The sequence below is a fragment of the Bradyrhizobium sp. AUGA SZCCT0431 genome, assembly GCF_018131065.1.
In the GTDB taxonomy this organism is placed as follows: Bacteria; Pseudomonadota; Alphaproteobacteria; order Rhizobiales; family Xanthobacteraceae; genus Bradyrhizobium.
This window is the reverse complement of the sequence record NZ_JAFCLR010000018.1, coordinates 1-56,047: the sequence shown is the minus strand read 5'-3', so window position 1 is coordinate 56,047 and position 56,047 is coordinate 1. Positions and strand designations below refer to the sequence as shown.

Below are 56,047 nucleotides of genomic sequence, written 5' to 3'. Positions count from 1 at the left end.
ACTCGCTCTATCACATCCCCGGCATTGACGGCGCCGATCACCTTACCCGCATCGATGCGCGCCAGACCAAATTCACGACCAAGGGCGAATACCGGCCGGACGCGGCGGCGATCGATGCCATACGTTTCTGGGCGGGCGCCACCGACTATAAGCACAATGAGATCGGCCTTGCCGACCCCGCCGATCTGACGACGCTGGGCGTGCGCCAGACCTTCACCAACAAGGAACAGGAAGGCCGCGTCGAGGTACAGTTGGCACCGTTTAACGTCCGCTTCGCCGCCCTCACTACGGCTGTCGGCATCCAGGCGTCGCATCAGGAACTCACAGCACCAAGCCCGGATGATATCGGCAGTCCGGTGAATGGTTTGTGGGATCCCAACAAGAACACCAAGGTCGCCGGATACATCTTCAACGAACTGAAATTCAGCGATACGACAAAGGCGCAGATTGCCGGGCGTATCGAGCACGCCCACCTGACTGGAACGACACCGGCCTTCATTCCGGATGAGTTCGACCTCAACGTCGATCCCGGTGCCATTGGCCCCGCCACGCCGCGCAACCTCAACTTCGCGCCGAAGAGCGGAAGTATCGGCCTGATCCAGAATCTTCCATGGAATCTGGTTGCGAGCATCACCGGCCAATATGTCGAGCGCGCCCCCAAGCCCGCCGAGCTGTTTTCACGCGGCGGTCACGATGCGACCGTCACATTCGATATCGGCAATCCCAATCTGGGTATCGAGACAGCGAAATCGGTCGAAGTCGGTCTACGACGGGCAACAGGCCCGTTGCGATTTGAAATCACCGGCTATTACACCAAATTCAACGGCTTCATCTATCGGCGGCTGACCGGCAACACGTGCGAAGACGGCGTGTGCCAGGCGGGCCCGGGCCTCGAACTCAACCAGGCGATCTACTCCCAGCGCGACGCCACCTTCCGCGGCGGCGAATTCCAGTTTCAGTACGATGTGCTGCCGGTCTGGAACGGTCTGTTCGGGATCGAGGGACAATACGATATTGTCCGCGCGACCTTCGAGGACGGGACCAACGTACCGCGTATTCCACCGCAGAGGCTTGGAGGCGGCCTGTTCTATCGCGACGCCAACTGGTTGATGCGGGTCAATCTGCTGCACGCCTTCGCGCAGAACGATATCGCCGTGATCGGCGAGACGCCGACGGCGGGATATAATCTGTTGAAGGCCGAGGTCAGTTACAGGACCAAGCTCGATGCGTCCTGGTTCGGCGCGCGGGAAATGACGGTTGGCCTGGTCGGCAACAACCTGTTGAACGAAAACATCCGCAACTCGGTGTCCTACTCCAAGGACGAAGTCCTGATGCCGGGCATCGGGGTGCGGGCGTTTGCGAATTTGAAGTTCTAGCAATCCCGCTGGAGCAAGGCGAGATCAGCGCGCCTTGCTCCAGTCCGGCCGAATGGCACCGGAGACGCCATCGAAGGCGCCGTCGACCAGTTCGGCAACCAGGACGCGGCTGTAATCGACCGGGCCGGGCATGGTCATCCGCCCCTTGGGCACGGCCTTGAAACCGACACGGCTGTAATAGGCCTCGTCGCCGACCAGAATGACCAGGCGATGGCCCTTTGCCCTGGCATCCGCAAGGGCGCGATCGAGCAGCATGCGCCCGACGCCGCGGCTGCGAAACGGCGGCTCGACCGTCAACGGCCCGAGCATCAAGGCGGGGGTATCGCCGATGCAAACCGGCAACTGGCGCACCGAGCCGACCATCAGTGTGCCGATCCGTGCCGTGAACGACAGATCGAGCAGATGATCGACGTGCTCGCGCAGCCGGTAGGCACTCAGCACGAAGCGGCCGGGGCCGAAGGTGCGTTCGAGCAGGCGCTCGATCGCCTGCGCATCCTTTGGCGTTTCGGGCAATATGGTGACGGAAAGTTCGCTCATGGTAAGGCGCGGAATAGCATCTGGCAGCGGCGCGGTCCATTGCCGCCAGCACTAAAGCCCGCATTGCCTCATTTCTTGTTAATCGCCGGTTGCGACAGATAGGCCAGCAGTTTCATCTCACGGCGGCCGCGCGTCACCGTATCCAGCACCAGCCCCGACGAAACCGACAGCACCGCCATAATCATCAGACCCATCGACAATACCGCGGTCGGTAGTCGCGGAACGAGACCTTGCTCGAGATAGGTGATGATGACGGGGATCGCGAGGACGACGGAAATCACCATCAGCAACACGCCGATCGCGGTGAAAAACCGCAGCGGCTTTTCCGAGCGATAGAGTTTCAGGATGGTGCCGAGGATCCGGAAACCGTCGCGCCAGGTGTTCAGCTTGCTGAACGACCCTACCGGCCGGGCAAAATAGGGTGTCTCGATCTCGGCGACCGGCAGTGCCAGTTCGAGTGCATGAACACTTAACTCGGTTTCGATCTCGAAGCCGTCCGACAACACCGGAAACGATTTGACGAAGCGGCGCGAGAACACGCGGTAGCCGGAAAGGATATCCTTGAACGCCTGACCGAACACCAACGAAAGGAAGCCGGTCAGCATCCAGTTGCCGGTGCGGTGGCCGGGCCGGTAGGCGGCGGCCGATTGATCGACGCGAAAGCCCACCACCATGTCGAGGTGTTCCTTGACCAGCATATCGATCATGCGTGGGGCGCTGGGGGCGTCGTAGGTCGCGTCGCCGTCGACCAGCACGTAGATGTCCGCCTCGATATCGGCAAACATCCGCCGGATGACATGCCCCTTGCCCTGACGGCGTTCGCTACGCACCTCCGCGCCGGCCGCCCGCGCGACGTCGACGGTGCGATCTCTTGAATTGTTGTCGTAGACGAAGATTTCGGCCGCCGGCAGTACTTTGCGAAAATCGGCGACCACGGTCGCGACGGCCGCCTCCTCATTGAAGCACGGCACCAGAACCGCAACTCGCAACGCTGGTGTCGTCATCGCGGACCTGCCGAATCAGGCCTGACCATGGATCGCCGATGCCGCTTCAAGGCTTTTGCCAGTTGCGGGAAGCCCGGCTCGGCGGCGACCTCGCCGCGCAGATTGATCGTTGCGAACAGCAGCGTCCACAGCGTGAGCATGTCGATCGGCATGATGTAATAGGGCGTGAAGATCGGATGCGTCATGAAGAAAATCGCGTTCACCACCAGATTGGCGGCGAGCAAAATGGCGACCTGCCTCGCGCCCCCCTGATTGTAGCGCCACAGCCAGGCGGTCCATGCGGCGGCGATCGCCAGCAAGGTGAACTGCACGTCCCTGAAATACTGCCAGAGGACGCTTGCATCCAGCTCCGGCGGCGCGACGTCCTGTCCGCCATAGGTCGTCGTGAAGGGGCTGCCCGCATTGATCGCATTCGCGATCAGCGTCGGCGCCATCCCGATCAGGAACGCAACGCCGAATGCCGCCCCTTGCAGGAAGGTCTCCCGGTTTCGCGCCAGCAGGAATGCGCCGGCGAGATACAGGCAATAGCCCGCCGACAGGAACAGGTTCGGCAGACGCAAATTCACGGACAGGCCGATCAGCAACCCCACCAGCGCGAGCAGCACAAGCCGATGCCGCGATCCATCCTTGAACAGCTTCGCGGTGAGCCAGCCCGCGAGCACGCAGACCATCATGGTCGGCGCTATCGAATAGCTCGCCTTGGTCGGATTGATCATCAGGTAGATCGCGACATCCCCGAAGACGGCCGCCAATGCGAGCGAATACCACGTTGATGCGCAGCTCAACGCGAGCAGTGCGAAACCGGTTACCACGATCGACGCCAGAACATAGAGCGGGATAACCTGGAAACCTTCGGGGAACAGCGCCAGCGCAAACCCGGTCCCCGGCGGATATTGAATGACGGTTTTTTTCGTCTTCTCCATCCAGACGTGACAAGGAGCCCGCGTCGCCACGTTCCACTCGGGATAACCGATCTCCTTCAGCTTGTTGGCGAGATATTGGTCGTCCTCGCGCTTGATGTCGGTGTTGAGCCCACCCAGGCCGAACAGCTTGAACAGATGTGCCTGCCGCAAATAGCAGATGTCGTCATAGACCCCGCGGCTTTCGCTCCAGCGCGAGATGGTCCAGATGTTGCTCGCCAGCATCACCAGCAAGCCGAAGCCGCAGAGAAGTTTAATCAGTTTCATCGTGTCCGGCCCCCGCCTCGACTGCTCCGCTTCTAGGGGCTGTGATGGCGGGACGCAACCGAGCGCCTGCGCAAAAATCAGCGCCAGGTCGCGGTCCGTGCCTTGAAATCCAGCACTTCGGCGATCCGAAGGCGCGTACCTCGGGTAGTGTCAGCCGGCAGTGCAGCCGCGTCGTAGAACCCACACTCCACGATCTCGCGGTTGGGCACCGGCAAACGGTCCTGGCGGAATTGCCTCACGACATAGACCGCGACGTGGTCGCGGCGGGAGATATGGCCGTTGAAAAACAGACCATGCAACGCCGGCTCGTCGGTGAGTTCGATCCGCCCCTCCTCCATGAGTTCGCGCCGCAATGCTTCGAGGAACGTCTCGCCGACCTCGACCCCGCCGCCCGGCAGATGCCAGCCGGAGATATAGCTGTGTTTGACCAGAAACACCCTGTTGCTGCCGTCGAGCACGACGCCGCGGACCCCGAGCGTCATGCCGCGGGCGATCCGCCAATAGAGATGCATTACCCGCCGCAGCTGCGGCTCGAAGCGTTTTCGAAGATTCTGCAGGGCGGTCACAAATACCTCAGATGCCGGACATGATGTTTGATCCTTGCGCTGATACGGTTGGCTTGCCAATACATTGCAAGGATTCTGGCAAAGGATTCTGGCAAGGATCCTGACGAGGTTGTTGATGGCCGCATTCACGCTGGCGCATTTGTCCGATCCGCACCTGCCGCCGCTGCCGGCAGCGCGCTTTCGCGATCTCGCCAATAAGCGCGCGCTCGGCTACCTCAACTGGACCCGCAACCGCCACAAATACCACCGCCGCGAGGTGCTCGACGCATTGGTCGCCGACATGCAGGTCCAGCAGCCTGACCATATCGCGGTCACCGGCGATCTGGTCAATCTCGCGCTGGAAGCCGAGTTCTCGCCGGCGCAGGCCTGGCTTGAAAGCGTCGGCGCGCCGCAGGAAGTCACGGTGATTCCCGGCAATCACGACGCCTATGTGCGCGCCACCAGGCATCGTTTCGCCGGAACGTTCGGCGACTATCTGCGCGGCGATGCCGGGCCCAACGGCGCGACGTTTCCGTTCGTGCGCCGGCGCGGCCCGCTGGCGCTGATCGGCGTATCCTCGGCAGTGCCGACGCTGCCGCTGATGGCGACCGGCAGGCTCGGACGGGCCCAGCTCGATGAACTGGATCAAATCCTGACGCAATTGTCGTCCGAACAGGCATTCCGGGTGTTGCTGGTCCATCACCCCCTGCATTCGGATTCCCGCATCAAGCGGCTGACGGATTCGCGGCAGTTGCGCGCGCTCTTGAAGCGCCATGGCGTGGAATTGGTGCTGCACGGGCATGACCACATCCATTCGACCATGTGGATCGAAGGCACGGACCGCCAGATTCCCGCGATCGGCGTGCCTTCGGCGTCGGCACTGGCGCACCGGCACTATCCCGCCGCGGCCTATAATCTGTTTTCGATCGAGCGGGACGGCGACCACTGGCGCTGCGTGCAGACCGTGCGCGGCTTTGGCGATGACAATGTGATCCGGCAGTTGGCGCAAGTCAGGTTGTCGTAACCGGTTCAAGCAGGGCTAGTCCCCACCGCCACCGCCGCAACCGCCGCCGCCGCCATCTCCGCCACCACCCCCATCGCTACCCCCGCCATCGCCGCCATGGCTGGCGTCGCCATCGCCGAAGCCAGCGGACGAGCCGTCGACCGACGAGTCCGCGAAATCACCGCCACAATATGCGGTGCCGCTGCCGTTCTTGCGCAACTCCTCGCAGTCGGGGTGATAGACAAAGCCGTTGGGGATCTTGAACTTGCTGTCGAGCGCAAATAACAGCGGCAGCCGGCTCGGCCTGACAGGATCGATGCTCTCGTACTTGCAGCAGTACCACCAGACCCGCCGCAGGCCCTCGTTGCTCTTGCGATGCTCGCTCAGCACCACCGCCGGGGTGTGATGCAGGAAACCACCGAACGCGCGGCGGCAAAACGCATCGTACTCGCGCGTGTAGAGGATAAACTCGTGCCATAGATCGTCCGCGACTTGCGAGGGCATCGAGACGTAGCGCTTGCCGCTCATGAGATAGGCGAGGAAAAACTGCCGCAGGCCCCGCGAGACCAACGCGCTGTCCTTGCGCTGGAAGCCCGGGTGATGCTGCTCCAGCCGCTGCAGCAGCCCGCGTGGCCAGCGGAAGGTGCGGATAAATTCGGCACGCCTCAACGTCAGCCATTTGCCGTACAGGCTCGCGGCGATGACCAGGACGATCACCGCCGCGATGGCGTTGCCGATGATGATGGCTGGCACTAGGTCCCCTTCAGGCTCCGCGCTAGAGGTTTTTCAGGCTGGCAAACAGCGCGAGGCCGAACAGGGCGGCGGCGCCGAGCAGGAAGCCGAGCACGAACATCCCGAAGCCGCCACGGCGTTTCGGCGGTTCTTCGGCTGATGGCTCGACCATCGGGGTTGCCACCATCGCATGCTCGCGCTCGATCATGCGGCGCGCGACATAGTCGGTGACGGCATCGACGATGACGGGCACGTCGTGGGATTCGGCGAGCACGATGCGGCCGAAGCGGGTGTCCTGCACGAAGCGGTAGATCCGCTTGTCGCGGCCCATCAGGATATGCGCGACGACGTCGATCCACAGCCGCGGCGTCTCGCCCTGGCTGACGCCGCGGTCGAACAGGTCGACCTTTTCGGGGACCTGCGCGAACAACGGATCGAGCGCCTCGTTCAGGATCTCGAGCCGCGCCACTTCGGCGTCGCGCAATTCGACGACGACGCCGGTGCGGTCGGCGGCCTCGATCCGTGCCTTGCGCAGCGCGTCGCGCAGCCGCGTCGGTTGCGGCTCGGTGGTGGCGGTACTCTGTACGTCTGACATCTCACGACCCGCCTTTGTCCTGAAGGGTTGGCGGCGGTTAACCTAGCAGTAACCATGTTTTCCGCAAAGGTCGTTTGTTCCCAATGACTTAGGTTTCGGTTGAAAAGCCGGACGGCCCCACCCGGGATTCCGGATGGGGCCGCCTGTTCGCAGGTCCTTGGACGTTTCTTCTAGTTTATCGGCAGCAGCCGCTCAGGCCGAGGCTCAAGCAGAGACTCGGGACGGCTCTTCCACGATGGAAAAGCGTACGCCGGCCTTGTGGCGGTTCTCTTCCGAGACGACGCGCCAGGCGTCCTCGGCTTCCTTGCGGGTCTTGAACGGGCCTTGAACCTGGGCCGAGCCTTCCACGAGCTTGTGGAAGTTCATCGATCCGAACTCGCCGCCAATCACCCAGAAATTGCTGCCTTTGGTCATGGTGGTCTCCTGCTGTTGACCGGCTGTTACCGTTAGCCGAACTGGTTCATCGTGTTGTGGGCGCCGCCCGCCTTCAGAGCGGCTTCCCCGGCGAAATATTCCTTGTGCTCGTCACCGATATCGGAGCCGGCCATGTTCTGATGCTTGGCGCAGGCGATACCCTGACGGATCTCCTGGCGCTGAACATTCTTCACATAGCCCAGCATGCCCTGCTCGCCGAAATACTCCCTCGCGAGATTGTCAGTCGACAGCGCTGCCGTGTGATAGGTCGGCAACGTGATCAGATGGTGGAAGATGCCGGCGCGCTTGGCTGAATCGGCCTGGAAGGTGCGGATGCGCTCGTCTGCTTCAATGCCCAGCGGCGTATCGTCGTATTCCGGCTTCATCAGTTCGGCGCGGTTGTACTTGCTGACATCCTTGCCGGCTTCCTTCATCGCGTCGTAGACCTGCCAACGGAAGTTGAGCGTCCAGTTGAACGACGGCGAGTTGTTGTAGGCCAGCTTCGCGTTCGGAACGACCTCGCGAATGCGGTCGACCATCTTGGCGATCTGCTCGATATGCGGCTTCTCGGTCTCGATCCACAACAGATCGGCGCCGTTCTGCAGCGAGGTGATGCTGTCGAGCACGCAGCGATCTTCGCCCGTGCCGGCACGGAACTGATAGAGGTTGCTGGCGAGCCGCTTCGGACGCATCATCTTGCCGTTGCGGTTGATGATGACATCGCCATTCCGGGCGTTTTCGGCCGTGATTTCCTCGCAATCCAGGAAGCTGTTGTACTGATCGCCGATGTCGCCGGGCTTGTGGCTGACAGCGATCTGCTGCGTGAGACCGGCACCCAGCGAGTCGGTGCGGGTCACGACGATGCCGTCTTCGACGCCGAGTTCGAGGAAGGCATGGCGGCAGGCCCGGATCTTCGCCAGGAACACCTCGTGCGGCACAGTCACCTTGCCGTCCTGGTGGCCGCACTGCTTTTCGTCGGAGACCTGATTTTCGATCTGCAGAGCGCACGCACCTGCTTCGATCATCTTCTTTGCGAGCAGGTAGGTCGCCTCCGCATTGCCGAAACCGGCGTCGATGTCGGCGATGACCGGCACGACATGGGTCTGGAAGTTGTCGACCTTTTCGATCAGTTCCTTTTCCTTCGCCTTGTCGCCTGCCTTGCGGGCAGCGTCGATGGCGCGGAAGATATCATTGAGCTCACGGGAGTCCGCCTGACGAAGGAAGGTGTAGAGCTCTTCGATCAGCGCCGGCACCGAAGTCTTTTCGTGCATCGACTGATCGGGCAGCGGTCCGAACTCGGAGCGCAGCGCGGCGATCATCCAGCCGGAGAGATAGAGATAGCGGCGATCGGTCTTGCCGCCGAAATGCTTCTTCACCGAGATCAGCTTCTGCTGCGCGATGAAGCCATGCCAGCAGCCGAGCGACTGGGTGTACTTGGTCGGATCGGCGTCATAGGCAGCCATATCGCGGCGCATCAGCGCCGCGGTGTAGCGGGCGATGTCGAGGCCGGTCTTGAAGCGGTTCTGCAGACGCATGCGCGCCACGGCCTCGGCAGTGACGCCGTTCCAGGTCGGCTGGGTCTCGAGCAGCGCCTTGGCAGCGCCAAGCTCGCTCGCGTAGGAAGCGGGTCCCTTGATAGCCTGGTCGATGCCACGTGGCTGATAGTTCATTTGCTTAATCCTTTCGGTGACGACTAATTTGCAGCATTCGCCACTCTTTGCCGAAATCGACATTCATGACAGTGCATTGCAAAACGTACCGAGAGCTAAACGCCAAAATCCTGATTTCGTATAGATAGCTTGATTTTGAATGGTGATGTCATGTAACATCTGAACTTGTCACAGATGTCATTTTGTTAATTTTGTCACAAAATCCGTCAGAAGGGCTGACATGGCGAGCGATTCCGGAAAGAAGCTGTTTGTCGGTCCGCGGTTTCGCCGGATCCGCCAGCAGCTCGGCCTGTCGCAGACCCAGATGGCCGAGGGCCTGGAGATTTCTCCGAGCTATATCAACCTGATAGAACGGAACCAGCGCCCGGTGACCGCCCAGCTGCTGCTCCGGCTGGCGGAGACCTATGACCTTGATTTGCGCGATCTCGCGACCGCCGACGAGGATCGCTTTTTCGCCGAACTGAACGAGATATTCTCCGATCCGCTGTTCCGGCAAATCGACCTGCCGAAGCAGGAACTGCGCGATCTCGCTGAATTGTGCCCCGGTGTGACTCATTCCCTGCAACGGCTGTACGCCGCCTATACCGAGGCCCGCCGCGGCGAAACGCTGGTGGCGGCGCAAATGGCCGACCGCGACGAGGGAACCCGATTCGAGGCCAATCCGATCGAACGGGTGCGCGACCTGATCGAGGCCAACCGCAATTACTTCCCCGAACTCGAACAGGCCGCGGAAAGCCTGCGCGACGAACTGGGCGTGCCGTCCGAGGAATTGTTTGCGGCCCTCGCCGCGCGATTGCGCGAGAAGCATTCGATCGTCACCCGCATCATGCCTGTCGACGTGATGCGCGAGACGCTGCGGCGGTTCGACCGCCATCGCCGGCAGCTGTTGGTCTCCGAACTGGTCGACGGCCCCGGCCGGGCCTTCCAGCTCGCGCTGCAGATCGGGCTTGCCGAATGCAGCGCCAGCATCGATGCCATCGTCAACCGCGCCGGCCCGCTCGACGACACGCCGCGAAGGCTCTACCGGATTACGCTGGCGAATTATTTCGCCGCCGCCACCATGATGCCCTATCAGGCGTTCCATGCCGCGGCCGAGGCGTTGAACTACGACGTGCACGTGCTGGCGCAGCGCTTCAATGCCGGTTTCGAGCAGGTCTGCCATCGCCTGACCACGCTGCAGCGGCCGAACGCGCGCGGCGTGCCGTTCTTCCTGCTGCGCGTCGACAATGCCGGCAATGTTTCCAAGCGGTTTTCCTCCGGCACGTTTCCGTTCTCGAAATTCGGCGGCACCTGCCCGCTGTGGAACGTGCATTCGACCTTCGACACGCCGGACCGGCTGCTCAAGCAGGTCATCGAATTGCCAGATGGCACCCGTTACTTCTCGATCGCGCAGATGGTGCGCCGGCCGGTGGCGCCGCACCCGCAGCCGCAGCCGCGCTTTGCGATCGGTCTGGGGTGCGAAATCCGCCATGCCGCCAAACTGGTTTATGCCGCCGGCATGGACCTGGAGAAAGCCGAGGGTACGCCGATCGGGGTCAACTGCCGGCTCTGCGAGCGCGAAAACTGCAGCCAGCGCGCCGAGCCGCCGATCACGCGCACCCTCATCCTGGATGAGAACACGCGGCGCGTGTCGTCGTTTGCGTTTAGTAACGCGAGAGAGTTGTGAGTGTTTGAGATTTCTAAGTGCATCAACTGTGGGACTGTCATTCTCCGATGCGCAATTGTGCATCGTAGATGGTGCGTTAGCACCAGACCTCAGATGTGCAAGTTGCACATCGAGGGAATCTCGAGATTCCGGGCTCGATGCTGCGCATCGCCCCGGAATGACGAGAGCCCCACAAATCCTCTGACCTGAGAGACAACCGAATGTTCGTTTCATTCTTCCCCCGCCCAAAGATCTTCTTCATCTCGGCGATCGTCTGGGCCGCGCTGGCGATGACGCTCTGGTACAGTTACGCCAACGAACTGTACGGGTCGTCGGCGCCTGTTGTCGGCGTCTCGACCTTCTGGTCGGTGCGTTCGCTGTGGTTCGATCTGTATTTCTGGGCGTTCGTCGGCATCTTCACAGCCTTCTGGATGTGGTTTTCGCCGCATCCCTGGGCGCTGTGGTCGATCCCGGGCTCGGCGCTGATCCTGTTCGCCACCTATTTCCAGGTCCAGGTCAGCGTCGCCATCAACACCTGGTACGGGCCGTTCTACGATCTGCTCCAGGCCGCGCTTTCGAAATCGAAGCCGGTCACTGTCGAACAGATCTACGGAGAATTTTCGACTTTTGCCGGCATCGCGCTGGTCGCCGTTACCGTCGGCGTACTGACGCGTTTCTTCGTTAGCCATTACATCTTCCGCTGGCGCACCGCGATGAACGATTTTTACATCGCCCACTGGCCGCGGCTGCGCACCATCGAAGGCGCCTCGCAACGCGTCCAGGAAGACACCATGCGGTTTGCGACCATCACCGAAGGCCTCGGCGTCAATTTCATCAGCGCGATCCTGACGCTGATCGCCTTCCTGCCGGTGCTGCTCAGGCTTTCCAGCATTATCACCGAGCTGCCTATCGTCGGTGCGATCCCCTATCCGCTGGTGATCGCCGCGATCGTGTGGTCGATCTTCGGAACCGGTTTGCTGGCGCTGATCGGCATCAAGCTGCCCGGCATCGAGTTCTTCAACCAGCGGGTTGAAGCCGCCTACCGCAAGGAGCTCGTGCTCGGCGAAGACGATCCGGCGCGCGCCGATCCGATGACGCTGAATGAGCTCTTCGTGCACATTCGCAAAAACTATTTCTGGTTCTATTTGAACTACCTGTACTTCAACGTCGGCCGCATCGTCTATTTGCAGACCGACGTCATCTTTCCCTACATCCTGCTGGCGCCGACGATCGTCGCCGGCAAGCTCACGCTGGGTCCGCTGCAGCAGATCCTGAATGCGTTCACGCAGGTGAGAAACTCGTTCCAGATACTGATCAACTCCTGGACCACGATCGTCGACCTGCTCTCGGTCTACAAGCGCCTGCGCGGCTTCGAAGCCATGATCGCCGGCGCGCCGCTGCCGGCCATCGAGGCCGTGAAGGAGCCGGCGGGGATTTGAGGTAGGGGCTGCCAACGTCGTCCCGGCGAACGCCGGGACCCATACGCCGCGGCGCTTATTGTTGCAGAAGGTCGCTAACGCCAGAGCTCTCCTCCGATGGGCCGCGGCGAATGGGTCCCGGCTCAAGGCCGGGACGACGGCGGAGTTTGTTGCTGCACCATCATACAGGCGCACCTTCGCTTTCTCGCGGCGCATTGCGCCCGAGCTTTTGCTAGAAATTCCTCGCCCTCTCATTGAGAGGGCGCAGGGAAGACCGGGTGCGCGCTGCACCCGCGGTCTCGTGTGCAATTGTGCAACAAGAACGCGCACACGAGCATACAGGGCAGCGGAGAACACCCGGCCTTCCCTGCGCAATGGCTTTACGGCTTACTTCGTGCTCTCCCCGGTCGGGCCGGGCTCGTTGTCACCGTCGCCCGTGGAAGCGTGAGCTTCTCACGAGCTTGACGCCAGCATCGGGGCGTCAGGACCACACGACTTCACCGTACGCTTTTGCCGCACTCGTCAGTTGCAACATCAGCGTCCACCGCAACCCGTCCAACGTCCATGACGACGGCCGACGCCCTCTGAGTGGGACGGGATGGCCAAGGATATGCCCCTGATTTGGTCGGATGGAAACAAGAATATTTTTGATTATCAGAAATTTTTGGCTTGACATGATTTCGGACAACCAGAAGTGATTTGCCCGTCGGGTCGTTTTGTCGCAGTCAGCAGCGTCTTCCTGCCCTCAGCGTCTGACTCATAAAGAGATCAAGGAAATAGCGCGTTGTACCGAACACCGTCATGCCCGGCCTTGTGCCGGGCATCCACGTCTTGGCTTCCCATTGAGCAAGAAAGACGTGGATGGCCGGGACAAGCCCGGCCATGACGAGAAAGGTGATGACCGTGCACCGCTCAAATCGCGCGGCGGCGACCCGCAACCATGCTGTAGACCAACAAGACCACGATAGCGCCGACGACCGCGCCGATCAGGCCGGCGCCCTCGCCGGGCCGATACCAGCCGAGTGCCTGGCCGAGAAACGACGCAACAAACGCCCCGACGATGCCGAGTATCGTCGTGAGGATGAACCCCGAGGGCTCATTGTCTCCGGGCATGATGAACTTCGCTATCACGCCGGCCAGGAAGCCAATAATGATCGTCCAGATAATGCCCATATCAAATCCTCTGTTTGTGAGCGTCAGCTCGGAAGGCGTCCGTCGGGCGTATATTGATCAACGGCGGTCGGAAGTTCGCGTGACAGCCTTGCGAGGAGTTCCTCCTGCGACAGGCCGGTTTGCTGTTCCAGCGCGGCCAACACATCCGCGCCGATGGCCTGTTTCAATTGCGGGGCAGGAAGCTCCTTGTTCGGTCCCTTGCCGACCCAGGACTCGGCAGCATCTCCCTGGCCGTTCTCCTTGAAGCGTTCGAGCAACTCACCCAGCCCGCCGCCCAGCAGACCGCCGACGCCGCCGCCGCCGAGATTGCCGAGCAGGCCGCCCAAGGGATTGTCCGAGGGACCTTGCTGGTTGCCGGCGCCGGGCTGCGCGTTGCCGGTCGCACCTTTCAGCAGCTCGGCGAGTTTGTCCCTGTTCTGGTAGCCCGCCAAAGCGAGCAAACCCAATAGCGCCGTCATCGATGGCATCCCGCGGGACATGATCGTCTCCTTCGTTGAATCACTGAATCACCGCGCCTGTAACGTGCCAATTCCTGCCGGGTTCCACGCAGGCCGTCAGTTGGCATCGCTCGTCGGCGCAGCACTGCGTCAGGTGGCACACCAAGACGGCCCGCTCAGGCAGGCCGTCTCATTGCCCTGCGACGATGTCCCGCGAGCAGATATTAGAACGAAACCTAATCGCCGTCCGCGGCCCAGGGGACGGTGCCGCTTTTCCACTTGCCTTCGACCTTGTCGGTATCCTCGATCAGTTGATCGATGACGCTGATCGGCTTCTTGCCCGGGTTCTTCTGGCAGAATTCGTAGATCAACGGGAGGATCTTCTTTTCGTTCATCAAATAGAGGTCGACATACTGGCTGTCGCCCTCGAGCAACGCGATGTTGGCGGCGCTCATGTAACCCTGGACCCAATAGAATATCAGGGAGTTGGTCACATTGTTGAAGCCCTCTGCCGGATTCATGTCCTTGGCCAGCTTTTCGCAAGACGCGACGCCGATCCCGTTGGTCGCCAATGGTTGTGCGCCGGCCGGCGCGGCGAAGGCGATGAAGCACGCGGCAAAGGCCGATAGTCCGTAAGGAATGCGATTGATAGCGCTCATGGAAGCTCCCGTTTGTGCGCGCAAATGCTAAAAATACGCCGCGCAGATTGCCTCATAGGCGGATGCAAGTCGAATCCTCTCGCCCTTAAGGTAAAGGCTTCTGCCACATAGGCGACGCGACCGCTGTGCGCTTCTCAACGCGCGCACCATGCCTCGGATATTCCAGCTGCATCGCAACGAAGTCGGCGGTCGGCATGCCGTAGCGCGCCTCGATTGCGGCCAGCGTCTGGTCCAGCGCCTTGGCCGGCGGCGAAGCGCCGATCGCGGGCAGCCGCCGCTCGGCAGGCCAGGTGGCGGCGACCTCATCGGGCACAATGCGAATGCCGTTGCGGCTCTCCAGCGCGCCGGCGGTGGCGGCAAACGTAACTGCGCGTGAGCGGTAGGTGCGCGACCAGGCGTCCGCGACGAGGGCCAGCGACACTTCGTCCATGCCGGGCGAAAGCTCGATGCCGAGTTGCTCGCGATTCCAGAAGGCCATGACGTTGCGCATCGCCGTCAACGCGAACGGGCGCGTGAACTGAAAGGCGCTGCTGTCATGACGCGCGTCCCAGTCGGCGAGGCCGATGTCGCGGCCGACGGCTTCGGCCTTGTCGCGGCCGGCGATGGCCTCGATCAGGGTCAGCGACATCGGCATCGACGCTGATATTCCCGTCGTCGTCGCAACGGCGCCGTCGACCACCAGCCGCCGGTTCGCGACATAGCGGATCGACGGATGCTTGCCCTGCAATTCCCTCAGCGAATACCAGTGCGTCGTCGCCCGCTTGCCGTGGAGCAATCCGGCTTCGCCGACGACTTTTGCGCCGACGCAGACACCGACCACGATGGCGCCCTTGGCGGCCTGGCTGCGGATCCATTGCAGCGCGGACGGATCGTCGTCCCGGCTCATGGCGGGGACGATGACATAGTCGGCGCCATCAGGATGCTGCGCATCGAAATCGGCGGTGGTCGCCTGCGGCTCTATCTTGAGCGCCGGGAATAGCGACATCGGCCCCGGACCCGTTGCCAGCGTCACCACATCGGCCACATCGGCGCGCCGCAAAATGCCATAGGGCATCAGATAGTCCGTGGTTTCGGTGGCGTCATTGATGCCGATGATCGCGATCAGCGGACGCTGACGTTTCGGCGGCTTCAGCGCGGCAATGGTGGCCTCGGCCTCCTCTTTCGCGATCGGCGGCGCGGCCGCAAACGATGGCGCTGGAGGCAACGTAAAAATCCAGCCCGCAAAAATGATTGCGAACAGTGCCGGGACGCCGACACCGATCCATTTTACAAGTCGCCAGTTCATGGTTCCTTGGCTCTGCCATCCATTGCGATCTGGCGCGCAAGCTACTGCGCGCATGGTCGGACCAAAATGGCGTAAATCGCGCAAAAACAGACATGCGTTGGGAACGCCATCGTCGTTCACGAATTCATGAACAAGGGCCTCACTGCCAGTTCCCTTAATGGTGTAGTGGTTAATCCAGATGAACGTTATTCGCCCGTCAGGTCATCATCTTGCCAACGTTCTGGCCTGAACAGGGTTCGGTTGGTTGATCGGCGCAGTAGCCCGCGGCCCACGCACTTCACTGTAAGAAAAAACGACCAAGCCAGAGGTCAGCGTTGTCGGAATCTCCACTCATTCTCGTCGTCGAAGACGAATACCCGTTGCAGGGTATCGTCGAAGCTACGTTGAACGACGGCGGCTTTGAAGCCGACATTCTGTCGTCGGGCGAAGAGGCGCTGACCCTGTTCCGGGGCCGGGTCAAGAACTACCGGGCGCTCGTCACCGACGTCAGCCTGAAAGGCACGATGAGCGGCTGGGACGTGGCGCGACAGGTCAGGGAGATCGACCCTCATTGTCCGGTCATCTACATCACGGGCTTGGCCGCGGATGAATGGTCATCGCGGGGCGTGCCCAACAGCGTGCTGTTGCAGAAGCCGTTCGCGCCGGCGCAACTCGTCACGGCGGTTTCCCAGCTGCTGAATGCCGGCCCGGCTACCGCGTAAGCAACGGCGAACGCAGCCTCACCTCACGTTGCCCGATAAGCCCGACGTCAATCACTTCCCTATTCCCGCCTGCGCTGTTACGTTCGGCCCCACAAAAACACGGCAAACGTCGCCGATCGCTCGGCGCAACTTTGGGGAGAAAGACAAGATGTTTTCGCACGTCATGATCGGGACCAATGATCTGGAAAAGGCCAAGGTGTTTTATGACGCCTTGCTGGGCACGCTCGACATTCCGCCCGGGCGGGTCGACCGCCACCGCATCTTCTACCGCAGCAAAACCGGCACCTTCTCGGTGTCGAAGCCGATCGACGGCAAGGAAGCATGCCACGCCAATGGCGGCACCATCGGCTTTACCGCCAATTCCCCCGAACAGGCCGACGCGTTTCATGCGGCCGGCCTCGCCCATGGCGGCAAGACCTGCGAGGATCCGCCCGGCATCCGCGAAGGCAGCGGGGTGAAACTCTACATCGCCTATCTGCGCGATCCCGATGGCAACAAGCTCTGCGCGCTGCACCGCGTGGCGTGAGGCGCTGACCGGAAATGTAGCCGGGATTTTCGGCCTCTCGCTAACAACTTGAAAAAGACTCCGTCATGGCCGGGCATAGCCGTCTGAAGGACGGCGTCGTTTCCGCTCGCCTATGCCCGGCCATCCACGTCTTTCTTGCTTAGTTGAGGCCAAGACGTGGATGCCCGAGACAAGCCCGGGCATGACGAGACCGTTTTTTGCTGCGCGACCTGTGAGTCGGACTCTACGGCGCGTCGAATCTTCGCAGGAACAATTCGTGATTCCGCCGGTTGCTCGTTCTCAAACGATGGAGGAGCAACCATGGTTACGGAAGCAAGAGAAACCGGTTCCCTGATCGGCAGCGACAAGGTGGAAGGAACCGCCGTGTACGGCGCCGATGACACCAAGATCGGATCGATCGAACGCGTCATGATCGACAAGATGAGCGGCAAGGTCTCGTATGCCGTCCTGAGCTTTGGCGGCTTTCTCGGGATCGGTGACGACCATTATCCGCTGCCGTGGCAATCGCTGAAATACGACACCAATCTCGGCGGCTATCGCACTGGCATTACCGAGACGCAGCTGAAAGGCGCGCCGAGATACGGCAATGACAACGCCTGGAACTGGTCCGACCCTGCGAGGGTACGCACGGTCAACGACTATTACGGCATCGCGATGTAGCCACCGCCGCTGCGCAAGGACTGCAAAGGCCCGCTCTCAGGCGGGCCTTTTCGTTTGGCGAGACGGAATTTCGGGACGGTTAATCATAAGCTTAAGGGATTGGCCTGGAATCGCATTGCCGAAGGCTAAATGGCCACAGGATGCGAGGACGATCTCTTAAGGAACCTCCGGTACAGCTGCTCGATAATCGACCTTCCAAACAAGACGGGTAACGACGGCCCGCGGCCCAGGGACCAGACGATGGACGATTCGGTTCAAATCCGCTGCCACCGCTGCAAATCGTGCTTTCGCGAAAAGGCGCGACGGCTGCAGAGCGGCTATTCCCGGCAGTGCATCAGCTGCGAAACGATGCTGTTCTTTGACGACGGCTCCGCCGACAAGAACATCCAGCAGACGCTGCGGGACGCAAGAAGAGTTCGCAAGGAGCTTCGCGAAGCCGAAGCCAAAAAGTTCGCCACCTCGGCGCTGGTGTCCTCAAGCCGTGAGTCCTCAAGCGCCAGGTCCATGACCTCGGGTCGCGAAGATTAGGCCGGCGCTGTAAATTGAGCTAGCATGGCGTCCCCGGGGGGCACGCCCATGACAATTCACCGTCAAATTCAACGCCGACAATTCCTGCAGCTCACGGCCGCCGGCCTCGCCGCGCCGGCGTTTCCGCATTCCGCCGCAGCGGAGGATTACCCGTCCCGGCCGGTGCGCATCGTTGCCGGTTTTGCCGCCGGCGGCGGCGTCGACATTACGGCGCGGCTGATCGGCCAGTGGCTCAACGAGCGGCTCGGGCAATCCTTCGTGGTCGAAAACCGCACCGGCGCCGGCGGCAATATCGGCACCGAGGCCGTGGTCGGCGCCGCGCCCGACGGCTACACCCTGCTGCTGGCCACCGTGCCGAACGCGGTCAACGCCGCGCTCTACAATAATCTGAAGTTCAACTTCATCCGCGACATCGCCCCGGTCGCCGGCATCATCCGCGTGCCGATGATCATCCTGTTGCATCCCTCGATGCCGGTCAAAACCGTCCCTGAATTGATCGCCTATGCCAAGGCCAATCCGGGCAAGGTCAACATGGCCTCCGCCGGCAATGGCAGCGCGCCGCATATGGCGGGCGAGCTGTTCAAGATGATGACCGGCGTCAACATGGTGCACGTGCCCTATCGCGGCCAGGGTCCGGCGCTGACCGATCTCCTGGGCGGCGAGGTGCAGGTGCTGTTCGCGACCGCGCCGGGCACGACGGATTATATCGCGAGCGGCAGACTGCGCGCGCTGGCGGTGACCACGGCGGCGCGGGCGGAAGTGGCGCCGGAGCTGCCGCCGGTCGGCGATTTCGTGCCGGGCTACGAGACCAGCCAGTGGTACGGCATGTGCGCGCCCGCCAGGACGCCGGCGGAAATCATCGGCAAGCTCAACAGGGAAATCAACGCGGCCATCGCCGACGCCCGCATGAAAGCCCGCCTCGCCGCGATCGGCGGCGAACCGCTGCCGGGCACGCCGGCCGATTTCGGCAGACTGATCGCGGAAGAGACGGAGAAGTGGGCCAAGGTGGTTCAGGCGGGCGGGTTGAAGCCGGATTGAAGGTTGGCATGAGCTGGAACGAGTCCGATATTCTGGCGGCCCGTCGCGCGATGAGGCCGCGCAAGATATGCTATCGGGCACACTTTCCTATATCGAGGGTGCGCTGAAAATTTTTGCAGCGAGGGAGGCGTCGCGACTTGATGATAGGGATGCCGATCTGTTGCCTTTCGTCGGCATTGTTTCCGAAACCGACACGCTGCCGTTCGGCGAAATGAGAACACATTGGCAAGCCGCCGCGCTTGAGGCACTCCAGCCCAAGGTCGCAAAAATGGAAGCTTGGGCTCGGCAGCTTGGCGAGCCCCATTGCATTAATCTCGTGGAGCGTTTTTCAAGCGGACAGATCGAACTTATGGGTAGAGCGAAGCCGTAACCCACCGCAGATGTGGCCACGAAGATGGTGGGTTACGCTTCGCTAACCCACCCTACGAAGCAGCAGAAACCCTACCGTCCCTTATATACCGCCCGGCGCTTTTCCTTGACTGCGGCCGCCGCCTCGACGGCGTCTTCGCTTTCCTTGACTTCATAAAGCTGGCGCTGGGCGCGGCCGGATTGCTCGGACGGCCCAACCGGCAGGACGCCTTCGGTGACGAAGCGCTTCAGGGTTTTCAGCACGAGCGGCGAGAACTCGGTCATCTCGCGCGCCATCTTCAGCGCGACCTCGACCTGCTGCCCGACCGGCACCACCTCGTTGACGAGGCCGATATTCCAGGCGCGCTGCACCTCGACGATACGGCACAGCAACATCATTTCCATCGCGATCTTGTGCGGGATCCGCGCAGCTAACCCCGCGATCATGCCGCCGGTAAATCCCATCCGCGCTTCGGGGTAGGAGAATTTGGCGTTCTCGGCCGCGACCGTGAGATCGCACATCATCGACAGCACCAGCGCGCCGCCGACGCACCAGCCGCCCACCGCCGAGATGATCGGCTTGGATGTCTCGAACCCGACGGTCGGAATGCACCGCCACAGTTCGGGAAAATTGCCGGTGTCGGCACCGCCGGAAAACGCCTCATTGCCGGCGCCGGTCAACACCGCGGCCTTCTGCGTCGGCGAGCGCTCGAATTCCTGAAAGGCGTTCTGCAGCAATAGCGCCGTCTCGGCGCAGATGGCGTTGCGGCGCTCGGGCCGGTTGATCGTGACCAGCGTGGTGCCGTCGGAATTGTTCTCGACCAGGACTTTTGGCATGGAACTTCCCTCTCATGCCCGCGCGACGGCGGGCCGTTTCGCGGATCATATGTGGCAACACCGGTCCGGCCAATATCGCTGGAACCCGTGAGGGGCAGGCATGCTGATCTGCGCTTCAGCGGGGATACTTCGTCTCAACAAGCTGCGGAATGGTTCGTATCAGCCCGCCAAGCTCGCCTGAGGTCAGCAACAGGACAACATCATCCGGCCGCAGGATGTCGCCCAATCTCGCCAATGCCCCGTCCGGGTCACTTATCGCCTCGGCATCGTAGTTCGCCGCCCTGACGCGGGCGACGATTTCGTCCTGGGTCAATTGGGCATGGGTGCCGGCGCCTTGCGAAGCCGGCTGATAGATGAAGATCCTGGACGCCCCCGCAAATGCGTCGTCATAGGCTGATATCGCCGCCCGGTTTCGCCAGGTGAACGTATGCGGCTCGAACACGATGACCAGCCGACGATTGGGGAAATGGAGTTTTGTGGCGAGAATAGCGCTTCGGGCCTTTTCGTAGGACGATCCAAAACCTTCGTAGACCGGCACCTTCGATGCGGGCGAGAGCAATTCCATGCGGCGCTTGACGCCCAGGAACGTGCTCATGCCGGCGTTCAACTCCTCGGGCGACAGCAACTTCTTCTCCAGCAGCATCGCGCTGACGCCGACGATATTTTCGATGTTGTGATCGCCGAGCATCCGGGTCGAGAGCCGAATGATCTTTTCGCTGCCGCGCATCAGGTCGAAACCGGTTTCCGCGCCGCGCTCGATGTTGGCGGCATGCCAATGCGCCTTGTCGTCCAAGGCATAAAAAACCGTGGCGCAGGCGAGGCTTCCGGCCAGGGCGCGCGCGTGAGGCTCGCTGCTGCAGACCACCAGAAGCCCGTCCGAAGGCAATGAGCCAAGCAGGCTGCGAAAGGGACTGAGATAATCCGCGTGCGTCGGAAAGACGTTGATGTGGTCGTGGGTCGCCGAGGTGAGCAGGACGTTTTTAGCGTTGTAGCGAAGGAATTTCGATCTGTTGTCCCAATTCGAGGCCGGGTATTCGTCGCCTTCGAGAACGAACGTCGGGCCCTGCCCGCGGTGCGCGTGCCGTTCGAACCCATTGGTGATCTCACCGATAAAATAGCTTGGGTCCCTGTTCGAGACCTTCAGGCACCACGCCAGCAGCGCAGAGCAGGTCGATTTGCCGTAGCTTCCTGCGGCTACGATCGTCTCGGAATTGACGGTCATGTCGTGCAGCAAATCCGCAAACGATCGCACCAGCTTTCCGCTGTCCATCGCCGCGCGAACTTCTTCGTTGCTGTCAGGCTGAAGCTTTGCGTTCTTGCCGATCACGATGACATCGGCATCGTCCGGAATGTTCTCTTTCCGGTAGCCCGCGGCAAACGGGATCTTCTCGTTCCTGAGATAGTCGCTGACCGGCGGGTAAAAGCCTTCGTCGGAGCCGCTAATCTGCACGCCCATCTGCCGGAGCAGCAATGCCGTCGCGCTCATGCCCTTTCCGGCAATGCCAATGAAATGCGCTTTCGAAAAATTCATCTGTCCCCCTGATTCGGCGATATTAGAGCGTTTTCCAGCGAAGTGGATACCGGTTCGCTTCAAGAAAACGCGTCAAATCAAGAATCTGGAGCCCCGTTCCGATTCAATCGGAACGGGTCTAGCGCTTACCGAGGGGTGATGAAACCGGCGCGGTGTCAACCGTGACGCGTATTCGCGCCGCCGGGCAGCTCAATCTTCCCGGGCTGCCATGCAAAACGGGCCCCCGCATATCACGAGGGCCCTGTCCGCCTAATCCTCTGTTGTCTGCAATGCCTCTGTCTCGACCTTATCCGACGAAGACCTGATCCGCTCCAGCAGTTGCAGGAATTCAGCGGTTTCGTCCGCGATCGACTTCGGCTGGGGCTTGGGTGGGAACGGTATCACTTCAGACATGGGCAAAACCTCCCTGGGTGCCATTCCGTGCGGCATGTCCTTCTCATGCGAAATTGGCGCGTTTCTGCGACGCGCGTTTTCGCGCGCGCCCGGAAGCCGCCTTAAATAGTTCCAATTCTGCTCGGGCGCGATCAGCCCCTGGATAATCCACGCACAACGGGAATGCGGACCGGGTGCCTGGCATCGAAGCCATCAGGCAATTTTCCTGCGCGGCTCCGATCGGGTTCAGGCGACTGTTCTTCGCGGGGGATCAGCGTGGCCTCGAACGGCAGGCCCGGCGCCTGCTTGGCGGTTCCCGAGCACGACGCCAGCCTGCCCTTGAATCTCCCCGCAAGTTCTACGTCAACCACGTCGAGGCCGAACAGCGTGGGCGGACCTGCGGCATGCCGCGTGGTCGTGAGCGCCGCGGTGAAATGATCATTATCGACCTGGTAGGAGCCGCTATAGGTGAAGAAGCTGTCGCCGCCCGATATAATGCCATTTGCAAGGTGCACGATGCCGGTGCCTTCGCCACGCGAGGTCTTGAACCAAACCGCATATTGGCCGTCTCTGCGCATGAAGAAAACTCTCGCATGAGGAGAACTAACAATCGGTACCAACTAAGGGTTGGCGCATCGAACCGCTACAAAGGCGTCGCGCGGTAGTTAATGATCCAGAAAACGCGAAGAGCAAATTGTAATCGCCTCAACGCGTGAGCTGATTTGCAAGCTGAACGCGCGTGCCGATCCGCGCGCGAAAGGCGATCGCCGGTCCGACGCACGGCCTTTTCGGCCGCTTCAGATGTTCACGTGAGTTACCGTTAACAGAAGCCTTCGCAAATGCCGCGGCTTCCTTTCCTGGACAACACAACCGTCACGCGTGACGGCAATCACTGCAGGATCGACCGCTGGCCATAGCGCTGTAGCGTGCGGATAGATAACGGTCCGGCGAACGCGACCAACAAGTTTAGGTTGTGAAATTAAGGAGGGCGTAAACTTTCCTCGGTATTTTCCCCCTTTATCGAACTGCCAGGGCCCCGGAAAGAAGGGCTGCGACGGTTCAGTAACAACAATCGTCGCGGCTGCGCCGCACAAGGGGGCTTTGTTGGCACTGCCGTTTCCATACAATCCAGCATTGGATGGATTGCGGGCGGTCGCAGTGCTCCTGGTCATCGCAGATCACTGCGACGTTACTGTATTCGACCAGGGTTATTTTGGCGTCGATCTGTTTTTCGTTCTAAGCGGCTTTCTGATTACGCGACTTCTCGTGGACGAAATTGACGCGACGGGACGGATCGACCTGCGGAGATTCTATCTGCGTCGACTTCTCCGTCTCACGCCGCCCCTGCTTCTGTTGCTGGCGGCGTATCTGCTGATTGCCCCCCTGCTCTGGCCGCAGCTCGACCTCATGTCGCATGTGCGCGACGCCGCGCTGGTGGCATTTTATCTGTCCGACTATTCGCAGGCCTTTTGGCACAATCCGAAAGTGCTGATCCACACATGGTCGCTCTCGGTCGAGGAGCACTTTTATCTGATCTGGCCGTTCGCAGTTCTGCTGCTGGCGCGCATCGGCCCTCGCGGGCGTCTGGCCGTTCTCCTCGGCCTCTACCTCCTCGCCAGCGCATGGCGCATATACGTGTATGAAACCTCGGGATGGGACGCGACGTATTATCGCTTTGATACGCGGATCGACGGCCTGGTTTGTGGCGCGCTGCTGGCGACAGCCCTCCGGTACAAGGACTTAATCTCGGAAAGAGCAGCCAATGCCGCGGGCCTCGTCGCGTGGGTAGCGCTCACCGTCTGCCTCTCGATCGGCTTTTGGCGCGCGCCCTGGTCGTTGGTGGTCATGACCAATCTTGCCCATGTCGCCGCCTTTGGTTTGCTGATCTCGGTCTCGACAAAAGAATCGAGGGTCAGTTTGGTGTTGTCTGCACCGCCGCTGGTTGGCATCGGCGTCATCTCTTACGGCATGTATCTGTGGCACTATCCGGCAGCCATCTACCTCAGAGAGTTGTTTCCCTGGTACGTGACTGGTCCGCTCGTCCTCGGTTTTTCAATCGCCATGGCTACGGTCAGCTACCTGGCTGTTGAACGGCCACTGCAACGATATCGCCGCAGTCTCGGAGGACATCAGCGCAACGCCGCGACCAAGCCCGCATCAGTGGGCGGCGAGCAAGTGCCACAGACCGCAATTGGCGCCACGACGACGTAGCGCGCGGGTAGTCGCGCGCGACGACAAGGTCGACCGTCGCAAGTAGCCCGCATGAGCACAGCGACATGCGGGGTTAGAGAAGACCCGGATGTCGCTTTCGCTCATCCGGGCTACGCCGTTCTAACGCACCTGCACGTCGACGACGCCGATGCCCTCGAGACTGAAACGATAGCTGGCATCGCTATCCGGAAACACGGTCTTCATGACGCTGCCGGTCATCACCACCTGGCCGGCTTTCAGCCCCGCACCCCGCGAATTGAGCTGCGTGGCAAGCCAGGCCACGGAGTTGAAGGGATGGCCGAGGATGTCGCGGCCATGGCCCTCGCCGATGTCAACGTCATCCTTTGTGGCGCGTCCCACCACTGGCTCCAGGTCCGGCCATTTCGCCGCGAATTCCGACAGGACAATGCCGCCGTTCCAGGAATTATCCGATACCAGCGAAAGCACATCGAGATTGCCGTAATCGGCGTTGCGGTCATCCACGATTTCGATGGCTGCGCAGACGCCGCCGACATGCGGCGCGATCATTTCAGCGGTCACCGGCGCAGCCGTGACCGGCACATCGGATTTGATGCGAACGGCGATTTCGAATTCGAGACCGAGCCGCCCGAAATCCGCACGACGGATGGTCGCACCGGATCGATGCACGCGGCTTGCGAGCACCACGCCGGCGATCGGATGGTCGATCCCGCAGAATTTCTGCATCGTTGCCGACGTCAGCCCGACCTTGTAACCCACGGCGTCGCCGTGCTCGCCCCGGAGCAGCGCGACGTACCTGTCCTGGATGTCATAGGCGTCCGCGATCGTGGCGGGCTTATCCGGCGGAGCGAGCGAGGTGAACGGAACGTTGGCCTTGTGTGCCGCAAGCAGCGATTGCGCCGCGCGCCGGGCTGCAACGTCTTCCATGGCTGGTCTCCCCTTTGTTGTTTTCTTGTTCGTAGGGTGGGTTAGCGAAGCGTAACCCACCGCTTCTTTCGTCGGAACAACTGGCGGGTATCGCTTCGCTCCACCCACCCTACGCAGATATCTTGTAGCCCGCATGAGCGCAGCGATATGCGGGATTCGAAAGAAGACCCCGGATATCGCTTGCGCTCATCCGGGCTACGCCTGCTAGCGTTTGCCCGACGTTACTGCCTTGAACGCGCCGTTCGCTAACTCAAAATAATGCGGACCTTCCGGGCCCCGCTCGTTGATCATCCCGTTCAGGGCGACGAGACGGCTCTGCAACTGGAATTCGACCGGCTCGAAATTTTGGGCGACTTCTATCGGCCAACAACAAACCGACCCCGGCAGAAAAGCGACCTTTCCAGACCTCAGGTCCACCGCGGCGCCGAGCACGCAGCCAGTGCCACAGCCCCACGTGGTGAGTACATAATGGCTGGCGAAATTGGCCGGCTGGCTGGCGGCCTCCCTGAGCCGCGTCCGATATTCCCGGTTCTCCGGTGGTTTCAAATCTACCTTGGCCGCGCGGCCTCGAAACACCTCGCCCGCCGGGTAATCCTTGGGCTGAGGAACGGGCGCGGCGGATTGGGCGTGCGCATCTTTCGCTACCGAAAGCGCGAGCAACAGAATGACGAATGCCGGCGCGCGGCGGCAGATTTCGAAAGTTGAGGCGGCCTGACCGATCATGATTGGTGTATATGGCGGGTTAGCAAGTAGCGCAGTCCGTAGGGTGGGTTAGCGAAGCGTAACCCACCATCTTCTTTCGTCGGAACAGTTGGTGCTTCTTTCGTCGGAACAGTTGGTGGGTATCGCTTCGCTCCACCCACCCTACGCAGCGCATCACTCCGCCGCTTGACGGGTCTCCGGCGCGTCGATCACTTCCAGCACCTTCGGCGGCGACATCGGCAAGGCGTAGAAGCGTTTGCCGAGAGCGTTGTAGATCGCATTGGCCACCGCGGCCATCACGGGGACCAGCGGCACTTCGCCGACACCCTTGACGCCTTGCGGGTGTTTCGGGTTCGGCACCTCGACCATGATGCAGTCGATCATCGGCAGGTCGGAGCAGACCGGCATGCGATAGTCGAGGAAGCCGGGATTATCGACCTTCCCCTCCCTAGTGTAGATGTATTCCTCGTTCAGCGCCCAGCCGATGCCTTGCGCGACGCCGCCCTGCAGCTGGCCCTCAACATAGCCGGGATGGATGGCGCGGCCGACATCCTGCACGGCGGTGTAGCGGATCACGCGCGCGATACCGAGGTCGACGTCGACCTCGACGTCGCAGATATGCGTGCCAAAGCCGCCGTCCGCGCCTTGCGTGTTGAGCTGCACGCCGGCGCCGATCGGACCGCCCATCGCGGGTGCCTTCTCGGCGAGATCCTTCAGGGTCAGCGGCGGGAACTGGCCGGCATTCGGGCTCACCGGATGCGCCGCGCCGTCTTCCCACTTCACGGCTTCAGGATCGATTTCCCAGATCTTGGCCGCGCGCTCGCGCAAGGTATGGATGATCTTTTCGGCCGACTGCGTCACAACGATCGAGGAGGCGAACAGCACGCGGCTGCCGCCGGTGAGGTTGGAGAAACCGATGGTTTGCGTATCGCCGATGATGACGGAGACGCGGCGATAGTCGATGCCGAGCAACTCGGCGCAGATGTTGGCGATGCCGGCGCGCGAGCCGCCGATGTCGGGATGGCCCGTGGTGACGACGACGTTGCCGTCCTCGGTGATGTTGACCTGCGCGGAGGATTCGCCGCCGGCATTGAACCAGAAGCCGGATGCGACGCCGCGTCCTTGAAGTTTTCCCAGCGGCGCCTTGTAGTGATCCGACGCCTTCGCCGCTTCCACCGTCTCGATGTAGCCGATGCGCGGGAAGGTCGGGCCGTGCGCGGCCTTGGTGCCTTCCTTGGCGGCATTCTTCAGGCGGAAGTCGAGCGGGTCCATCTTCAGGGCCTCGGCGACCTCGTCGAGCACGCATTCCACCGCATAGGCGCCGATCGGCGCGCCCGGCGCGCGATAGGCCGCCACTTTCGAGCGGTTGGAGCAGACGTCATAGCCTTCCGACAACAGGTTCGGGATGTCGTAGGGTGTGAAGCTGCAGCCGGCCGCGCCGCGGATCGGCGAGCCCGGGAGGGCGCCGGCCTGCAGATAAAAGGTGCCGTGCGCGGCGACGATCTTGCCGTCCTTGGTGACGCCGATCTTCACCGTGCTCTTCGAGCCTGACGTGGGCCCGGTCGCGCGCATCACTTCCTCGCGCGTCATCACCATCTTCACCGGGCGGCCGGACTTTTTCGCGAGCAGCGTCGCCAGCGGCTCGAGATAAACGATGGTCTTGCCGCCAAAACCGCCGCCGATCTCGGCGGGGATGGCGCGGATGTCGCTCTGCGGGATGCCGGTGAGATAGGCCGTCATCGCGCGGACCATGAACTGGCCCTGGCTGGAACTCCAGATCGTGGTCTTGCCGTCGGGCGCGACGCTGATCAGGCAGGCATGCGGCTCGATATAGCCCTGATGCACGGGACGTGTCGTGAAGCTGCGCTCGATGACGATGTCGGCCTTCTTGAAGCCGTCGGCGATATCACCCTTCTTGTGCTCGAGCCGGCCGGCGATGTTGGAGGGCTTGCCCTCGAACTTGTTGAACTCGTGCAGGATCGGCGCGTCGGATTTGATCGCGTCCTCGATCTCGATCACGAAAGGCAGCACTTCGTAGTCGACCTCGATCAGCTTGCAGGCTTCCGCCGCAATCGCTTCGGTGGTAGCGGCAACGGCTGCGATGGGGTGCCCGGGAAACAGCGCCTTTTCGCGCGCCATCACGTTGCGGCACATCCAGCGCATGTCCTGGATGCCGAGCATGACGGCGCCCTTCTCGATCGGGAAATCGACGATGTCGCGCGCGGTGACGACGGCCTTGACGCCGGGCAGCGCTTCCGCCTTCGCGGTGTTGATCGATTTGATGCGCGCATGCGCGTGCGGGCTGCGCAACACCTTGCCCCAGATCATGCCCGGCATATTGGTGTCGGCGGCGAACTGCGCGCGGCCGGTCACCTTGTCCATGCCGTCAGGACGAATGGTGCGCTGGCCGATCCACTTGTTGTTGGTGACGACGGTCATGGTGCTGGCTCCGGCTTCTATTGGGCGCGCATTTCGGCCGCGGTGTCCATGACAGCGCGAACGATCTTGTCATAACCGGTGCACCGGCAGAGATTGCCGGCGAGCCAGAAGCGAACCTCTTCCTCGCTCGGCTTCGGATTCCGCTTCAGCAGCGCGTCCGACGCCACCAGCATGCCCGAGGTGCAGATGCCGCACTGAAGCGCGGCCATTTCCAGAAACTTCTGCTGCAGCGGATGCAGCTTTTCGCCCTGGGCCATGCCCTCGATGGTGCGGAGCTCGTGGCCTTCGGATTCGACCGCGAGCATCAGGCAGGAACAGATGAGGTTGTCGTCGACCGTGATGCTGCACGCGCCGCAGTCGCCGGAGGCGCAGCCTTCCTTGGAGCCGGTGAGCCCGAGCGGCCCGCGCAGCGCATCGAGCATGGTGTCGTTGGGCTCGCAGAGAAACTCTGACGGTTCGCCGTTGATGGTGGTGGTGACGTGGACCTTGGCCATGAAGCTTAATTCCCTTTGGCGCGTTGGGCGGCAATCGCGGTGGTGCGCTTGAGCAGCACACCGGCCACTTTGGTGCGATAAGCGATCGTGCCGCGCTTGTCGTCGATCGGACGGCAGGCGGCGGAACAGGCGGCGGCGGCCGCATTGAGCGCGGCTTCGTCGAGCTTGCTGCCGATCAGGGCTTTGGCGGCCGCTTCAACCAGCAGCACGGTCGGCGCCACCGCTCCGAGGCCGACGCGGGCGGCGGTGCAGACGCCGTCCTTCAGCGTCAGGCTGACGCCGAGGCCGACCACGGCGATGTCCATTTCAGTGCGCGGGATCATGCGCAAATACGCGTCGCTCGAGCCTTTGGGACGCGGCGGCAGCGTGAAGCTGACGAGGATTTCGCCGGGCTTGAAATTGGTGCGGCCGGGACCCGCCGGCACCTGTTCCACCGGCATTTCGCGGCGGCCATCCGGCCCTTGCACCGTGACGATGGCGCCGGCCGCGACCATGGCGGGCACGCTGTCGCCGGCCGGCGAGCCGTTGCAGAGATTGCCGCCGGCGGACGCCCGCCCCTGGACTTGTTTGGAGCCGATCAGGTTGACGGCCTCCAGCACGCCGGGCCAGACCTTGCCGAAACTGACATGATCATGCAGCGCCATGCCGGAAACGGCGGCGCCGACGCGAAACCCGCCATCGGCGGTTTGCTCGATTTTCGTCATCTCGGCGATTTTCTTGATGTCGACGATCAGGCCCGGTTTCACGACGCCGGCGCGCATTTGCACCAGAAGATCGGTACCGCCGGCCAGGATGCGCCCTGCACTTCCGGCCGCAGCGAACGCCTTGATCGCTTCATCAAGCGAATTGGGCGCCAAATATCGGAGTTCCGTCATGGTTGTCCGTCATCTCCCATTTTCTGCCCGCCCCATTTGGACGTCGGCCTATGTGGCCGGCAGTTGCGGTAGCCTACACGGGCGATGCGGGTTGGAACAGCCTCCGGGCTGCGGTTCTGGCGGCAGGCTCCTATGCAGGAAGCGGGCTTGTTCTCACATCGTCGGAAGCACGGATATCCTTGACGCCAGCGCCCGCCACGTGGCCTCGTCTACCCGCACATCTGTCCTGACCCTCCCCTGGAGGGTGAACACCGCCTCTCGCCGTTTGCCCCATCGGAAACTGCATGCGAAATTTTTCAACGACCCATTTCCTTCCTGGCGCAGTCCTGCTGGCGATCCTCTCCGGACCGCAACAGGCGTTGTCCCAACCGGCCCCGGCTCCCGTGCGACCCGCCCCCGCCAGGCCCGCGGTTGCGCCTCAGCCCAGGCCGGCCGCGGTGCCCAGGCCCGATGCGGTGCCGGGCCAGCAGCCGGCCGCGCGACCCGTCGCCGCGGCTCCGCGCGGCGGTGCGGCGTGCCACAACGGCATGAGTTTCGATCGCTTTCTCGCCAACCTCAAGCAGCAGGCGGCAGCGGAAGGCGTCTCGCAGCGCGCGATGGCGGAAGCCGCCCCCTACCTCGTCTACGACCAGAGCATCGTCAACCGCGACCGCGGCCAGCGCGTGTTCGGCCAGGTGTTCACCGAGTTTTCGCGGAACAGGGCGTCCGACGGCGCGGCAAAAAATGCGCAGGCGCGAATCCGGATGCATCAGGCAGCGTTCAACCGCGCCGAAAAGGAATATGGCGTGCCGCCGGCGGTGATCGCCGCGTTCTGGGGGCTGGAGAGCAGTTTTGGCGCGGAGCTCGGCAAGCTGCATACGCTGCCGTCGCTGGTGTCGCTGGCGTATGACTGCCGCCGCTCGGAGATGTTCCAGAAGGAGACCATCGCCGCGCTGAAGATCGTCGACCGCGGCGACCTCACGGCAAGCGAGATGATCGGATCGTGGGCCGGCGAACTCGGCCAGACGCAGTTTTTGCCGACGCATTATTTCAACTATGCGGTCGATTACGACGGCGACGGGCATCGCAATCTCCTGAGCAGCGCGCCCGACGTGATCGGCTCGACCGCGAACTACATCGCCAACGGATTGAAATGGCGGCGCGGCGAGCCGTGGCTGCAGGAAGTGCGCGCGCCGCAAAACCTGCCCTGGGACCAGGCCGATCTGACCATCAAACTGCCGCGCTCTAAATGGGCGCAGCTCGGCGTCACCTTTGCCGACGGCAAACCGTTGCCGAACGACGATCTGCCGGCGTCGATGTTGTTGCCGATGGGCCGCACCGGCCCGGCGTTCCTGGCCTACGCGAATTTCGCCGCCTACACCGAATGGAACAACTCGCTGATCTATTCGACCACCGCCGGCTATCTCGCGGCCCGTATCGCGGGCGCGGCGCCGATGCGCCAGCCCAGCGCGCCGGTGGCGCAACTGCCGCTCAACGAGCTCAAGGAATTGCAGCAACTCCTGGTGCGCGCCGGCTTCAATGTCGGCAAGGTCGACGGCATCATGGGACAGCTCAGCCGCACCGCCGTGAAGACGATGCAGATCAAATACGGCCTGCCCGCGGATTCCTGGCCGACCGCCGAATTGCTGGCGCGGATGCGCGGCCCGCGCGCCGAGCCGGCGGCGATGGCGTTGCCACAGGCGCGGTGAACACCCTCCGCTGTCATGCCCCGCGAAGGCGGGGCATCCAGTACTCTGTGGCGAAATTGTTCACCCATACACAACGCGGCGTACTGGATCGCCCGGTCTAGCCGGGCGATGACGGTCAAAAAATATTTGACTACACCGGCCCCCTCCCAAGCGTTGTAATTCCCTCTCCCCCGCCCCACTTGCAGCAGCGCAGTCTCTGCATGCCATAAAATTCCACACAACGAAAAGAGCATCACATGTCCTTTTACGACGCCACCGTTCCGGCCTATCTGCAAATTCTCAATAGCCTCTCCGGGCTGCTCACCAAGGCCGAGGCGCATTGCGAGGCGAAGAAGATCCAGCCCGACGTGCTGCTCGCCTCGCGCCTTTATCCGGATATGCTGCCGCTCTCCAAGCAGATCCAGCTTGCCACCGATTTTGCTGTCAGGGGCTGTGCCCGCGTCACCCATAGCGAAGTGCCGTCGACACCCGATACCGAAAAAACCTTTGAGGAATTGCGCCAGCGGCTCGCCAGAACCGTCGACTACGTCAAGTCGTTCAAGCCCGAGCAGTTCGAGGGCGCCGACACCAAAGACGTCACCTTTCCGATGGGTCCGGACAAAACCATGACGCTGAAGGGCCAGCAGTTCATCTCGAACTTCTCGCTGCCCCAATTCTACTTCCATGCCGCCATTGCCCACGGCATCCTGCGCCATAATGGCGTCGAGGTCGGCAAGCGGGATTACATGGGCGCGAATTGATCTTCTCTCGTCATTCCGGGGCTCGCGAAGCGAGAACCCGGAATGTATAACCACGATAATGAGTATGGATTCCCCGATGCGCGATTGCGCATCTGAGGCCTGCGCCAAGTGGCGCATCCCGGAATGACGAACTAAATTGCCGTCATTGCGAGGAGCCAACGGGTCGCGCGAATGCGCGCCCGATGACAGGCTCCGCGACGAAGCAATCCATCTATCTTGACGGGATAGACATGGATTGCTTCGCTTCGCTCGCAATGACGGAAAATAACAAGCAATAAAAACAATCAGGGAGAGACGGCCGATGTCCACGACCACGCAAGCGCCGACGAAGCTCGATCCCGGCGCCTCGCTCCATCCCGAAACGCTCGGCCTCGCTCCGGGCCGCGGCCGCCTGCAGGGCCGCCGCATCATCGTGGTCGGGGCCGGCCAGCGCAACATCGTCGACGAGGAGCCGCCTGTTGGTAACGGCCGCGCGATGTCGGTGCTGTTCGCGCGCGAGGGCGCGCATGTCGCCTGCATCGACATCAACAAGGAAGCCGCCGACGACACGGTCAAGCAGATCGCCAGCGAAGGCGGCAGGGCGTTTACCGATGTGGTCGACGTCTCCGACGCCGCCGCGATTGGGCCGGCGATCGCGCGCTGTACGAAGCAACTCGGCGGGCTTGACGGGCTGGCGCTGAATGTCGGCATTTCCTGCGGGCTGTCGCTGCCCAAGATGACGGCGGAAGCCTGGGACAGGGATTACGCCGTCAACGTGCGCAGCCACATGCTGTTCGCGCAAGCCGCGCTCGAGGTGATGTCGCCGGGCGGCGCGATCACGCTGACCTCGTCGATGGCGAGCCAGCGCGCCAATGGCCGCAACCCGGCCTATGAATCCTCCAAGGCCGCCCAGATCGCGCTCGGCCGCGCCATCGCGCGGGCCGGCGAGGAAAAGGGCATTCGCTGCAATGTGATCGCGCCGGGCTTCATCGATTCCCCGATGGGCCGCGACGCCAGCCGCAGGCGGGCCGACCGCGCGCTGACGGTGCCGTTCGGCCGCCAGGGTACCGGCTGGGAGGTCGCCTATGCTGCGCTGTTCCTGATTTCGAATGAATCATCCTACGTCAACGCCCACACCCTGTTCCTCGACGCCGGCCATATGGCCGGTATAGTGCGGGCCTAGTCTGCGTGGCCCGAATGGCTGGGGCATTGCGCCGGCGCCTCTAATGCCCAACTGTTCCCCATCATCATCTTTCGGAAATCCCTTCATGAGCCAGACCAAACTATTCGAGCCCTACAAGCTTGGTGGAATCACGCTGCCGAACCGCCTTGTCATGGCGCCGCTGACCCGCAACCGCGCGGTACCCGGCAGCTTCGTGCCGAGCGAGCTTGCCATCGACTATTACGGCCAGCGCGCTTCCGCCGGATTGCTGATCACCGAAGCCAGCCAGATCTCGCAGCAGGGCCAGGGTTATCAGGACACGCCCGGCATCTATTCCAGGGAGCAGGTTGCGGGCTGGCGCAAGATCACCGACCGCGTGCATGAGCAGGGCGGGCGCATCTTCATCCAGATCTGGCATGTCGGCCGCATCTCGCATGATTCATTGCAGCCCGGCGGTGGCAAGCCGGTGGCTCCATCAGCGATCCGCGCCAAGGGCAAGACCTTTGTCAACGGCACCTTCACCGACATCTCCGAGCCGCGCGAGCTCGAGCTGTCGGAGATTCCAGGGATCATCGAAGACTTCAAGCGCGGCACCGAGAATGCGCTCGCCGCCGGTTTCGACGGCATCGAAATCCACGGCGCCAACGGCTATCTGCTCGACCAGTTCGCCAAGGACGGCACCAACAAGCGTACCGATGCCTATGGCGGTTCAATCGAGAACCGCGCCAAACTGATGCTGGAAGTATCGAAGGCGGTCGCCGCGGTCGCCGGCCCGGAGCGCACCGGCATCCGCATTTCGCCGGTGACGCCGGCCAATGATGTTTCCGACTCCAACCCGCAGCCGCTGTTCGATCACATCGTGGATGGGCTCAACGCGCTGAAGCTGACCTACATCCACGTCGTCGAGGGCGCGACCGGCGGCCCGCGCGACATCACACCGTTCGACTACGGTTCGTTGCGCAAGCGCTTCAAGCAGGCCTATGTCGCCAACAACGGCTACGATTTCGATCTGGCGACCAAAATGCTCGCGGCGGACGCCGCCGATTTGATCGCATTCGGCAAGCCGTTCATCTCCAACCCCGACCTGGTCGAGCGCCTGAAGAAGGGCGCACCGCTGAACGCGTTCGACAAGGCGACGTTCTACGGCGGCGGGGCGAAGGGATATACGGACTATCCGACACTCGGGGCGAGGCAAGCGGCGGAGTAGCGCGAGCGCGCGCTCTTGGCTCAGCGTCATTGCGAGGAGCGAAGCGACGAAGCAATCCATACCTCGGCTTGTGGCGCCATGGATTGCTTCGCTACGCTCGCAATGACGGAAAGAAAAAAAGGCCGGGATCGCTCCCGGCCTTTAGTTTTTGCATCACTCGTAATCGCGAGGCTTACTTCGCTTCTGCCCGCTTCGGCGGCGTTGCCGGCCACGACTTCACCAGTGTGTCGTAGTCGACGGTTTCGCCCTTCGGCTTCTCGTTCGCCAGCTTGCGCTGCGGAGCTACGTTGCCGTCCTTCTCCGACTTGGCGAACCAGAATTCGGCGGTCTCCTTCTTGTTCAGCTTCGGTCCGCAGGCGCCCTGCACGTTGGATTTCTCCAGACGCTCGAGCACGGAGTCCTGGGCTGCCGCCAGGGCGTCCATCGCGGCTTGCGGCGTCTTCGCACCGGACGACGCATCGCCGATGTTCTGCCACCACAATTGCGCGAGCTTCGGATAGTCAGGCACGTTGTTGCCGGTCGGGGTCCACTGCACGCGCGCGGGCGAGCGGTAGAACTCGATCAGGCCGCCGAGCTTCGGCGCACGCTCGGTGAACGACTTGTCCCAGATGTCGGATTCACGAATGAACGTGAGACCGACATGGCTCTTCTTCAAGCTCACCGTCTTGGAGGTGATGAACTGCAGATAGAGCCAGGCCGCCTTGCGGCGGTCCGCCGGGGTCGACTTCAGGAGCGTCGCCGAGCCGGCGTCCTGGTAGCCGAGCTTCATGCCTTCCTTCCAGTACGAGCCGTGCGGCGACGGCGCCATACGCCACTTCGGCGAACCGTCGGCGTTCACGACGGCAATACCGGGCTTCACCATGTCGGCGGTGAAGGCGGTGTACCAGAAGATCTGCTGGGCGATGTTGCCTTGCGCCGGTACCGGTCCAGCTTCGCCGAAGGTCATGCCTTGCGCCTGCGGCGGGGCATACTTCTTCATCCAGTCGAGATATTTGGCGATCGAATAGACCGCCGCCGGACCGTTGGTGTCACCGCCGCGTTCGACGGATGAACCCACCGGACGGCAGCCTTCCATGCGGATGCCCCATTCGTCGACCGGCTTGCCGTTCGGGATGCCCTTGTCGCCGTTGCCGGCCATCGACAGCCAGGCATCGGTGAACCGCCAGCCGAGCGAGGGATCCTTCTTGCCGTAGTCCATGTGACCATAGACCTTGGTGCCGTTGATCTCCTTGATGTCGTTGGTGAAGAACTCGGCGATGTCTTCATAGGCCGACCAGTTCACGGGAACGCCGAGATCGTAGCCATATTTGGCCTTGAACTTGGCCTTGTAGTCCGGATTGGAGAACCAGTCGTAGCGGAACCAATAGAGGTTCGCGAACTGCTGGACGGGCAGCTGATAGAGCTTGCCGTCCGGCGCCGTGGTGAAGGATTTTCCGATGAAGTCGTTGACGTCGAGATTGGGATTGGTGACGTCCTTGCCTTCGCCGGTCATGTAGTCCGACAGCACGACCGTCTGGTTGTAGCGGAAATGGGTGCCGATCAGGTCCGAGTCGTTGATCCACCCGTCATAGACGTTCTTGCCGGACTGCATCTGGGTCTGCAGCTTTTCGACCACGTCACCTTCCTGGATCAAATCGTGCTTGAGCTTGATGCCGGTGATCTCGGTGAAGGCTTTCGCCAGGGTCTTGGATTCATATTCATGCGTCGTGATGGTTTCCGACACCACGTTGATTTCCATCCCCTTGAAGGGCTGGGCGGCCTTTTCGAACCACTGCAATTCCTTCAGCTGGTCGGCCTTCGACAGCGTCGAGGGCTGGAATTCGCTGTCGATCCAGCGCTGATTGACCGCGTCGTCCGCGCGAGCAGGTGCCGCGATCGTCATGGAAGCTCCGATCAGCGCAGCCGCGCTGGTCATCGTCAGAAAGCGCTCCTTGGTCAATGGGCCGTTCCTTCCTCTAAAACGTCGCATGTTGAGTCCTCCGGTTGCAGCGACAAACAATTTTCAGGCCCGGGTTGATCCCGGATCTGTCTTTTTTCGCTTCATCAGACGGTGCGGAAAACCGCCACGGCCGAAACAAGCGAAATCACGGTAGCGAGCCACAAGCTCGATATTTCAACGCCATCTCCGATCGGCAGCGTCGCGACCGTATCGATGCCGACGAAGGCGATCCACAACAGATGGATGACGGCAGCGAGCACCAGCGAGATGAACAACCGGTCGCCGCGCGTGGTCGGAATGCGCAGCACGCCGACGCGTTCGGCCTCGGGATAGGCGGCCGCAAGCCACGTCATGACACCGAGCGTCAGCGACAGCAGCACGAAGAAGATCGCGGTCGGGAGCGTCCAGGCCATCCATGCAATGTGTTCCATGAAGCCCCCCTACACTCGGCCGAGCGCAAAACCGCGCGCGATGTAGTTGCGGACGAACCAGATCACCAGCGCACCGGGGATGATGGTGAGCACACCGGCCGCCGCCAGCAGGCCCCAATCCATGCCGGCGGCCGAGACCGTGCGGGTCATGATCGCCGAGATCGGTTTTGCGTTCACCGACGTCAGCGTGCGCGCCAGCAGCAGTTCGACCCAGGAGAACATGAAGCAGAAGAACGCCGCGACGCCGATGCCGCTTGCTATCAAGGGCACCAGGATCTTGATGAAGAAGCGCGGGAACGAATAACCGTCGAGGAACGCCGTCTCATCGATCTCGCGTGGCACGCCGGAGACAAAACCTTCCAGGATCCACACCGCGAGCGGGACGTTGAAGATGCAGTGCGCGAGTGCCACCGCCCAGGGTGTATCGAACAAATTGATCGCCGAATAGAGATTGAAGAACGGCAGCGCATAGACCGCCGCCGGCGCCATGCGGTTCGACAGCAGCCAGAAGAACAGATGCTTGTCGCCGAGAAAACGGTAGCGCGAAAAGCCGTAGGCCGCCGGCAACGCCACTGCAATCGAGATCACGGTGTTGATCAGGACATAGGTCAGCGAGTTGATGTAGCCGGAATACCAGCTCTCGTCGGTGAAGATGCGCTTGTAGTTTTCCAGCGTCGGCTGGTGCGGCCACAGCGTCATGGTGGAGACGATCTCGGCATTGGTCTTGAAGCTCATGTTGACGAGCCAGTAGATCGGCAACAGCAGGAAGATCAGGAAGGTGATGAGGATGATGCGACGTCCGGGAATCGAATGCATCATTCAGCTCCCTGTTTGACCGGGCGCTCGGCCCCGGCGTTTGTCATCACGGTATAGAACACCCAGCACACGATCAGGATGATGAGGTTGTAGACCAGCGAGAGTGCGGCGGCCTTGCCGAGGTCGAACTGGCCGAGCGCGATCTTGACCAGCTCGATCGAGACGAAGGTGGTCGAGTTGCCGGGACCGCCACCGGTCACCACGAACGGCTCGGTGTAGATCATGAAACTGTCCATGAAGCGAAGCAGCACCGCGATCAGCAGCACGCGATTCATCTTCGGCAACTGGATCGCCGTGAACACCGCCCAGCGCGAGGCGCCGTCGATCTGCGCCGCCTGGTAATAGGCGTCGGGGATCGACTTCAGTCCGGCGTAGCACAACAGCGCGACCAGGCTGGTCCAGTGCCAGACATCCATCACGATGACGGTGGCCCAGGCGTCGAACTCGTTGGAGACGTAGTTGTAGTTGATGCCCAGGCTGTTCAGCGTGTAGCCGAGCAGGCCGATGTCGGGCCGTCCGAAGATCTGCCAGATGGTGCCGACCACGTTCCACGGAATCAAAAGCGGCAGCGCCAGGATCACGAGGCAGGCGGCGACGCTCCAGCCGTCGCGCGGCATCGACAGCGCGACCACGATCCCGAGCGGCACCTCGATGCTAAGGATGATGGCCGAGAACAGCAGATTGCGGCCGAGCGACGCCAGGAACCGTCCACCGAGATCGGTCGACGGATCGAGCAATTCCTTGAACCAGCCGACGCCGTTCCAGAAGAACTGGTTGTTGCCGAAGGTGTCCTGCATCGAATAGTTCACCACCGTCATCAACGGCAGGATCGCGGAGAACGCGACCACCAGAAACACCGGCAGCACTAGGAACCAGGCTTTTTGGTTGATCGTCTTGTCCATCAGGCTGTCCCCTCGACCAGACGGCTGTCGGCATAGACGTGAACATGCGACGGATCGAAAACCAGCCCGGCGGTTTCGCCGGAGACTGAAAACCCGGATGGTACGCGCGCGGCGAATTTGGCGTCGCCGATCCGCACGCGCGCGAAGCGGACGCGGCCGAGATCGTCGATGCGCTCGATATTGGCGGACAGCAATCCCGGCGCGGGCGCGGCGACGTCGACGAATTCCGGACGCACGCCGACTTCGATCTTCGCGCCCGGCGGCAGCGAATCATAGCTGCGGTTCAGCGCGATCGGGTGACCGCTGATCCGGGCCTCGCGGCCCCTCACCTCGGCCGGCACGATGTTCATGCCGGGCGAGCCGATGAAGTAACCGACGAATGTATGCGCGGGCTTGTCGAACAGTTCGGCCGGCGTGCCGCTCTGCACCACCCTGCCGTCATGCATCACGACCACCGTATCGGCAAAGGTCAGCGCCTCGGTCTGGTCATGGGTGACGTAGATCATCGTGAGATCGAGGTCGCGATGCAGCGCCTTGAGTTTGGAACGCAACTGCCACTTCAATTCGGGATCGATCACCGTCAGCGGCTCGTCGAACAGGATCGCGGCGACGTCTGATCGCACCAGGCCGCGGCCGAGCGAGATCTTCTGCTTGGCGTCGGCGGTCAGCCGCGTTGCCTTGCGATCGAGATGCGGCGTGAGGTCGAGCAGATCGGCGATCTGCTTCACGCGCGCGTCGATTTCGGCTTTCGGGACGCCGCGGTTCTTTAAGGGGAATGCGAGGTTCTGCCCGACCGTCATGGTGTCGTAGATCACCGGAAACTGGAACACCTGCGCGATATTGCGCTTCTGGGTTGACAGCGGTGTGATATCGGCGCCGTCGAACAGTATCTGGCCGCGCGACGGCGTCACGATCCCGGAAATCAGGTTGAGCAGCGTGGTCTTGCCGCAGCCGGACGGCCCGAGCAGCGCATAGGCGCCGCCCTGCCGCCAGGTCATCGTCACCGGCTTCAGCGCAAACGATTCGGGCGCGGCGTCATTGCCGCCGTAGGAATGCGCGAGATCGACGAGGTCAATGCGGGCCATGCGGCATCTCCCTCACGCGTTGTCTTGTTTAGGCGCGGCGACCAGACGGTCAGCCGCGTCGAACACGAAAAGATTGTCAGGGTCGAGCACGGCGTCGAGCACGTGGCCCGGTTCGAACTCATGAATGCCCTGCAGCACCGCGACCCAGTTCGACGCGTCGCGGTTGAGATGCACGAAGCTTTCCGAACCGGTGATTTCGGTCACGGTGACGGTGGCCTGAAACGCGTGGCGGCCGGCGATGCCATTGGCGACTTCAAGCTGATGGGCGCGGAAGCCGACGCGATAGGGCCCGTCGGCAAGCGAGGCATAAAGCCCGCTGGCCGGCGCCTGGATGCCGCCGGCATATTGCACCGTGCCGTTCTTCTTTTCGATGCCGACAATATTGAGCGGCGGATCGGAAAACACCTGCGCCACACGCAGCGTATCGGGATGCCGGTAGACCTTCGGAGTGTCGCCGGCCTGCAGGACCTGGCCTTCCCACATGCAGACGGTTCGGCCGCCGAGCAGCAGGGCTTCGGAAGGCTCGGTGGTCGCATAGACGAAGATCGCGCCCGACGCCTCGAAGATGCGCGGCAATTCGGTGCGCAACTCCTCGCGCAGCTTGTAATCGAGATTGGCGAGCGGCTCGTCGAGCAGCACCAGATCCGCGCCCTTGACCAGCGCGCGTGCAATCGCTGTGCGCTGCTGCTGGCCGCCGGACAGTTGCAATGGCGTGCGCTGCAGATACGGCTCGAGCTTGAGCAGGCGCGACGCCTCATGCACGCGCTTCTCGATTTCCGCGCGCGGCTTGCCCTGCACCCGCAACGGCGAGGCGATATTCTCATAGACCGTCAGCGAGGGATAATTGATGAACTGCTGATAGACCATCGCGACCGAACGCTTGCGCACGTCGAATCCGGTGACATCCTTGCCGTCGACCAGCACGCGGCCTGATCCCGGCTTGTCGAGCCCGGCGAGCAGCCGCATGATCGAGGTCTTGCCGGAAAGCGTCGGCCCGAGCAGCACGCTCAGCGTGCCGCGCTCAAGCGTCAGCGACACATCACGGATGGTCGCGATGCCGTCGACGGTTCGTGTGACGTGTTCGAGCGTGACGCTCATGTCCGTCCTCCCGCTTCACGCAGGGGTCGTTCACCGGACGCGCGATGGGCGGCCATCCATTCGTCGAGGACGGCGATTTCGCCCGCAGACAGCCGTAATCCGAGCTTGGATCGGCGCCACGCGACATCTTCGGCGGTGCAGGCCCATTCGGCCGACATCAGGTACCTGACTTCGCTCTCCGTCAAGGTCGCGCCAAAGGACTGGCCGAGATCGGCCGCCGATTTCGCGTTGCCAAGCACCTTGCTGGCGCGGGTGCCATAGGCGTGCGCCAACCGCTTCGCATGCGCGGGAATGAGGAACGGATAGTCCCGCGTCAGTTCCGCGGTCAGCGCGGCGATTGCGGAAACATCCATGTCGCCGCCGGGCAACGCGGCCTTGCCGGTCCAGCCTTCTTTTGCCTTGAAGTCCTCGCAGGGCGTGGACCTGCGCAAATAAGGCTCGAGTCGTTCCAGCGCCTCTTCGGCGAGGCGACGATAAGTCGTGATCTTGCCGCCATAAATCGACAGCAGCGGCGCGCCGCCGGGCGTATCGAGTTCGAAGACGTAATCTCGCGTCGCAGCTTTTGCTTCGCTGGCGCCGTCGTCATACAGCGGGCGCACGCCCGAATAAGTCCAGACCACGTCCTCCGGCTTGACCGGTTTGGCGAGATATTCGCTGGCGGACGCGCAGAGATAGGCGATCTCTTCCGTGGAGGCTTTCACCTTGGCCGGGTCGCCGTCGTAATCGCGATCGGTGGTGCCGATCAGCGTGAAATCATCCTGATAGGGAATGACGAAGATGATGCGGCCGTCGGCGTTCTGGAAGATGTAGGCGCGGTCGTGGTCGTAGAGCTTGCGCACCACGATATGCGAGCCCTGCACCAGGCGAACTTTTGCGCGTGAATTGACGCCCGATCCCGACGACAGCACCTGTTCGACCCAGGGCCCGCCGGCATTGACCAGCGCGCGCGCCTGGATCGTGGTGCGCGTGCCGCTTTGCGTATCCTCGACGGTGACGTGCCAGACGCCGTCGGCCTGCCTGATCTCGACCGCCCGCGCGCGCGTGTGGATCTCGGCGCCGCGATCCGCCGCGTCACGCGCCGTGAGCACGACCAGGCGCGCGTCGTCGACGAAGCAGTCGGAATACTCAAAGCCTTTGGTGTAGCGGTTGGCGATCAAGGGCTTTCCGACCTCGTCATGCGCGAGATCGACCGAACGTGTCGGCGGCAGCAGATGACGGCCGCCGATGTGGTCGTACAGGAACAACCCTAGCCTCAGCAGCCATGCCGGCCGCAACCCCGAATGGTGCGGCAAAACGAAACGCAGCGGGCGGATGATGTGAGGTGCGATCTGCCAGAGGATTTCGCGTTCGATCAGCGCCTCGCGCACCAAACGAAACTCGTAATATTCGAGGTAACGCAGGCCGCCATGCACCAGCTTGGTCGACCAGGACGACGTCCCGCTCGCCAAGTCATTCATTTCACAAAGGAAAACGGAATTGCCCCGGCCCACCGCGTCGCGCGCGATGCCGCAGCCGTTGATGCCGCCTCCGATGATGGCGAGGTCGAAAATCCGATCCAACAGACGCTTCCCCGGCGATCGCCTCTTCACTTCGGCGATTTAGCTTTCGGATCGGAGTTAATCACAAAGAAAAACGAAAGCAAGATGAAAGCAAGATGAAAACGGGAACTGGAGCGTTTTGCCCAAACTTCATCGTTCGATGCGAACGCAAGGGCGCCCCGCCAGAGCCTCACTCAAAATGCAGCCGATGAAGAAGACAGGGGCTTCGTAGCGAAACTCGGTAATGCCCGACCTAGGCCGTCGTCCTCCGTCCCTCCCACCATTTCCCCAAGGCATCGATCAGCGGCACCAGTTCGAGACCGGCCGCGGTGAGATCGTAGTCGACGCGGAGCGGGTAGCCGTCGTGAGCCGTGCGTCGCACGATCCCGGCGTCCTGCAGCTTACGCAATTCCAGCGCCAGCATTCGGTGCGACACCGTCGGATTGTCGCGCCGGAGATCGCTGAACCGTTTGGTGCCATCCTTGAGATAATAGAGCAGCAGGGTGGGCCAGCGCCCGCTGAGCACCCGCATGGTCTCTTCGATGGGGCAGCGCGATACAGCGTCTTTCATGAGTCGAACCTGGTTACAGAAAAGTGCCTAATTTACATGGGGCGGCCATCGCCTATGTACCAGTCGCGCTGCGCAGCACACCCTCCAATCACGGAAAGAAAACGATGGAACCGATTCTCCTTTACGGCTTCCCGGCGGGAAGCTCGATGGGGCTCGTCGCTGCCTTTGAACGCGTCGGCCAACCCTACCGCCTCTGCCGTGTCGACATGCTCGCCGACATGAAGAACGACGGCTATGGCCGCATCAACGGCCGTCAGGAAACGCCCGTGCTCATCACCGGCGAAGGCCGCTTGCTGACCGAGACGATGGCCATCGCCGCCTGGCTTGAGGCCCGCGACATCGAACGCCGTATCAGTTTTGACCCGCGCTCACCCGAAGCCGACCGCATGCACCAACTGACGGCCTTCGTGAATACCGGCTTCACCGCCGCCTTCACCCCGCTTTGGGCGGCGTTCGAGATGGCTTCTGCCGAACCCGCGCTGCTGGCGATCTTGCGCGACTTTGGCAGCCAGGCCGTAGCCAAACGTCACGATCAGCTGGAAGCGATGATCGGCGATACCGACTTTCTCGTCGGCGATCGCCTGACGCTGGCGGATACCACGCTGATCGGCGTGGCGCGCTGGGCGGAATTCCATCAGGCCATCGACGGCGCTGCCTATCCCAAGCTGGCCGCGTTGCGCCGCCGGATCGAAGCGGATGCGGACGTGCGTTACGCCCAGGCCATCGAGGACGGCGAAACGCCCGCCGGTTCGGGCGCCTGCCTCGGGCAAATCCCACTGGCCGAAATCATCAAGCGCTTCGGCGCCAGCTAGCGCAGCCGCGTGACGGTCGAGGCCGCCTCCGCCACCGGCTCATCGATATCGGGGCCGGCTCGTCCATCGCCTAGCCCACTTCGCAACCAAGTCAGTTCCACCGACCTGGCAGCGGACCTCCGCTCACGACGTAAACGCCGACGGAAATGCCTGATATGGCAATCCAGTCCATTGCCGTCGGCCACTCACCCAGAATTGGAATTGCCATGACAGCAGTCATCGCGGGGGACAGCGCGGCGAACGCGGCACCACTGGAGGCGCCAAGGATGCTGACCGCCCGTCCGTAGAAAACCAGTGAAACAATCGCGGTCAGAAGCCCCTGCACGATGGCTTGAAGCGCCAAGTCGCTCCCTGAGGCTTTGGCCAAGCCCCCGCCCTCTACGAAAAAATATACGGGAATGTAGAGAAACAGAGCGCCGACGGCTGCGATGCCCGCCGCATGCAGGCCACCGAGCCGCGCGTGACGCATCGCGACCGTGTAGCATGCCCACGCCACGGCGGAACCTAGAAACAGCGCGTGCCCGATCGTCTGCCCGGGGCCGACCGCGCCACCAGCGCCCCCAGCGATGACAAAAACGCCGAACAGGATCAGCACGAAGCCAATCTTTTTCGAATCTGTGAACGGTTCATGCAGGACGGCCGCGGCAAGAAGCGCCACCGCCAACGGCATGACTCCGGGAAACAGTGCGCCTGCATGCGCCGCTGGCGCGAACAACAGACCTGCATTCGCCAGCAGGACCGGAGCGCCGCCGCCAATCACGATCGCCGCGAGCCCGATCCAGCCCAGTCGATCGAGCGCGAGCCCCTTGCGCATCACATAAGGCAGCAGGAACACACCAGCCACGCCAAAGCGAAGCGCAGCGATGTCCCATGGCGTGAGGCTGCTCCGCAGTCCCAGCCTAGCCACCACGATCCAGCCAGACCAGATGCTGACGGCCGCGAGGCCGTAGAGGGCACCGCGGAGATATTGCGCGGCAGTGCGGCCACCGACGGTGAGATCAGTCATCATCGCCTCCGATCGCAATGGACGGCATAACCCCTTTAATATATTTTACAGGTTATGATGGAGCGCAACATGAGGCAAGCAGGATGAGCGACCGCGCCAATCCGTTCGAATGGAGCGGCGGCCACCCGGCGCTGGATCTCGTGAACACCCTCGATGAGCGGCCCTCGGCCGCACCAATCGAGAACCTGGCAACGTATCGCGACCTGACACGGTTCGCTGCGCTGGCGGGCCTTATCGACAATCGGACCGCCGCACGCCTGCAGCAGCTCGGAAACAGCGGCTCGCATATTGCGAAACGCGCGCGCAAGCTTCGTGAACACCTTCACGATGTTCTCGCTGCCGCACATGCGCGACGGCCGGCGCGACAATCCGATCTCGACGCGCTATCTGCTGCGATCCAGGCGGCACATGCGGCCCGGACGCTGGTCGCATCGCCCTCACCCGGGTTGGCCGACCGCCGCTGGTCGCCTGCGCTGGCGCGTGATATCCCACTGCATGCCTGTGCGCTCGCGATCGAGCGTCTGCTCGTTGACGAGGAGCGCAAGAGAATCCGCAAATGCGGAGCCTCGGACTGCGACGTCTTTTACCTCGACACCAGCAAGGGCCAGCGCCGACAATGGTGCAGCATGATCGGCTGCGGCAATCGCGAAAAGCAGCGGCGATGGCGATGCACCGCACGATAGAAAGGCTTCAGCCCGCAGCCACCGCCTCGATTTCGAGCAGCCACGCCTCGTCGAAGATTCCGGCGATGACGACAGTGAGCGCTGTTTCCCGGCCGCCAAGCACCTCGCTTCGCACCGCGCGATTGAGCATGGTGTAGCGCCGATCCGCGAGGTAGGTCCGGTGCATGACCAGATTGTCGAAGGTCATGCCGGCGGCCTTGAGCTGCGCCTCGACGTTGCCCCAGGCGAGCCTGCACTGCGCTTCAAAGCCCTCAGGCACCACACCGTCGGCCGCAACCGGGATTTGGCCGCTGACAAAAAGCATCCTTGTGTGGCCGGTGACCTCAAGCGCCTGGCTATAACCAGTCGTTGGCACGAGGGCCGCTTCGGAATTGATGCGTCGGATTTGCATTCGGTTCTCCTTTTTCCTGAGAGAACCTCGTGCACCGGTCGATCCAGCACAAACCATTTTTCCTGCACTGCTGGACTAGATTTTCTATTCCATGTCCTTTTCTCATGAAAAGGCCCCGGACGATGCCGGGGCCTCTTCAAGCTGGAACGAAGTGAAGGTCAGTAGTTTCCGCAGTTAGCGCAGCCGCGTGACGGTCGAAGCCGTCTCCGCCACCGTCTCGTCGATATCGGGGGCCGGCTTGTCCATCGCCTCGACCACTTCTATGCCGCGGGTGTGGCAGATGTTGGCGAGACCTGCTGGAAGTGCGGCGTCGGTCACGAAAGTCTGGATCTGGCTGAGATGGGCGATGCGCACCGGCGCGCTGCGCCGGAGCTTAGTCGAGTCCGCGACCAGCATCACGCTGCGCGCGTTCGCGATGATCGCCTGCGCCGCCTGCACTTCGCGATAGTCGAAATCCAGGAGCGCGCCCTCCTCGTCGATCGCGGAGGCGCCGATGATGGCGTAGTCGACCTTGAACTGGCCAATGAGACTGATCGCGGTCGAGCCGATCACCGCGCCATCGGCGCGGCGCACCGCCCCGCCCGCCACGATCACCTCGATGCGCGGATGGCGATACAGCAGCATCGCAACGTTGAGGTTGTTGGTGATGACGAGAAGGTCCTCGTGCGAGGTCAGCGCACTGGCGACCTCTTCCGTGGTGGTGCCGATATTGATGAACAGCGAGCAGCCATTCGGGATCCGCGAGGCGGCGGCAATGCCGATCGCCCGCTTCTCCTCGGCGGCGACGAAGCGGCGCGCTTCATAGGCGAGGTTCTCGACGCCGGAGGCGATGATGGCGCCGCCATGGATCCGCGTCAGCGAGCGCTGGTCGCAGAGATCGTTGAGGTCCTTGCGGATGGTCTGCGCCGAAACCTCGAAACGCTTGGCGAGGTCCTCCACCATCACCCGGCCGAAGGCCCGGGCGATGTTGAGAATTTCAGTCTGGCGGTTGGACAGTCCGGCCACTGGTGGCACCTCAGGGGAAAAGTTTCTTATCGTGCGGTGGTTTGTGGTTCCGGTCAACGCGGCCGAAACCGGGCGCGCCTGACATCATGGTTAACCATCTGTTAAAAAGGCGGCGTGCGAGAGGCATGATAAGCCCATTGGCATCGCGCCAGCCGCATTTTACCGGTGCGATTTTGCCGTTCTTAACGGTTTTGTGATTGCATTGCCGTCGCTGGCCCGGAAAACGGGCCAGATATCGGAAAATCGCTGCGATGCGGGTCGATCGAATCTGGGAATTCCTCCAGCGGTTGAGCCCGCTGACGCGCAGCTGCCTGCTCACCGAGCTGGAGCGGCTGGAGGCGTGCGGCGTCGACATGCCGGGCACCGCGGACCTGCAGGCCAGGCTGCGGGCCGAACTGCGCCCGGACGGACCGAACGAGACCCCAACGCCGTCCAAATATTTCTTCGCGCCGCTGGAGCCGCTGGTCGTCGCGGGTGCGCCGGAGCATGCCAATACGGGCCGGATTGCGCGGAGTTCACTCGTTCCGATCTGGGAATGGATCAACCGCGATCTGCTGCCGATCATGGCCCGCGACTACGAAGACCAGATGAAGGGGTTTATCGCTTCCAACCGGCCGCGCGACGCGCAAAAGGCGGCATCGATCTTCCAGACCAAGGTCGCAAAATCGCTGGAGGGAAACCTGGCTTCGGCCGATGGCGCGGAGCGGGCACGCACCAAGCTTGCGGCCTACACGGCTTCGCCGTCAGTTTATAGCGACCTCGTCAAGATCATGGGCGCGCTGCGCGCACGCGAGGCGCTGGCAGGGTTCGGCAAGGCTTTGCCGGAAAAGGTTCTGAAATTCAACGACGCGCAGGTCGACAAGGTCACGGCGCTGCTGGATGCATTCCGGAAAAAGGATCCCGGCGCGGTACCCTTTGCGCTGGCGCTGGTTGCTGGACGTCTCAAGACGCCCCGCGAGTTGCTCCGTCTTGCCACCAAACCCGCGCGCAGCCGGCGCGCAACCGACGTCGCAGCGACGCCTTATGCGATATCCGTCTCGATGGTGCTGGACCAGATCGACGACAAACGGATCGCCTTGCGCGTTGCCCTGAAGAAAAACCGTGTCGTCGACGCGCGCGACATCCTGGCCGACATCGACAAGACAGAAGCAGCGGTGCAGGCCGCCATCCGCGAACTCGCGGCCTCCGAATGGGGCGCGCGGCTGCGCGGCATCAGGAGCGCGATCGTCGCCGATGTGGAGACTGAAGTGAGCCGGTTTCCCGATGAAGTCGGCCACATCCTGCAACTGCGCGGCGCGCGCGGCAATAAATTGTTGTCTGGCCTCGTCTGGAAGGGCCGCGATGCGATCAGCGATAGCGCCGCATTTTGCAAGCGGCTGATTGGTCAGAGCTGAACGCGGCTCCGGCGCTCTCGCCCGCGCAGCGCCTTTCGGTTATGTCGCGGTGCGCATGTGGCCGGCTGCATCGCTGCGGCCCAGCAGATTGGCATAAACTTCGATCCGGCGCGGACGCCCGATCAGATAGCCCTGCATTTCATCGCATCCCTCTGATATCAGCGGTTTGCTTCTTGAGGCTTTCAGCATCAGCGTTGCACGCGCAACGTTCTCGATCAGCACGCCCTCGGTAATTCACGCGGCCAGCGTCAGATAGCCGGTGGCAAGACGCCTCGCCGCGCGCTCGGCTTCGCGGGCATTGCGGAACAGCTGGCCTTCCAGCTGGTCGAAACGATGAGAGGCCGCAAAGAAACGATAGCCGCCGGGGCCGTGCACGACGATCCCGGCGGTCTGCGAACCGACTTCGATAATGTAGGTATCCGACATATTTATCTTATCCAGCCTCGATGGCATTCCGCGCCAATAACGGAGCGCCTGCCGAAATGTTCCTCAGCCCGGAAAGCGCGCCTACGCGGAAACGTCATCGACGATTGTCTGGCGAATCAGCGCCCCGCAAGGCCGGTCCACTACGGATTCGTGGGACAAACGGCCCCTCCGCAGGCTTGACCTGCGGCAAAGTCGCCGCCAGTGTTCCCCGCGAATTCAGTGATTTGCGACAAACAGGCCGGAGAACGGACATGGTATCGAAATTGGCGGTTACGACGCTTCTGGCCCTCGCGATTTGCGCACCGGTCCAGCAGGCCGCGGCGCAGGATGCGATCGGCGGCGCGATCGTCGGTGGCGTGCTTGGCGGTGTCGTCGGCGGCGCCCTCGGTGGCCGCGGCGGCGCGGCGGCAGGCGCCATCATCGGCGCCGGCACGGGAGCTGCGATTGCCTCCCAGGGCGAGCCGCGGCCGGGCGGCTACCGCTATTACAATAACGGCTGCTATGTGGAGGAGCCCGGCGGCTGGGTGGCCGTTTCGCCGCGCTATTGCGGCGTCCAGGCGCAATATGCGCCGCCCCCGCCGCAGCAGTATTATGACGATACGCCGCGCTGCATGCGCTCGCGGAGCTATGATCCGCGCAGCGGCACATTCATCGGCCGTGACGGTTATGAGCGTCCCTGCCCGTAAGATTCAGGTCCCATAAGATTCAGGTCGCGATGACCGGCGCGCCATCCCGCTGGATCACCTGCGGGTGGCCCTGCTCGTCGATCGAGACGTAGGTAAAATTGCCGTCGGTCACCAGGATCGACTGCCTGTCCTCGCGGCGCAGCGACCAGGCCTCGAGATGGACCGTGATCGAGGTCCGGCCGATCCGGACCAGATTGGCGTGCACCGAGACGAGGTCGCCGACATAGACGGCCTTGCGAAAATTCATCGCATCGATCGCAACCGTGACGGTGCGCGAATTCGCGATCTTGGAAGCAAACACGCCGCCGCCAATATCCATCTGGCTGAGCAGCCAGCCGCCAAAGATGTCGCCATTGGCGTTGGTGTCGGCCGGCATCGCCAGCGTGCGGATGCAGAGATCGCCGCGCGGCTCGGTTTCGGTGCTCAGCGGGGCATGCGTATGCGTCTCGTTCACTTGAAGTTCTCCCAGCCGGCATCGGGCGTGAATCTGCCGCCGAATTTTTCGGTGAGCGCGCGCAGGGTCGCGACCACATTGTCCACGCCGCGGGTACGGGCATAGTTCAGCGGGCCGCCGCGGAACGGCGCATAACCGGTGCCGAAGATGACAGCGCCGTCGACCACGTCGGCATTGTCGACGATGCCTTCGTGCAGGCACGCGACGCAGACGTTCGACATCGGCAGCATCAACCGGTCGATCATTTCGGCCGATGGCTCCGTCGTGGATGGCGCGGACGAAGACGTGTCCGCCTTGCCGTCCTTCCAGACATAAAATCCCTTGCCGGACTTGCGGCCGAGCTCGCCCTTGGCGACTTTTTCGCGCAGCCATGCGGGCGTCGGCGGCAGGGCGTCGCCGAACTTCGAGCGCAGCATGTCGCCGACGTCGAGACAGATATCGAGGCCGACCTGGTCAGCGAGCTCGATCGGGCCCATCGGCATGCCGAACTTTTTCGCCGCGGCGTCGATGACCGATTTATCGATCTTCTCGTCGAGCATCACCATCGCTTCCAGCATGTAGGGCGTCAGCGCACGGTTGACCAGGAAGCCCGGCGAAGACTTGACCGGCAGCGGCAGGCGGTCGATGGCGCCGACGAACGCCAGCGCCTCCTTCAACAGTTGCGCGTCGGTGCCGTCATGACTGACGACCTCGACCAACTGCAGCCGCGACACCGGGTTGAAGAAATGCAGGCCGAGCAGCCGCTCCGGCTTTTGCAGACTGGTGCGCAAATCCTGCAGCGGAATGCTCGACGTATTGGTGGCGAGGATCGCGCCGGGTTTCATCACCGGCTCGAGCCCGGCATAGACCTTCTGCTTCAGCGCCAGCTTTTCCGGCACCGCCTCGATGATGAGATCGGCGCTGCGGACGCCCTCGCCGCCCATGTCGGGTATCAATCGATCCAGCGCATCGCGCACGCTGGTGCGCTTGCGCAGGATCTTGCCGAACAAGTCAGATGCGCGCTTGATCGCGCCGGCGATCGGCTCGGGCTTCATATCGGCCAGCGTCACCCGCATATCCTGACCTGCACACCAGGCCGCGATATCGCCGCCCATCGCACCGGCGCCGATGACGTGAACGTGGTTGATCTTGTTGCCGCTGCCGGCGAGCTTCTTCATCTGCTCGCGCAGGAAGAACACCCGGATCAGGTTCTGCGCCGTCGGCGTCACCATCAATTTGGCGAACGAGGCTTGTTCGGCGCGCAGCATGCCGTACTTGTCACCGCCGTACCGTTCCCAGAGATCGATCAGCGCATAGGGCGCGGGGTAATGTTCCTGCGGTGCCGCCTTGGCCGCCTCGCCGCGCATCCGCGAGGCGAGGAGTTTGCGCACCGGCTCCCAGTTCAGGACCGAGATGAGCACGCCAGGTGCGGCGCGCTTCAGCCGCCCGAACACGGCATCCTTCACCGCGCTGCGGACGTGCCGTTCCTGCGTCACCGCCTCGACCAAACCCAGCGATTTGGCCTTGCGGGCGTCGATGGTCTTGCCGGTCAGCATCAACGGCATCGACTGCATCGGGTTGACCAGCTGCGTGAAACGCACGGTGCCGCCGAGACCGGGATGCAGACCGAGCATCACCTCGGGAAAGCCGAAGCGCGCATCATCGATCGCAATCCGCATCTGGCAGGCCAGCGCAACCTCAAGGCCTCCGCCGAGACAGAAGCCGTGGATCACGGCGACCGAGGGGATCCGCAGCGCTTCGAGCCGGTCGATCACCGCATGTGCCCGGCCGATTTCGGTCTCGACGGACAGCACATCGCTCGCACCGCGAAACGCGTTGACATCAGCGCCGGCGATGAAGCCGGATTCCTTCGCGGACCGGATCACGAGGCCCGCGGGCCGTGCGCTTTCGAGTTCGCCGAGCACCTTGCCGAGTTCTTCGATCAAATCCGCCGACAGCGTGTTGGCGCTGGCGCCTTCGCGGTCGAACAGCAGCCAGGCGATGCCGTCGGAGTCGCGGGTCAGCTTGAAATTCTTGTACGGTCCGCCCGCATCGGGCTTCGGCCCGAGTTCGAGCACGCGATCGCCGAGAACGCCCATGATCTCTGATTCCATGATCACACCGTCTCTATCAGCATCGCGCCGCCCTGCCCGCCGCCGATACATTCGGTGGCGATGCCGCGCCGTGTGCCCAACCGCTTCATGGCGTTGACGAGATGCAGCACGATGCGGTTGCCGCTGCAGCCGACGGGATGGCCGAGGCTGATCGCGCCGCCATCGACATTCATTTTGGTCTGGTCGATGGCACCGGCCGCACCATCCAGGCCCAGAATCTCCTTGCAGAACGTTTCGTCGTTCCAGGCTGCGAGGCAGCCCAGCACCTGGGTCGCAAAGGCCTCGTTCAATTCCCAGGTCTCGATATCGCCGAGCGTCAACTCGTTGCGCTTCAAGAGTTCGGTCGCCGACAGCACCGGCCCGAGGCCCATGATCGAGGGATCGAGCGCCGACCATTGGCTGTCGAGGATGACGGCCTTCGGCGTCAGGCCATGCTTGGCAACGGCTTTCTCGGAAGCGAGGATCACCCATGACGCACCGTCGGTGATCTGCGAGGAATTGCCGGCGGTGACCTTGCCCCAGGGCCGTTCGAACACCGGCTTCAGTTTTGCCAATGTCTCGGCCGTGGAATCCGGCCGCACGCCATCGTCATGGTCATAGAATTTGCCGTCGCGGGCAAAAGCGGTCTCGACCTCGCCCTTCAGCCAGCCCTGGCTCTGGGCATTGGCGAGCCGCTTGTGGCTCTCGGCGGCATAGGCATCGGACTGCGCGCGGGTGATGCCGAAGAGATGCCCGACCACCTCGGCGGTCTGGCCCATGTTGAGGTCGGTGATGGGATCCGTCAGCCCGCGCTCGAGGCCGATGATCGGTTTGAAATAAGACGGCCGCACCTTTAGCGCGGCCATGATCCTGGCGCCGATACCCCGGGCACCGGCAAGGTCGGCGAACCAGCGCACGCCCTGCTGCGGCCACACCAGCGGCGCGTGGCTCAGCGCCTCGGCGCCGCCGGCCAGGATCAGGTCGGAGACGCCCTCGCGGATGTAGCGGTAACCCGTGTCGATCGACTGCATGCCGGAGCCGCAATTGATCTGCACGGTGAAGGCGACCATTTTTTCGCCCATGCCGAGCCGCAGCGCTGCGACCCGCGCCGGGTTCATCTCGTCGGCAATGACGTTGACGCAGCCCAAAATCACCTGATCGAAGGCGGTGGGCGCAAAGGGCTGCCGGGCCAATAGCGGCCGGCCGCATTGCACGGCAAGATCGACCGGGGTGAAGGGCCCGGGGCCGGAACGCGCTTTCAGGAACGGCGTCCGGCTGCCGTCGACAATAAAAACCGGTCGCGCCATCAGCTCGCCGCCCTCTGCTCACCCAATTCCTGGAAGAATTGATGCACGTCGGCGGCTCTCCTGTAAATCGGCGACAGCGCTTCCGGCGCAAAATCGTCGACCTCGATCACTTTTGCGACAGCCTCATGGGCCGCGGCAAGCTTTTCGCCCTCGGACTGGGTGATGACGCCCTTCTGCACCGCCTCTTTCCAGTCATGCAATCGCGCGGCGTGCATTTTCTTTGAAATGTCATCTGCAGCCGTGACGAGCAGGAACGCCTTCTCCAGCCTGAAAACGCCGCGGTCGTCGTCGACATGCGACAAATCAGCCGTCAGCCGGTCGCGCGCCGCCGATGGCGACAGCACCAGCTGCGCGCAGAGTTGGACGACCCGGTCTGTCGGACCGACCACCCGCGCCCCGAACGGCTGGATCAGGAATTTCAGGATGATTGCGACAAAGCGATTGGGCAGATTATTGAGGATCTCGGCAAACCGGTTCTCGATGGTTTTGAAGCCGCTCGCCATGCACCATTCCAGCGCCGCGAAATCGGCTTGCTGGCGGCCTTCGTCCTGCCAGCGCTTCAGCGCGGCCGAAAGCAGATAGAGCTCGGAGAGGATATCGCCGAACCGGGCCGAGAGCATTTCCTTGCGCTTGAGCGCACCGCCCAAGGTGAGCAGTGCCATGTCGGCGCAGAGCGCGAACGCCGAGGAGTAGCGCGAGAGCTGGCGATAGAACCTGGTCGCATCCCCCGCATCTGGCGCCGGCGCGAACATGCCAAAGCTCCAGCTGCGGCCAAAGGCGCGGAACATGGTCTTGAAACTATGCCCGACATGGCTCCAGAACGCCTTGTCGAAAGCATCCAGCCCCCTGGCGCGATCGGCTTCACCGAGCGCGTTCATCTCGTCGAGCAGATAGGGATGGGCGCGGATCGCGCCCTGCCCGAACACGATCAGATTGCGGGTCAGGATGTTGGCGCCTTCGACGGTGATGCCGACCGGCACCGAGCGATAGAGGTTGCCGAGATAGTTCTGCGGGCCGTCAATGACCGCCTTGCCGCCATGGATGTCCATGGCGTCGTCGATCGCGATCCGCATCCGCTCGGTGGCGTGCAGCTTCATGATGCCGGAAATGACCGCGGGATGATGGCCCTGGTTCAGCGCCGCACAGGTCAGCCGCCGCGCGGCGTCGAGCAAATAGGCCGTGCCGGCGATGCGCGCCAGCGGCTCCTCGATGCCTTCGAATTTTGAGATGGAGATGCCGAACTGTTCGCGGATGCGGGCATAGGCGCCGGAGGTGCGCGCGGCATAGGCCGCGCCCGCGGCCGACAGTGACGGCAGCGAGATGCCGCGGCCGGCGGCGAGCGCCGTCATCAGCATTTTCCAGCCCTGGCCGAGCCGCTCCTGGCCGCCGATGATGTAATCCATCGGGATGAAGACATCGCGGCCCCAGTTCGGGCCGTTCTGAAACACCTGCATTGCCGGCAGATGGCGCTTGCCGATTTCGACGCCCGGAAGATGCGTCGGGATCAAGGCCACGGTGATGCCGAGCTCTTCCTGCGAACCCACCAGATGATCGGGGTCGTAGGCCTTGAAGGCGAGGCCGAGCAGCGTCGCGACCGGGCCGAGCGTGATATAGCGCTTGTGCCAGTTGAGGCGCAGCCCCAGCACTTCACGGTCTTCAAACTGACCCTTGCAGATGATACCCGTGTCGATCATCGAGGCGGCATCGGAGCCGGCTTCCGGACTGGTCAGCCCGAAGCAGGGAATGTCGCGGCCATCGGCCAGGCGTGGCAGCCATTGCTGCTGCTGTTCTTTGGTGCCGAACCGCATCAGGAGTTCGCCGGGCCCGAGCGAGTTCGGCACCATCACGGTGACGGCGGCGGTGAGCGAACGCGATGAGAGTTTGCGCACCACTTCGGAATGCGCGTAGGGCGAGAAGCCGAGGCCGCCATATTCTTTGGGAATGATCATGCCGAAGAATTTGTGGCGCTTGATGAAGGCCCACGCCTCCGGCGGCAGGTCGCGCCATTCCCAATTGATCTTCCAGTCGTCGAGCATGGCGCAGAGTTCGTCGACCGGACCATGGAGGAACGCTTCTTCTTCCGCCGTCAGCGTCGCCGGCGCATTCGCCAGCAATTTCGACCAGTCGGGATTGCCGGTGAAGAGGTCGGCATCCCACCAGACGTCACCGGCCTCCAGCGCCTCGCGCTCGGTGTCGGACATCGACGGCAACACGCCGCGGGCCCAGGAGAAGATCGGCTTGGTGATGAAATCGCGGCGGAAGCTCATGGCGGTCCTCATGGATCGGCGGCGCGGAAGGCTATTTTAGCTGATGATGCGGGATTTGGGTGAACACTTCGCCTTGAAAATAGGGCGAAATTGACGCGGACGGGCGGCTGATAACGGCTTTGGAGCTTGTCCGTTCCGGAGTGGGGGCCGCATGTCTGCGGTCCGCAGTCACAATCATCGTCGTCCCGGCGAAGGCCGGGACCCATACGCCGCAGCGCTTGTTTTGAGACGTGCTGTTCGACGACTTTCCTTCAACCGCTACCCTCGGTGGCTATGGGTCCCGGCTTTCGCCGGGACGACGAGGAGCGTTCTCGCGACGCGACGCGCCCGAGGTTTGCAATCAATTTTCGCACCTCTCAGAAATCAGAGGGCGCAGGGAATGCCGGATGCGCGCTGCACCCGCGGTCTCGTGTGCGAATAGTGCAAACAAAGCTGCACACGAGCATACAGGGCAGCGGAGGCAATCCGACATTCCCTGCGCAATGGCTTTACGGCTTACTTCGTGCTCTCCTCGGTCGGGCCGAGCTCGTTGTCACCGTC

56 protein-coding genes (1 of these 56 cut by a window edge) are annotated in these 56,047 nt (G+C 62.5%); 19 read left to right on the top strand and 37 right to left on the bottom strand.

The window, feature by feature from the left end; genetic code table 11:
* Positions 1–1,376, top strand: the 3' portion of a protein-coding gene (locus JQ567_RS19110) for a TonB-dependent receptor (protein WP_212440257.1). Its footprint begins 1,000 nt before the window's first position; only the last 1,376 of its 2,376 coding nucleotides appear in the window; the start codon falls outside the window, past its left edge; the stop codon is at positions 1,374–1,376.
* Between the two features lie 24 nt (positions 1,377–1,400).
* Here the strand turns inward: JQ567_RS19110 and JQ567_RS19105 are convergent, their stop codons facing one another.
* The 4 genes from JQ567_RS19105 to JQ567_RS19090 form a co-directional block, all read right to left on the bottom strand.
* Positions 1,401–1,913: a GNAT family N-acetyltransferase gene (locus JQ567_RS19105; RefSeq protein WP_212440256.1), complete on the bottom strand. Its 513-nt coding sequence runs from the start codon at positions 1,911–1,913 to the stop codon at positions 1,401–1,403.
* A 68-nt stretch (positions 1,914–1,981) separates the two neighbouring features.
* The gene (locus JQ567_RS19100; protein ID WP_212440255.1) at positions 1,982–2,917 is read right to left on the bottom strand and encodes a glycosyltransferase family 2 protein; all 936 of its coding nucleotides are present in this window, start codon (positions 2,915–2,917) and stop codon (positions 1,982–1,984) included.
* A complete protein-coding gene (locus tag JQ567_RS19095; protein ID WP_212440254.1) occupies positions 2,914–4,104 on the bottom strand; it encodes a hypothetical protein in 1,191 nt (396 codons plus the stop codon). The genes JQ567_RS19100 and JQ567_RS19095 overlap by 4 nt, the downstream gene beginning before the upstream one ends.
* Positions 4,105–4,181: 77 nt before the next feature.
* The gene (locus JQ567_RS19090) at positions 4,182–4,670 is read right to left on the bottom strand and encodes an NUDIX domain-containing protein (protein ID WP_312017428.1); all 489 of its coding nucleotides are present in this window, start codon (positions 4,668–4,670) and stop codon (positions 4,182–4,184) included.
* 115 nt (positions 4,671–4,785) lie between these two features.
* Between JQ567_RS19090 and JQ567_RS19085 the strand changes: the two genes are divergently transcribed.
* A complete protein-coding gene (locus JQ567_RS19085; protein ID WP_212440253.1) occupies positions 4,786–5,673 on the top strand; it encodes a metallophosphoesterase in 888 nt (295 codons plus the stop codon).
* A gap of 15 nt (positions 5,674–5,688) precedes the next feature.
* Here JQ567_RS19085 and JQ567_RS19080 read toward each other — a convergent pair whose 3' ends face one another.
* From JQ567_RS19080 to JQ567_RS19065, 4 genes are all read right to left on the bottom strand, one after another.
* Entirely contained in the window at positions 5,689–6,405 is a 717-nt protein-coding gene (locus JQ567_RS19080) for a hypothetical protein (RefSeq protein WP_212440252.1), read from the bottom strand.
* Positions 6,406–6,427: 22 nt separating this feature from the next.
* On the bottom strand, positions 6,428–6,979 hold the full coding sequence (locus JQ567_RS19075; RefSeq protein WP_212440251.1) for a hypothetical protein: 552 nt from the start codon (positions 6,977–6,979) through the stop codon (positions 6,428–6,430).
* Between the two features lie 204 nt (positions 6,980–7,183).
* The gene (locus JQ567_RS19070) at positions 7,184–7,393 is read right to left on the bottom strand and encodes a hypothetical protein (RefSeq protein WP_108522535.1); all 210 of its coding nucleotides are present in this window, start codon (positions 7,391–7,393) and stop codon (positions 7,184–7,186) included.
* Between the two features lie 32 nt (positions 7,394–7,425).
* Entirely contained in the window at positions 7,426–9,063 is a 1,638-nt protein-coding gene (locus JQ567_RS19065; RefSeq protein WP_212440250.1) for an isocitrate lyase, read from the bottom strand.
* Positions 9,064–9,283: 220 nt separating this feature from the next.
* Between JQ567_RS19065 and JQ567_RS19060 the strand changes: the two genes are divergently transcribed.
* Together JQ567_RS19060 and sbmA are read left to right on the top strand one after the other, a co-directional pair.
* Positions 9,284–10,729: a short-chain fatty acyl-CoA regulator family protein gene (locus tag JQ567_RS19060; protein ID WP_212440249.1), complete on the top strand. Its 1,446-nt coding sequence runs from the start codon at positions 9,284–9,286 to the stop codon at positions 10,727–10,729.
* Positions 10,730–10,929: 200 nt separating this feature from the next.
* Positions 10,930–12,147, top strand: a complete 1,218-nt coding sequence (gene sbmA / locus JQ567_RS19055) for a peptide antibiotic transporter SbmA (RefSeq protein ID WP_212440248.1) — start codon at positions 10,930–10,932, stop codon at positions 12,145–12,147.
* An 891-nt stretch (positions 12,148–13,038) separates the two neighbouring features.
* Here the strand turns inward: sbmA and JQ567_RS19050 are convergent.
* The 4 genes from JQ567_RS19050 to JQ567_RS19035 form a co-directional block, all read right to left on the bottom strand.
* Positions 13,039–13,299: a GlsB/YeaQ/YmgE family stress response membrane protein gene (locus JQ567_RS19050; protein WP_212440247.1), complete on the bottom strand. Its 261-nt coding sequence runs from the start codon at positions 13,297–13,299 to the stop codon at positions 13,039–13,041.
* Positions 13,300–13,322: 23 nt separating this feature from the next.
* Entirely contained in the window at positions 13,323–13,778 is a 456-nt protein-coding gene (locus JQ567_RS19045) for a YidB family protein (RefSeq protein ID WP_212440246.1), read from the bottom strand.
* A gap of 194 nt (positions 13,779–13,972) precedes the next feature.
* Entirely contained in the window at positions 13,973–14,395 is a 423-nt protein-coding gene (locus tag JQ567_RS19040) for a hypothetical protein (protein ID WP_212440245.1), read from the bottom strand.
* 85 nt (positions 14,396–14,480) lie between these two features.
* Positions 14,481–15,680 (bottom strand): DJ-1/PfpI family protein, encoded by a 1,200-nt coding sequence (locus JQ567_RS19035; RefSeq protein ID WP_212440244.1) that lies wholly within the window; start codon positions 15,678–15,680, stop codon positions 14,481–14,483.
* A 314-nt stretch (positions 15,681–15,994) separates the two neighbouring features.
* On the opposite strand from JQ567_RS19035, the gene JQ567_RS19030 reads away from it, so the two are divergent.
* The 6 genes from JQ567_RS19030 to JQ567_RS19005 all read left to right on the top strand — a co-directional run bounded on the left by JQ567_RS19030 (position 15,995) and on the right by JQ567_RS19005 (position 19,503).
* Complete coding sequence (locus JQ567_RS19030) at positions 15,995–16,381, top strand: response regulator (RefSeq protein ID WP_212440243.1); 387 nt, start codon at positions 15,995–15,997, stop codon at positions 16,379–16,381.
* Positions 16,382–16,529: 148 nt separating this feature from the next.
* Positions 16,530–16,907: a VOC family protein gene (locus JQ567_RS19025; RefSeq protein WP_192738521.1), complete on the top strand. Its 378-nt coding sequence runs from the start codon at positions 16,530–16,532 to the stop codon at positions 16,905–16,907.
* 300 nt (positions 16,908–17,207) lie between these two features.
* Positions 17,208–17,567 carry a PRC-barrel domain-containing protein gene (locus JQ567_RS19020; protein ID WP_212209229.1) on the top strand — a complete coding sequence of 120 codons (360 nt, stop codon included), beginning with the start codon at positions 17,208–17,210 and terminating at the stop codon, positions 17,565–17,567.
* A gap of 240 nt (positions 17,568–17,807) precedes the next feature.
* Positions 17,808–18,095 carry a hypothetical protein gene (locus JQ567_RS19015; protein ID WP_212440242.1) on the top strand — a complete coding sequence of 96 codons (288 nt, stop codon included), beginning with the start codon at positions 17,808–17,810 and terminating at the stop codon, positions 18,093–18,095.
* A gap of 48 nt (positions 18,096–18,143) precedes the next feature.
* A complete protein-coding gene (locus tag JQ567_RS19010) occupies positions 18,144–19,133 on the top strand; it encodes a tripartite tricarboxylate transporter substrate binding protein (protein ID WP_212440241.1) in 990 nt (329 codons plus the stop codon).
* Positions 19,134–19,200: 67 nt separating this feature from the next.
* Positions 19,201–19,503: a hypothetical protein gene (locus tag JQ567_RS19005; RefSeq protein ID WP_212440240.1), complete on the top strand. Its 303-nt coding sequence runs from the start codon at positions 19,201–19,203 to the stop codon at positions 19,501–19,503.
* A 71-nt stretch (positions 19,504–19,574) separates the two neighbouring features.
* Here the strand turns inward: JQ567_RS19005 and JQ567_RS19000 are convergent, their stop codons facing one another.
* The 4 genes from JQ567_RS19000 to JQ567_RS18985 form a co-directional block, all read right to left on the bottom strand.
* Positions 19,575–20,318: an enoyl-CoA hydratase/isomerase family protein gene (locus JQ567_RS19000; RefSeq protein ID WP_212440239.1), complete on the bottom strand. Its 744-nt coding sequence runs from the start codon at positions 20,316–20,318 to the stop codon at positions 19,575–19,577.
* Positions 20,319–20,433: 115 nt separating this feature from the next.
* Positions 20,434–21,849, bottom strand: a complete 1,416-nt coding sequence (gene murC, locus JQ567_RS18995) for a UDP-N-acetylmuramate--L-alanine ligase (RefSeq protein ID WP_212440238.1) — start codon at positions 21,847–21,849, stop codon at positions 20,434–20,436.
* Between the two features lie 249 nt (positions 21,850–22,098).
* Positions 22,099–22,242, bottom strand: a complete 144-nt coding sequence (locus JQ567_RS18990; RefSeq protein ID WP_212440237.1) for a hypothetical protein — start codon at positions 22,240–22,242, stop codon at positions 22,099–22,101.
* 131 nt (positions 22,243–22,373) lie between these two features.
* Positions 22,374–22,799, bottom strand: coding sequence for a hypothetical protein (locus tag JQ567_RS18985; protein ID WP_212440236.1), 426 nt, complete (start codon positions 22,797–22,799; stop codon positions 22,374–22,376).
* A gap of 526 nt (positions 22,800–23,325) precedes the next feature.
* Between JQ567_RS18985 and JQ567_RS18980 the strand changes: the two genes are divergently transcribed.
* On the top strand, positions 23,326–24,432 hold the full coding sequence (locus tag JQ567_RS18980) for an acyltransferase (protein ID WP_212440235.1): 1,107 nt from the start codon (positions 23,326–23,328) through the stop codon (positions 24,430–24,432).
* A 120-nt stretch (positions 24,433–24,552) separates the two neighbouring features.
* Here the strand turns inward: JQ567_RS18980 and JQ567_RS18975 are convergent, their stop codons facing one another.
* The 5 genes from JQ567_RS18975 to JQ567_RS18955 all read right to left on the bottom strand — a co-directional run bounded on the left by JQ567_RS18975 (position 24,553) and on the right by JQ567_RS18955 (position 29,848).
* Positions 24,553–25,338 carry a 2-keto-4-pentenoate hydratase gene (locus JQ567_RS18975; protein WP_212440234.1) on the bottom strand — a complete coding sequence of 262 codons (786 nt, stop codon included), beginning with the start codon at positions 25,336–25,338 and terminating at the stop codon, positions 24,553–24,555.
* Positions 25,339–25,542: 204 nt separating this feature from the next.
* Positions 25,543–26,061, bottom strand: coding sequence for a hypothetical protein (locus JQ567_RS18970; protein ID WP_212440233.1), 519 nt, complete (start codon positions 26,059–26,061; stop codon positions 25,543–25,545).
* A 153-nt stretch (positions 26,062–26,214) separates the two neighbouring features.
* Positions 26,215–28,479 (bottom strand): xanthine dehydrogenase family protein molybdopterin-binding subunit, encoded by a 2,265-nt coding sequence (locus JQ567_RS18965; RefSeq protein ID WP_212440232.1) that lies wholly within the window; start codon positions 28,477–28,479, stop codon positions 26,215–26,217.
* A gap of 17 nt (positions 28,480–28,496) precedes the next feature.
* The gene (locus tag JQ567_RS18960; protein ID WP_192738509.1) at positions 28,497–28,973 is read right to left on the bottom strand and encodes a (2Fe-2S)-binding protein; all 477 of its coding nucleotides are present in this window, start codon (positions 28,971–28,973) and stop codon (positions 28,497–28,499) included.
* Between the two features lie 5 nt (positions 28,974–28,978).
* Positions 28,979–29,848 carry a xanthine dehydrogenase family protein subunit M gene (locus tag JQ567_RS18955; RefSeq protein ID WP_212440231.1) on the bottom strand — a complete coding sequence of 290 codons (870 nt, stop codon included), beginning with the start codon at positions 29,846–29,848 and terminating at the stop codon, positions 28,979–28,981.
* Positions 29,849–30,132: 284 nt separating this feature from the next.
* On the opposite strand from JQ567_RS18955, the gene JQ567_RS18950 reads away from it, so the two are divergent.
* The 4 genes from JQ567_RS18950 (at position 30,133) to JQ567_RS18935 (ending at position 34,624) form a co-directional block, all read left to right on the top strand.
* Entirely contained in the window at positions 30,133–31,536 is a 1,404-nt protein-coding gene (locus tag JQ567_RS18950; protein WP_212440230.1) for a lytic murein transglycosylase, read from the top strand.
* A gap of 236 nt (positions 31,537–31,772) precedes the next feature.
* Complete coding sequence (locus tag JQ567_RS18945) at positions 31,773–32,276, top strand: DUF1993 family protein (protein WP_212440229.1); 504 nt, start codon at positions 31,773–31,775, stop codon at positions 32,274–32,276.
* A gap of 301 nt (positions 32,277–32,577) precedes the next feature.
* Entirely contained in the window at positions 32,578–33,438 is an 861-nt protein-coding gene (locus JQ567_RS18940; RefSeq protein WP_212440228.1) for an SDR family NAD(P)-dependent oxidoreductase, read from the top strand.
* Between the two features lie 85 nt (positions 33,439–33,523).
* Positions 33,524–34,624, top strand: a complete 1,101-nt coding sequence (locus tag JQ567_RS18935) for an alkene reductase (protein ID WP_212440227.1) — start codon at positions 33,524–33,526, stop codon at positions 34,622–34,624.
* Positions 34,625–34,796: 172 nt separating this feature from the next.
* On the opposite strand, the gene JQ567_RS18930 is transcribed toward JQ567_RS18935, so the two are convergent.
* The 8 genes from JQ567_RS18930 to JQ567_RS18895 form a co-directional block, all read right to left on the bottom strand.
* Entirely contained in the window at positions 34,797–36,593 is a 1,797-nt protein-coding gene (locus tag JQ567_RS18930; RefSeq protein WP_212440226.1) for an ABC transporter substrate-binding protein, read from the bottom strand.
* A gap of 74 nt (positions 36,594–36,667) precedes the next feature.
* A complete protein-coding gene (locus JQ567_RS18925; RefSeq protein WP_212440225.1) occupies positions 36,668–36,994 on the bottom strand; it encodes a DUF2160 domain-containing protein in 327 nt (108 codons plus the stop codon).
* A 9-nt stretch (positions 36,995–37,003) separates the two neighbouring features.
* Positions 37,004–37,810: a carbohydrate ABC transporter permease gene (locus JQ567_RS18920; RefSeq protein ID WP_212440224.1), complete on the bottom strand. Its 807-nt coding sequence runs from the start codon at positions 37,808–37,810 to the stop codon at positions 37,004–37,006.
* Entirely contained in the window at positions 37,810–38,712 is a 903-nt protein-coding gene (locus JQ567_RS18915) for a carbohydrate ABC transporter permease (protein ID WP_212440223.1), read from the bottom strand. Before JQ567_RS18915 ends, JQ567_RS18920 begins: the two co-directional genes overlap by 1 nt.
* Positions 38,712–39,797: an ABC transporter ATP-binding protein gene (locus tag JQ567_RS18910; RefSeq protein WP_212440222.1), complete on the bottom strand. Its 1,086-nt coding sequence runs from the start codon at positions 39,795–39,797 to the stop codon at positions 38,712–38,714. The genes JQ567_RS18915 and JQ567_RS18910 overlap by 1 nt, the downstream gene beginning before the upstream one ends.
* A gap of 12 nt (positions 39,798–39,809) precedes the next feature.
* The gene (locus JQ567_RS18905; RefSeq protein WP_212440221.1) at positions 39,810–40,895 is read right to left on the bottom strand and encodes an ABC transporter ATP-binding protein; all 1,086 of its coding nucleotides are present in this window, start codon (positions 40,893–40,895) and stop codon (positions 39,810–39,812) included.
* Complete coding sequence (gene glpD, locus JQ567_RS18900) at positions 40,892–42,454, bottom strand: glycerol-3-phosphate dehydrogenase (protein ID WP_212440220.1); 1,563 nt, start codon at positions 42,452–42,454, stop codon at positions 40,892–40,894. Before glpD ends, JQ567_RS18905 begins: the two co-directional genes overlap by 4 nt.
* Before the next feature lie 232 nt (positions 42,455–42,686).
* Complete coding sequence (locus JQ567_RS18895) at positions 42,687–43,004, bottom strand: helix-turn-helix domain-containing protein (protein WP_212440219.1); 318 nt, start codon at positions 43,002–43,004, stop codon at positions 42,687–42,689.
* Positions 43,005–43,108: 104 nt separating this feature from the next.
* Between JQ567_RS18895 and JQ567_RS18890 the strand changes: the two genes are divergently transcribed.
* Positions 43,109–43,816, top strand: a complete 708-nt coding sequence (locus JQ567_RS18890) for a glutathione S-transferase family protein (protein ID WP_212440218.1) — start codon at positions 43,109–43,111, stop codon at positions 43,814–43,816.
* A gap of 91 nt (positions 43,817–43,907) precedes the next feature.
* On the opposite strand, the gene JQ567_RS18885 is transcribed toward JQ567_RS18890, so the two are convergent.
* Entirely contained in the window at positions 43,908–44,822 is a 915-nt protein-coding gene (locus JQ567_RS18885; protein WP_212440217.1) for a DMT family transporter, read from the bottom strand.
* Positions 44,823–44,839: 17 nt separating this feature from the next.
* Between JQ567_RS18885 and JQ567_RS18880 the strand changes: the two genes are divergently transcribed.
* Positions 44,840–45,505 (top strand): ABATE domain-containing protein, encoded by a 666-nt coding sequence (locus JQ567_RS18880; protein WP_212440216.1) that lies wholly within the window; start codon positions 44,840–44,842, stop codon positions 45,503–45,505.
* A 7-nt stretch (positions 45,506–45,512) separates the two neighbouring features.
* On the opposite strand, the gene JQ567_RS18875 is transcribed toward JQ567_RS18880, so the two are convergent.
* Together JQ567_RS18875 and JQ567_RS18870 are read right to left on the bottom strand one after the other, a co-directional pair.
* Positions 45,513–45,896 carry a RidA family protein gene (locus JQ567_RS18875; protein ID WP_212440215.1) on the bottom strand — a complete coding sequence of 128 codons (384 nt, stop codon included), beginning with the start codon at positions 45,894–45,896 and terminating at the stop codon, positions 45,513–45,515.
* Between the two features lie 174 nt (positions 45,897–46,070).
* Positions 46,071–46,901: a DeoR/GlpR family DNA-binding transcription regulator gene (locus JQ567_RS18870; RefSeq protein WP_212440214.1), complete on the bottom strand. Its 831-nt coding sequence runs from the start codon at positions 46,899–46,901 to the stop codon at positions 46,071–46,073.
* Positions 46,902–47,152: 251 nt separating this feature from the next.
* Here JQ567_RS18870 and JQ567_RS18865 point away from each other — a divergent pair, with 251 nt between their 5' ends.
* Positions 47,153–48,295 (top strand): hypothetical protein, encoded by a 1,143-nt coding sequence (locus JQ567_RS18865; RefSeq protein WP_212440213.1) that lies wholly within the window; start codon positions 47,153–47,155, stop codon positions 48,293–48,295.
* Between the two features lie 234 nt (positions 48,296–48,529).
* Here the strand turns inward: JQ567_RS18865 and JQ567_RS18860 are convergent, their stop codons facing one another.
* Entirely contained in the window at positions 48,530–48,721 is a 192-nt protein-coding gene (locus JQ567_RS18860) for a hypothetical protein (RefSeq protein WP_212440212.1), read from the bottom strand.
* Positions 48,722–48,972: 251 nt separating this feature from the next.
* Here JQ567_RS18860 and JQ567_RS18855 point away from each other — a divergent pair, with 251 nt between their 5' ends.
* Positions 48,973–49,407 carry a BA14K family protein gene (locus JQ567_RS18855; protein ID WP_212440211.1) on the top strand — a complete coding sequence of 145 codons (435 nt, stop codon included), beginning with the start codon at positions 48,973–48,975 and terminating at the stop codon, positions 49,405–49,407.
* A 19-nt stretch (positions 49,408–49,426) separates the two neighbouring features.
* Here the strand turns inward: JQ567_RS18855 and JQ567_RS18850 are convergent, their stop codons facing one another.
* The 4 genes from JQ567_RS18850 to JQ567_RS18835 form a co-directional block, all read right to left on the bottom strand.
* Complete coding sequence (locus JQ567_RS18850; protein WP_249165561.1) at positions 49,427–49,783, bottom strand: acyl-CoA thioesterase; 357 nt, start codon at positions 49,781–49,783, stop codon at positions 49,427–49,429.
* A gap of 74 nt (positions 49,784–49,857) precedes the next feature.
* Complete coding sequence (locus JQ567_RS18845) at positions 49,858–51,954, bottom strand: 3-hydroxyacyl-CoA dehydrogenase NAD-binding domain-containing protein (protein WP_212440209.1); 2,097 nt, start codon at positions 51,952–51,954, stop codon at positions 49,858–49,860.
* A 2-nt stretch (positions 51,955–51,956) separates the two neighbouring features.
* Positions 51,957–53,240 (bottom strand): acetyl-CoA C-acetyltransferase, encoded by a 1,284-nt coding sequence (locus tag JQ567_RS18840; RefSeq protein ID WP_212440208.1) that lies wholly within the window; start codon positions 53,238–53,240, stop codon positions 51,957–51,959.
* Entirely contained in the window at positions 53,240–55,507 is a 2,268-nt protein-coding gene (locus tag JQ567_RS18835) for an acyl-CoA dehydrogenase (RefSeq protein ID WP_212440207.1), read from the bottom strand. The genes JQ567_RS18840 and JQ567_RS18835 overlap by 1 nt, the downstream gene beginning before the upstream one ends.
* Positions 55,508–56,047: the final 540 nt, after the last annotated feature.

Coding starts and splice junctions, on each gene's coding strand:
- JQ567_RS19105 (WP_212440256.1), bottom strand. CDS start 1,913: ATGAGCGAACTTTCCGTCACCATATTGCCCGAAACGCCAAAGGATGCG.
- JQ567_RS19100 (WP_212440255.1), bottom strand. CDS start 2,917: ATGACGACACCAGCGTTGCGAGTTGCGGTTCTGGTGCCGTGCTTCAAT.
- JQ567_RS19095 (WP_212440254.1), bottom strand. CDS start 4,104: ATGAAACTGATTAAACTTCTCTGCGGCTTCGGCTTGCTGGTGATGCTG.
- JQ567_RS19085 (WP_212440253.1), top strand. CDS start 4,786: ATGGCCGCATTCACGCTGGCGCATTTGTCCGATCCGCACCTGCCGCCG.
- JQ567_RS19075 (WP_212440251.1), bottom strand. CDS start 6,979: ATGTCAGACGTACAGAGTACCGCCACCACCGAGCCGCAACCGACGCGG.
- JQ567_RS19070 (WP_108522535.1), bottom strand. CDS start 7,393: ATGACCAAAGGCAGCAATTTCTGGGTGATTGGCGGCGAGTTCGGATCG.
- JQ567_RS19065 (WP_212440250.1), bottom strand. CDS start 9,063: ATGAACTATCAGCCACGTGGCATCGACCAGGCTATCAAGGGACCCGCT.
- JQ567_RS19060 (WP_212440249.1), top strand. CDS start 9,284: ATGGCGAGCGATTCCGGAAAGAAGCTGTTTGTCGGTCCGCGGTTTCGC.
- sbmA (WP_212440248.1), top strand. CDS start 10,930: ATGTTCGTTTCATTCTTCCCCCGCCCAAAGATCTTCTTCATCTCGGCG.
- JQ567_RS19050 (WP_212440247.1), bottom strand. CDS start 13,299: ATGGGCATTATCTGGACGATCATTATTGGCTTCCTGGCCGGCGTGATA.
- JQ567_RS19045 (WP_212440246.1), bottom strand. CDS start 13,778: ATGTCCCGCGGGATGCCATCGATGACGGCGCTATTGGGTTTGCTCGCT.
- JQ567_RS19040 (WP_212440245.1), bottom strand. CDS start 14,395: ATGAGCGCTATCAATCGCATTCCTTACGGACTATCGGCCTTTGCCGCG.
- JQ567_RS19035 (WP_212440244.1), bottom strand. CDS start 15,680: ATGAACTGGCGACTTGTAAAATGGATCGGTGTCGGCGTCCCGGCACTG.
- JQ567_RS19025 (WP_192738521.1), top strand. CDS start 16,530: ATGTTTTCGCACGTCATGATCGGGACCAATGATCTGGAAAAGGCCAAG.
- JQ567_RS19020 (WP_212209229.1), top strand. CDS start 17,208: ATGGTTACGGAAGCAAGAGAAACCGGTTCCCTGATCGGCAGCGACAAG.
- JQ567_RS19015 (WP_212440242.1), top strand. CDS start 17,808: ATGGACGATTCGGTTCAAATCCGCTGCCACCGCTGCAAATCGTGCTTT.
- JQ567_RS19010 (WP_212440241.1), top strand. CDS start 18,144: ATGACAATTCACCGTCAAATTCAACGCCGACAATTCCTGCAGCTCACG.
- JQ567_RS19005 (WP_212440240.1), top strand. CDS start 19,201: ATGCTATCGGGCACACTTTCCTATATCGAGGGTGCGCTGAAAATTTTT.
- JQ567_RS19000 (WP_212440239.1), bottom strand. CDS start 20,318: ATGCCAAAAGTCCTGGTCGAGAACAATTCCGACGGCACCACGCTGGTC.
- murC (WP_212440238.1), bottom strand. CDS start 21,849: ATGAATTTTTCGAAAGCGCATTTCATTGGCATTGCCGGAAAGGGCATG.
- JQ567_RS18990 (WP_212440237.1), bottom strand. CDS start 22,242: ATGTCTGAAGTGATACCGTTCCCACCCAAGCCCCAGCCGAAGTCGATC.
- JQ567_RS18985 (WP_212440236.1), bottom strand. CDS start 22,799: ATGCGCAGAGACGGCCAATATGCGGTTTGGTTCAAGACCTCGCGTGGC.
- JQ567_RS18975 (WP_212440234.1), bottom strand. CDS start 25,338: ATGGAAGACGTTGCAGCCCGGCGCGCGGCGCAATCGCTGCTTGCGGCA.
- JQ567_RS18970 (WP_212440233.1), bottom strand. CDS start 26,061: ATGATCGGTCAGGCCGCCTCAACTTTCGAAATCTGCCGCCGCGCGCCG.
- JQ567_RS18965 (WP_212440232.1), bottom strand. CDS start 28,479: ATGACCGTCGTCACCAACAACAAGTGGATCGGCCAGCGCACCATTCGT.
- JQ567_RS18960 (WP_192738509.1), bottom strand. CDS start 28,973: ATGGCCAAGGTCCACGTCACCACCACCATCAACGGCGAACCGTCAGAG.
- JQ567_RS18955 (WP_212440231.1), bottom strand. CDS start 29,848: ATGACGGAACTCCGATATTTGGCGCCCAATTCGCTTGATGAAGCGATC.
- JQ567_RS18950 (WP_212440230.1), top strand. CDS start 30,133: ATGCGAAATTTTTCAACGACCCATTTCCTTCCTGGCGCAGTCCTGCTG.
- JQ567_RS18945 (WP_212440229.1), top strand. CDS start 31,773: ATGTCCTTTTACGACGCCACCGTTCCGGCCTATCTGCAAATTCTCAAT.
- JQ567_RS18940 (WP_212440228.1), top strand. CDS start 32,578: ATGTCCACGACCACGCAAGCGCCGACGAAGCTCGATCCCGGCGCCTCG.
- JQ567_RS18935 (WP_212440227.1), top strand. CDS start 33,524: ATGAGCCAGACCAAACTATTCGAGCCCTACAAGCTTGGTGGAATCACG.
- JQ567_RS18930 (WP_212440226.1), bottom strand. CDS start 36,593: ATGCGACGTTTTAGAGGAAGGAACGGCCCATTGACCAAGGAGCGCTTT.
- JQ567_RS18925 (WP_212440225.1), bottom strand. CDS start 36,994: ATGGAACACATTGCATGGATGGCCTGGACGCTCCCGACCGCGATCTTC.
- JQ567_RS18920 (WP_212440224.1), bottom strand. CDS start 37,810: ATGCATTCGATTCCCGGACGTCGCATCATCCTCATCACCTTCCTGATC.
- JQ567_RS18915 (WP_212440223.1), bottom strand. CDS start 38,712: ATGGACAAGACGATCAACCAAAAAGCCTGGTTCCTAGTGCTGCCGGTG.
- JQ567_RS18910 (WP_212440222.1), bottom strand. CDS start 39,797: ATGGCCCGCATTGACCTCGTCGATCTCGCGCATTCCTACGGCGGCAAT.
- JQ567_RS18905 (WP_212440221.1), bottom strand. CDS start 40,895: ATGAGCGTCACGCTCGAACACGTCACACGAACCGTCGACGGCATCGCG.
- JQ567_RS18895 (WP_212440219.1), bottom strand. CDS start 43,004: ATGAAAGACGCTGTATCGCGCTGCCCCATCGAAGAGACCATGCGGGTG.
- JQ567_RS18890 (WP_212440218.1), top strand. CDS start 43,109: ATGGAACCGATTCTCCTTTACGGCTTCCCGGCGGGAAGCTCGATGGGG.
- JQ567_RS18885 (WP_212440217.1), bottom strand. CDS start 44,822: ATGACTGATCTCACCGTCGGTGGCCGCACTGCCGCGCAATATCTCCGC.
- JQ567_RS18880 (WP_212440216.1), top strand. CDS start 44,840: ATGGACGGCATAACCCCTTTAATATATTTTACAGGTTATGATGGAGCG.
- JQ567_RS18875 (WP_212440215.1), bottom strand. CDS start 45,896: ATGCAAATCCGACGCATCAATTCCGAAGCGGCCCTCGTGCCAACGACT.
- JQ567_RS18865 (WP_212440213.1), top strand. CDS start 47,153: ATGCGGGTCGATCGAATCTGGGAATTCCTCCAGCGGTTGAGCCCGCTG.
- JQ567_RS18860 (WP_212440212.1), bottom strand. CDS start 48,721: ATGTCGGATACCTACATTATCGAAGTCGGTTCGCAGACCGCCGGGATC.
- JQ567_RS18855 (WP_212440211.1), top strand. CDS start 48,973: ATGGTATCGAAATTGGCGGTTACGACGCTTCTGGCCCTCGCGATTTGC.
- JQ567_RS18850 (WP_249165561.1), bottom strand. CDS start 49,783: ATGCCGGCCGACACCAACGCCAATGGCGACATCTTTGGCGGCTGGCTG.
- JQ567_RS18845 (WP_212440209.1), bottom strand. CDS start 51,954: ATGGAATCAGAGATCATGGGCGTTCTCGGCGATCGCGTGCTCGAACTC.
- JQ567_RS18840 (WP_212440208.1), bottom strand. CDS start 53,240: ATGGCGCGACCGGTTTTTATTGTCGACGGCAGCCGGACGCCGTTCCTG.
- JQ567_RS18835 (WP_212440207.1), bottom strand. CDS start 55,507: ATGAGCTTCCGCCGCGATTTCATCACCAAGCCGATCTTCTCCTGGGCC.